We start from the raw sequence: 57259 nt of genomic DNA on the forward strand, positions 1-57259 counted from the left end.
GCTTCAATGAGGCCGGGGCAACGTTGCCCCGGAATCTCGCCTTGACTAGCTCGTTGATGGACGCATACTCTCGCTTCAATGAGGCCGGGGCAACGTTGCCCCGGAATCCCGGGCGCCAACTCACGGAACATCAAACCCCCCCCGAGCTTCAATGAGGCCGGGGCAACGTTGCCCCGGAATCTCCGCCCCGCCCGGTTCAGCAGGGCCGTCATCGTCCGCTTCAATGAGGCCGGGGCAACGTTGCCCCGGAATCGGGCAGCACCACGGACATCGCCGGCGCGCGGGTGGGGCTTCAATGAGGCCGGGGCAACGTTGCCCCGGAATCAACGCTCGCCGCGAGGCGCATGAGGCCGGATATCTCGCTTCAATGAGGCCGGGGCAACGTTGCCCCGGAATCCTCGGGACGCGGCACTGAACATCGTGGACCTGTCCTAGCTTCAATGAGGCCGGGGCAACGTTGCCCCGGAATCGAGGACTTGCCCCGGGGCGTCGTGGGCGGGGCGATTGCTTCAATGAGGCCGGGGCAACGTTGCCCCGGAATCGCCGTGCATCCGGTTCTCCCGCTCGATCCGGTTCCGCTGGCTTCAATGAGGCCGGGGCAACGTTGCCCCGGAATCTGTTGTTGGCTTTGGCGGTCGCCGCCGGGCGAAGTTTCGCTTCAATGAGGCCGGGGCAACGTTGCCCCGGAATCGTTTTCACGTTGTCTGTATGTTGGGTTTTGTGCCCGGCTTCAATGAGGCCGGGGCAACGTTGCCCCGGAATCGCCGCGTACTTCCGTGACCAGGCGCTCGCCGGCATGCTGCTTCAATGAGGCCGGGGCAACGTTGCCCCGGAATCAGTACCAGGGCCCTCAGTCTCAAGCCGGCACGACTGGCTTCAATGAGGCCGGGGCAACGTTGCCCCGGAATCCACATCCGGCACCGAATCCGCCACATTCGCATCCGGATCGCTTCAATGAGGCCGGGGCAACGTTGCCCCGGAATCTGTCCCTTCCCAACTTGACTCGGGATCTCGAAAATTTCGGCCAGATGCGAGCGCTGCTTGGCTCGGGCTCTTGGCGTACCGTATGGGCGGTCCGATATTGCGCACTAGCCTTGATATCTCCTTTCCACACAACAAGAAACCCTGTGCGAGCGCTGACCGGGTTTGGCATCCTTCGTCAGCTCTCGCAATGTCCGCGGCATGTATTCGACCCGCCTCCGTAGATCTACTTACACGATTGTGGCACGCCGATCCGGCGCTTCATAGGTCTTGCCCAGGCTTTCGACGCGCGGGTCTACGGCGTCGGCGGGACCCAGGTCCACGATCAGGATGTGGTCCTCCGAGGGGCGGATCAGGCTCTCCAGGCGCGTCGCCAAGTCGGCGCGCTGCCGGGCCGTGAGCCGACACTGAAACACCGACAACTGGAGCCAATGGCCGTAGCCCTTCATGGTCTTGAAGACTTGTTGCCAGCGCTTCGGGTTGGCGATGTCGTAGGTCACGATGTAGAGACGCTCGTTGGCCATGATGGTTCACCGCGGAAGGTAGTGGGGATACGTGCGGATTTCGCCCTGGAAATGCCGGGCCAGCAGCCGTGCCTGCACATCGATCAACCGTCTCATGGAGACGCGGTAACCGAACACGGGATGGGTGGTTTCCTGCTCCATGCGGCGCTCGAACGCTGCCATGAAAGCCTTGCGGCCTCCCGGCCGGAGGGCGCAACTCGGCCCGTTGAAGACGAAGTCGCCCGGTCTGACTTCGCCGTTGTTGATGACCTGGATCACGCATGAGTCGGCGACGATGGGCCGAAATGGTTCCATGACGTCGAGGGCGAGAGCCGGGCGGCCGTGGCGCGGCCGGTGGTAAAGCCCCATGTAAGGGTCGAGCCCCGTCGCCGAGATCGCGGTGACGAAAGTCCGTGTCAGTAGCGCATAGGCCAGCGACAGCATGGCGTTGACTGGATCTGTAGGCGGACGCCGGTTGCGGGTCGAAAAGGAAAACGCTGCCACGCCTTCGTCCGCATTGGGCGCGAGCATATTCTCGAAATGCGCGAAGTACGTTGCCGCGGCTTCACCCTCCATTCCCAACAACTGTTGAGGGCTTTCCGCAAAGGGCACGCGTTGTATCATCCGTCTCATTCGCTCCAGCGTTTCCGACTTGTCGCCGGCCTCCCGGTCGTCGCGCCAGTTGCGCCGCAACAGGGTCCGCGAGTTGCGCACCTTGGCTACGACCAGATCACGCGAGAAGGCGAGACTGCGGCCTTCATCGAAGGCGAACCGGTATTGGGCCTCGCGCACGGCCACATTGCCGTTGCCGCTTCCCACCGTGTGGCCGAGAAACCACCCTCCGGTGGTGAACCAGGAGACGGAAACCTCTGCGCGCATCAGCGCGTGCAGTGCCGGCGTGGTGACCGAGACGGGACCGAACAGCGCCACCTGGGACACATTGATCATCGGCACTTCCACTTTCTCTTCCTCCACCTCGACGATCAATTGTTCGCCGCTCTTGCGCACCCTCGCCCCCGGCGTCTGCACGTACAGCGGCAGCGCCGGGTTGTCCGAAGGGTTGAGCGGACGCGGAGGATGACCGTTGCGGAAGAGATTGGTCTCGTCCGGCAAGCAGATCCCGGCAAGGGAGCAACGCGGGCACTTGGGGCTGTTCTGCAAGGGAGGGGGCCTGCGTCCAGACGCGGCCGCCGCGCGCAGGCCCGAAATGGCGTCCAGGGTGCGCGCCCGAAGCTCCGGGTCCAGCGTCACCCCGACGCGCTCCCGCGAGCCAGCGTACCACAGTGCCCCCTTCTCCACGCGGTAGCCGTTGTCCTCCAGGATCAGTGCCTGGGCGCATACCTGCACGCGCTCCGGCTCATAGGCCCCCGCGGCCACGTGTGGCCGCTTGCCCTTCTTGAAGTCCACCGGCGTCACCGACTCCTCGTCCGCCTCCACGACATCCATCTTGGCGATGATGCCCAAGCGCTCCGAGGACATGGTGACCGACTTGGCCCGGGCCAGGTCCTCGTCAAGATCTTCCGGCGCGGGCAACTGTCCGCCGCCCTCATCCACCCGCGCGTGCGCGCGCCGTCCCTCGGCCGTATCCACGCTGTCCGCCCATTCGCCCTCGACCCATTCGAGGTAGGCGAGACGCGGGCAATAGACCCACTCATTGATCATCCGGACCGGGACGAGGGGCGCGTCGCCAGTGACGGGAGGGGGCGGAAGGCCGAGGGTGAGTTGTTGTTCGGGGGGCATGGCTGCCACTTCAGTCCATGGCGGTAAAGAGTCCGAGCCCGAAATGGCTGCCGAATCCCAAGGCAAGCGGACCGGAAACCGGTCCAGGGAAGGTGATTCGCAGCAGCGCACCCGCGGCATCGGGCTGTTTCTCGCCACCACGTGAACGGAATCTGTGGAAGTGGTTGGCGCGGCGCTGGCTACCACCAACCGGGATGCTATTGAGTACCTCGATCTCGATTGCCTCGACGTCCCGTCCACGACGCTTGAGCAGTCGTAGCGCTTCGCCTGAATAACCCGTTCGCTTCAGGTGCCCGGCGGCAAGAAACGGCGTCACACTCCGCCACTGCCTTGAGGTGCCGAAGATCCGCGCGCCGTGCGCGAAATCGGTGGGATTTCCGAATCCCTCCAGGGCAAGCCGCCATTCCTTGACCGCGGCTGGTCCGGTCTCGTCGCTGTCCGGGCTTTGCCTCGGCGGCAGCCAGAGGCGCGTGATTTGATCGAGCTTGACGTGAATATCATCGTCGATGCCGCTCGCAATGTATACCGAGATATGGTCGATCCACCCGTCCAGGTCGGCGTCCTCTGGTAACCAGAACGCGTGGGCATGGGACGGTTCCGCAAGAGGTCTCCCATCCGGGTTTCTCCCGGAGATCGGCCATGGTGCGCGGGGAACGGAGCGCCTCGTCGCCTCTTTCCAGTCCCAGCCGAATTGCGCGAGCGCGGCGCGGCGCATCAACTCTCCGATCCGTACAGCGTCTTCCACGCGAGGCAGGGGGCGACCCGCCATGAGAAAGCGCGCGACAGTAGGCAGGTCCTTCCGTGCGGCACGCCGGGGGCGAGTACGGATACTGGGAATCACCCCGGGTGCCGCCTCTGCGGATCGAACATAGATAACCTCACGGGCCGCTGGGGGGCGGCTCCAACGCCGATCCTGGTAGTCCGCGGTGTCAAGTGTCAGAGCGTCCACCAATCGTTGGGGCAGAGTATCCGCGCCGCTCCGCTTGCTGCGAAACGCCGCCTCGGCCGTCCTGCCGCGGGCTCTTGAAGACTGTCTCTGCCCGACCGGTGCGCGGGGCGAGTCGGTGAGAAGTCGCTCTCGTTCTGCGGCATACTCCTGTGGTGAGCACGATGCGAGAACACGAACCGGCATTCCGTCGCCTTCTCTGGAACCGGTGGCTCGACAGTTCGGTTCACCGTCCCATGCGTCCGTAGCCCGGCATTCTGTCCAACTCTCGGCGCGACCGAGATAGGCGAGTGACGCGGCTACGTCGGATGCGAAGCCGAACAGATGAGGAGAAAGCGTCACGTCCGGCCATGCCGCAACGATCTCGGCATCCTTTGGCAGATGAATGAACGCGTCGAATACGAGCGCGGTCTTCTCCTTACCCTTCTCAAGTTTGCCTTGTGGCATGTAGTGGCGCGTATGAGTGTGAATTGTTCCCGGCGGCAGTCGGTATACGGGCAGTGTCTCGGCAAGTGAATCGATCAGGTCAGCAAGATCGGTCTCGGACCAACGCTCAGCGTCTCCCTTCCGCCGCCAACCGGCAATCAGCGCGCGCAGCAGTCGCCAAGGTTCGGGGGGCCAGGCCACGTCCGCCTCGTTGACGTTGCGTCCCCACGGGGTGGCATGATAGCGCCCGGCAGGGAAATTGAATATCAGAGCGAACACGCGGCTACTTCCTGTAAGTGACGGTCAGAACCCGGCTGTCTCCGAAGAGCCCTTGCGCTCCAACCGCTTCGATAAGGCCGGGAAGCTCCGCTTCGAGGTCATCGAGAGTCGGTAGCTCAAAATGATCGGGGCGCGTCACGGTTATCTCGACGACATCCAAATCGCAGGCGGTACGTAGACGCAGGCCCTCGCGGAGCAGTCGCTGGATCTTGAACAGGGCCATCGCCACGAGCATTCGCGCAACCTCATCCCCAAGGCCAAAGGCTCGAATCTGGCGAAGATCCAGGCTGAAGTACGCTGTGATTCGTTCTGCCACCCACTCGTCGCGCGCGAAGGGAACGTTGCCGAAGCCCTTCGCTGTATCGCCGCTCGGATTGACGCTGTCGTTCTTGACCCCCCCACTCGCCGCCACGGCCGCGTTCGTGGCTTCGATGAAGGCCGAGAGCGATCTCGGAAGTCGCAATCGCCCGCCCGCGAGGGTCCCCTTGGCCAGGAAAATCCCGTGAAGGAGGGCGTTGGTGTCGAACTCCAGCAGCACTCTTGCAAGCTCCCGCAGGTCTACACGGCCTACTTCCATTGAGGCGAGGCGCTGCTTCAACAGGTCGAGTACGGATGTGTCCTTACCCTCCAGGATATACGGCGAGTTGAGGCGATGCGCCTCCAGCAGCGAGTTCGTGAGTGGTCTACCCTGCTCGTCCGTTACCTTGACAACAGGAAGTCCCGCAAGCGGCGAAACCCAGTCGTCCACACGCTCATCCCAGCAAACCGCCTCCAGGCGGTTCGCCATCGACTGCGCACTCTCGACGAGCACGATCCGTCCTTGACCATCTGGTGACGCGTACTCGGCGTGACCGAGATTGGGGAACCCGGTCGGCTGAAATCGGCTACCCTGAACGGGCTTCAGCGCCGCCTCGACGAGAAGCCGCGGCGCTCCATCAAGCGGGGTCAGATCAAGCGACATCGTTGGTGTCCTCCATAGGGGTTTCATCGCGTAAGGCCGAGGAATAGGCTCGTGAGAGCAACGCAGACAAGTCTCGATCATCTATTGGGATCAGCAGTGAGGCCGCCAAGCGATCGGCGCGAGTACCGGCGCCGATCGCTGCCCCACGGTGTGCGGTCGCCCGATCGAATGGCGACATAAGGCCCGAACTCCGAGCACGGTTAAGCGCGGTGCGGACCGCTTCGTCGATCATACTCCCATCCATGCTGCGACCGGCGGCACGGAGCCTTGTCAACAGCCCTGGCGGCACCGGCACACGAGCCGCGCCGTCAAGAGCACCGACGCGACGCAACGCAGCATTGGTCGAGAAAATCGGTTTCAGTGCGGCATACGCAAAGGGCGGCAACCGAGGCGGTGCCGTTGCGGATGATGTCCTGCGCGGCAATCTTGCCGGCGCGGCCCAGACCAAGCCACGAAGCAGGGCAGCACAGCGGTCGTCTTCAAAGTCGCCATCAATGAATATTGCTATGTCCTCGGCATGTGCCCAAGCGGCTCCGGCGAATGGCTTGTCTTGGAATCCGCGCATTGTCGCCTCAACCATTCTCCGCTCCATCGCCGCAAGCAGGTTCGATACAAGACCTCCCGCGGTCCAGACGACGGTCGATGGGGCGTCCTCGGCCACCCATGCGCGGCGCCTAGAGAGACGCATGCCCTGGAAGAATCTTGCTTCGTCTACCGGCGCGAAGTGGGCAGCCATCGGCAATTCAATCCCCATGTAATCCGGTGAGTTCGAAGCCGTAGTAGAATCGTCGTATGCGTCCGTTGTTGGAACCAGTGCCGGTGTGTCTGTCGACCCCCCGGCAGGTGCGACCCGCGCGACCGGCATCGGCGCCGGCAGCCCGAGCCCGGCGACTGCGGCCGCGACCCGAAATTCGGGGGTGCCGTCATCAGCCCGCTGTATCCAGTACGACGAAAGCCGGGGCGGTGGCGCGTTGACGCCCTCCCGTCCCCTCGGGCTGATCGCCAGCCATTCGACGCATCTCCCGAGCGCCACGAGAGCCGTCTGCACCCGATCCGGTGAAGGCGCAGGTGTGGTGAGCCCGAACATCGCGTCTTCAAGCTGCTTGATGGCACGTCTGGCGGCGGCCGGCTCTTCCTGTTTGCGTCCGATCCGTCGTACGCGCTCAAGCCATCCGCCTGTGTCCAAATCTGCAATGAGCATGGCGCCTGACGATGACGCGGATGACCGGCGCCCGAGCGGTGTGGCGAGATAGGCCTTGCCGAAACGCTGGAGGAAACCGAAACGTTCGAATTCCGAGAAGCCCCGGCTGACTCCCAAGCTGGCGGCCGCTCTCGCGAAGTCGACGCCGTCACGCGCCGTTCGTCCGTTCAGAACCGCACGTCCCTCCGTGAGTAACCTGTCGATCTCGCAGAAACGCGCGGGCCGGCCCCACAACGGCGCCCAGAACTCTGCGCGCGCATCAGCCTCATCGGCCGCATCGACACCCCCCCAACCCGCTCCGACTGCCCGTACCGTGAATGGAAAGCTTGCGCCCGAAGCCGTGCTGCCTTGGTGACGGCGACTCGCAGCTCCTGCGAACGCACTAGCGCCCTCCAGCATCATGACGAAATCCCAAGGGTTCACCTCGCCGCCGGCCTCGTAGCCTGTGCTCGCATTCGGTCCCCCCGCCGTTCCCGGCGCGAATTGTCCGGGGCTCCCGCCGCTCAGGCCAAACGACGCCGCTGCGAACAGCGCATTCGGGAAGAGCGATCGCGCGGTTTCGGATGGCGAGCCGCTTACGGGATCGAACAGTGCGGCCGAGCCAAGCGCAACGAGCCGACGCATGAAGTTGTTGGTGAAATCAAGCCTCCCATCGTTGCCGCCTGTTCCCAGCAACTGAGGGTATGCAAGACTTCGACCGGACAATGCGAGTGTCGCGTCAAGCCAGTGAAGAGCCCTGTCGGGAAGCTCCGCCCGGAGCACGGCTACGAGAGTCATCTTGGCGTCGCCGGTCGGCTTCTCCTTGAGTCCCTGTTGTTCGATGGTTTTGGCTGCGGACCGAATCGCCTCGGAGATTGCGCTGAACCGCTTCGCTACCGTCTCGCCGATCAGCGGACCGAATCCGTCCCGGTTGTCTTTCGGATAGAAACCGCTTCCGCTATTCCAGGGCGCAATGATCGGGCTCGGTGCATATTCCTCCAAAAAGAATCGTTGCAACGCCTCGCGAGAGAGCACCGTCCGCAGGTGGAAGCACTCGTTCTCCCACCAGCCTCGTGCGTGAGGGTCGGCGGCCCGGTCGGTAACGTTGTTATCCGGCGAGGAAATCAGCCGGAGAATGCCGAGCGCCTTCAGGTACGAGGCGAGCGGGGTCGATGTGCAGCCGTCGAGGCGGTGATCGAACGACTCAGGCCTGTCCATAGCGCCCCTCCCGTTCCTTGGCTGACGCACGCCAGTCAGCGAGTCGGACAACGGTCTCCATCCAGGCAAGACGGAATGGCCCAAAACGGGCCAACAGTTCTCGGGTCCGCTCGATCCAGCTTTCGCCGGTCGTTTCGTCCCAGCCAATCTCCATCACCGAGAGACGCAAGGGTCCGCCGCCCCAACGTTCCCCTGTCCCCAAATCGACCGGCGGTATCTCGTCGCCTTCCCACACGCCGCGAGCGAACCGTATAGTGTCGCGTTCACCTTGGGGAGGCCGCTCGCGCGGCAACGCGCGAAGATTCATGCGGACCTTCCCGTGGTGCGCGGCCACCAAATAGGCGACGAGATCGGCGTCGCGTGACCATTCTTCTTGCTCGAAAAACGCCAGGGCGGACGCAAGTTCGTGGCGGAAGTAGGGCCGCGTGTGGCGCACGTTTCCCTTCACTGTCTTGGCAAGAAGCTGCTCTCGGGGCGCCCCTTGCGGCCCGAGGCCCCGGCGCATGGTGTCCTGAAAGACCGCGTGGGCCTTGCCCAGATCGTGCCAGCGAGCCGCGCGGACAATAGCGTCACGTGTCTGGGGCTCAACAGCGAGGGCGTCGCAGAGCGCCGCGGCCTCTGTCGCGACATGGCCGAGATGATCGGTGAGTGGGACCGCCACCCCGACGGCGCTTCGCGGATCGTCACCGTGACCTTCTTCGTCCTCTGCCGGATCACTTGTCACCCGAGCCGAATCCATCATGACCGAAATGCCTTCGACCCGCGATCCCGGATCACCGGTGAAGCCAACGTCGGCGGAATAACCGCCAGCGCGCAAATCGACCAGAAGGGTCACCCCAGGCCAGGGGTCGTCCCGGAACGGCTGCCAACCGTTCAGATTAGGGCGCCCGGTCGTCGCATCGACATGGCGCGCCTGCGGATCACGAACGTACACCAAAACGCCTTTCGTCTTGTTACTCTTGTCCTTGCGGACCTTCGTCAACCAGTCCTTCGCAAGGCCAATGGGTGCGGTGCACAACTCTTCCGCGCGAGGCGGACGCGGTGGTTCATCAACAGCGTCGGAAAGATCCCGCCAGAAGACCCGCACGTCCGTATCGTCGGCATCGCGCACGTAGGGCGATACATCGACATCAAAGCCGGTCAGATCGGGGTCGGTGTCAAACAGATCGTCAAGGTCCTTTCTCCGGATGACGTGTAGCGGCGGGTCGATCGGATCCGCTGGAGGAAGGTGAACGGGAGCGGCATCCGTCAAGGACACGAGTCGCTCCCGTGCTGCCTGCAATTCCTCAATCCGGTAGGGGAGCGCAAGTTCACGTTTCGTCTTCTCGTCCGTTTCGTTGTTCGAGTCGTCGAGCAGGTCAACCCAGTGAACTTCGGCGCCATCGTCGTATTCTGCGTAACGGTTGGCTCGACCGAACCGTTGAACCATGGATGACCAAGGCGCAAGTTCAGTGAACAGTACAGCCGAAGAGATGTCGATACCGGCCTCCACGGCCTGGGTCGTCACGACGATCATGTCCCGCGTTCGAGGATCGGTGAGCTTGGCCATCTCTCTCGTCCGATCGACCGCGCGAAAGCGTGAGTGGACAAGCGCGAGATCCGCCGGCGCATCCGATTTCTGGAGACAGCGGTATAAATCCTGAGCGCGCTTTACGCGATTGACTATGACCAACGTCTTGTGCCCCGAACGATGCGCCGCACGAACCGCCTTTGCGAGATCCTTGATGTACGATTCGATGTCGCCGGCCTTCGCGGAGCGTGGCGGGGGGACGTCTGAACACCGCACCGCCTTCTTTGCTCGTACAAGACGCCCAAGCCGATCACCGGCGTTCTGGTCCGGTGTCACGCGCATGACCTCAGATTCCGCAGGTTTCGGGTGATCTACGGTTACGAGCCATTCTGGTTCGAGGGTAGCGGAAATCCACAGGCTGTGAACTCGGCGTCCGGGCGTGCGCCAACCCGGCTCGGCACGAGCCTCCTCGCTACAGCGAAATGCTTCGATCTGCGTCGAGGTGGCACGTCCGGCACCCATGAGTTGCACTTCGTCGAAAACCCACTGTGTGTCGTCGTGAAGTATGGCGAACTCCATGGGCCAGTTGGCTCGGGACGAGGCGTACCCGCGCATGAGCGCCCTGCTGAGCAGCATGTCCTGAGTGCCAACGATCACCGCCGGTCGCTCCGGTCGTTCCAGCCATTTACCGCCATCCACACCGCCCATCAGGACATGCACATCGTTCCGTTCCGGCAAGACCCCTTGCGAACGGATTTCACTCGACAGCTTGTCCATCCATTCCCGGACCGAATTTGCTGTCTGCTCGACCAAAGTACGCATGGGTAGACACCAAACCAGCCGTCGTGGCGCCACTGCCGCAGCTTGCAGGCGGCGCGCCGCCCACCCGAGGGTGACCGCCGCGGTCTTGCCCGATCCAGTGGGCGCGATCAGGACACTTGGCCACCGACGCTCCATGAGCGTCCGCTGCCAAGGATCAGGACGCGAACCCAGCGCTATACGGTAGATTTCCTCTCCGTCCACGCCCTTGCTTTCTGAAATCATGAGATGATACCTCTGCGTTCCGCCAGCAGCCACTCTTTGCCTGCAACTTTGTAACCGCGTTCCGCCTCGAACGCGACAATCATCTTGAACATCGTCACCCCATCAGGAAGTCATGGCCCGTCGGCATGGATATAGCGACCACAATAACCAGCAAGCAACGCCCAAGCGGTTCACCGCCAAATATCGTCGGTGCTTCATGGTTCAACCAATGTTTCACCGCAGCAGGATAGCAAACCTGAGTGACATCCGGGGTCACGCCCGCAAAAGACTTGTGGGCGCGTCTCGATTCCTCCGCAGCGCCCGAGGCACAGTGCGCGCGGCGAGGTCACCCTGTTCGAGAATCTTTCGAGCTTCGTCGCGAACCTTGTCGCGGAAGGTGGCGGGGCCGATGACCTGAACTCCCCCGCCGAAGTGAAGCACCCAGCCCACCAGCTCGGGAGTATCGGCGACCCGGAGCGAAAGGGCCAAGCGCCCGTCTCGGGTTTTGTGGACCTGCTGGCTGTGGTGCCAGATACGGCCCTTCACCCATGCGGTCGTGGCCTTGTCGAACAGCAGTTCCAGCTCGATGGGCTTGCCGCGCATCACCACGAGGGAGTCCTTGACGTAGGCGTCGAGGTCGAAACACAGGGGCATCTGGCACGGGCGGTTGGTGAGAGACAGGGAGCGGATGCGATCCACGGCGAAGGTGCGCACGTCCCTTCGGAGGTGGCAGTAGCCGATGAGGAAAAGACCGCCGTCCGCGTACCACAAGCGGTACGGATCGACCTCGCGGCGCCGTGTCTGGTTGCGCGATGCGGTGTAGTAGCGCATCTGCACGGTGCGCGTACGTGAAATGGCGCGTGAGAGATGGTCGATGGTGTGGCGATGCTCGCGGTAGGTCTTGTGCGAGCCGAGCCCCACGGCGAACTGCCCTCGGAGGTTCTCGACATATGTCGCGCCTTCGGCGGGCAATGCCGCAGCGGCCTTGGTCAGTGCCGAATCGAGGGACGCCTTCATCTCCGTCCCGTCCAGCGGCTTCAGGAGATCGCGGCTGAACACCAGCGCCATGAGCTCCGTGGGCGACAGCGCCAGCGGCAGGGTCTGGCGGTAACCGTCCATCAGGCGCCACACGGTCTGGCCGTTCCGGCGTTCGATGATGAGGGGAATGTGGGCGGCTTCCAGGGCCTCCAGGTCGCGGCGAATGGTGCGAGGATGACGCGAATAGTCCTCAGGCAGAGACTCCGCCAACTCCGACAGAGTCGCGCCCCGGACGTCCTCCAGCCTTTTCAACAACAGCCACTGGCGCGTGACCTGGTCATTGCGCGGCATGCCTGTATCCGGGGATCGAGACCGGCTGCGCCGGCATCGCGGTGTGCGAACCGGCGCGCCGGCGCGTTCAGCTTCCGTTCAGAACGGCCAACCCGGCCAGCGCCTTCTTGTGGTAGAGGCGGTCGACCGCGTTCCTCGGGGGATCCTGGACGGCATGCTTGAGTTGGTGGATCGCCTCCGCATGGTGGCGCTGCTTGTCCATCGTCAAGAGTGCGAACGCATATTCGACGCGCGCCACTTTGTCGTGAGGCACGAGTTCGATGCTGCGCCGGTAGTGCTTGCGCGCCTTCTTTGCGGTGGCGCCGTAGAGCAGCCCGGCCATGGGTCCGGCGCCCTTGACGAGCTCCGAGTGCCATGTGGCCATGCTCAGATGCGCCCCCGCCTTGTCGGGGTCCAGCCGGAGCGCCTTGTCGATGGCTTTCCGCACCTTCCGGGCGTATCCGCCCGCCACGGCCTTGACGAATCCGATGGCGCGCGCGTACCGGCCCATGGCATGGGCCAGTTGGATGTGCGCTTCCGGATTGCGCGGGTTGAGCCGGATGGCCCGCTTGGCCAACCGGATCGCGCGCTTGTAGAGCGGCTCCTTCACGCGCGTGTCGGGGGAGAGATGACCGTGCATCACCACGGCCAGCGCGGCCAATGCGTAACCCTCGGAAGTTTGAAGCTTTTCAGCGAGTTCGGCGGCGGCCGCAAAGCGGCCCTCGGCATAGGCCGCGTCCGCCTGTTCCATCGATTGCGCGGAGGCCGCGCACGCCAGCAGGAGCGCCCAAGCGAGACTCAGGAAAACCGGCAAGACGGTCTTGATCACCGAGTGGATCTGGGAACCCGGTCGGAGACTGTGGGGCTCAATTCTCATGCTTTGCTTCAATGATGAGAAGACAACCAACTAAATTATAGGGCAAATGAAAGAAGAGTGCAACAAGGAATTTTCATCGTTGCGCTCGCGTTTGGGGAGAAGGAACGGTCGGCCTGAACGGCTAGACCATGATGCGCCTCAAGAAGAGAGGCCGCGGAAAGGACGCATGTTGGCGAGGAGCGGTCTTGAGAGCGGGGTCGAGACTGCCGGCTTCCACCACGGTCGCCGACAGTCTCGATCCCCATCCCGTGTGCTCCTTGGAACCTACTGGAGGGTCTTTGTGCCCGGACTCGTGATGCGCGGGTGGCGGGTCCGGGTTTTCTTGAGCTCGAACATCAGGACGCGCTTCTGAAGCGGATCGAATCGGATTCGCAGCGTGCGGCCGCCGACGTCCACGTCCGCTACGCCCTCCTCGCCGTCGTCGAGCTTGTGCAGGGCCGAGAGCACCGACAGGCCCACCAGCGAGGCGTCCACCTCGACCCACTTTTTCGGAACTTCGCGGCCTCCGTCCACCGGTCTCAGATGTCGTCTTGTCTCACGTGGCATTGCTTCCCTTTCTTGATCCTGGAAGTCGCGTCATGACTGCGCTTGACGGGAAGTTATCAATTGACTACTATGATGTCAAGCTTTTTTTCAACTGAGAACTATATACACCATGCCGAGGAAAAAGACAAGACTTCCCAAGACCGCCCTCGCCCGCCGCCTGACGCTCGCCATGTCGGAACGCGACCCCATGGACATAGCGCGGCGCGCGGGCATCTCCAAGACCGCCGTCTACAACTACATGGCCGGCGACCGGGCGCCGCAGTCCGCCATCCTGCACCGGTTGGCTTCGGTGTGCGGGGTGTCGCTGGAATGGCTGCTGGCCACCAACGACCAGGTCCGCGACGTGTCCGGGCACGTGCCCGACGACCTTCCCGTCGTGGGGCGGGCCGGCGCGGGCCGGGGCGAGTTCTCCGAGGACGGCTTCCCCGTGGGCGAGGGATGGCGGCGGGTGTCGCGCCCCTACGACCTCAAGGACGCCAACGCCTTCGGAGTCGAGGTGCGCGGCCACTCCATGAGCCCGCGCTATGAAGACCGGGAAATCGTGGTATGCTCGCCCGACAAGGAGTGGCACTCCGGCGACTACTGCGTTGTCAAGACCGTGGGCGGCGAGTACCTGATCAAGCGGATCAAGCGGGAGAACGGCAACCTGGTCCTCATCAGCATCGCCCACGGCTACGATCCCATCATCATGCCGCTGTCCGAGATCGCTGGCATCTACCGCATCGTCTGGAAGAAGGAAAGATAGGTAGGAAAGAGGGAGACCCCATGGGAGACTACACCGAGATCCTTTACGAGAAACGCGGCGCCGCGGGGTTGATCACGCTCAACCGGCCGCAGGTGATGAACGCCATCAGCCCGACGGTGCAGGACGAGATGTCGGCGGCCCTGGACGACGCCGTGGATGACCCCGAGGTGCGCGCCATCATCATTACCGGCGCCGGCCGCGCCTTCTCCGCGGGCATGGACCAGGGTCCCAAGCCCGGCCGCCGGCGCGACCTGCAGTGGCCCTACGGCGTCCCCACGGGCCAGTCCGCCTCCGACTGGATCGACTCCTGGCGCGGTCGCGAGGGCAACCACTTCCTGCGCCTGTGGGAGCTGGACAAGCCGGTCATCGGCGCCATCAACGGCTGGGCCATGGGCGCGGGCTCGTGGCTGGCGCTGTGCACGCACATCACCATCGCCTCCGAACAGGCCGTCTTCGCCCAGCCCGAGGTACGCCACGGCTCCAACACGAGCTTCCTCTGGACCATGCTCGCCGGCGTCAAGAACTCGCTGCGCTACGGCCTGGTGGGCGACCACATCGACGCCCAGGAGGCCCTGCGCATCGGCCTCGTCATCAAGGTGGTGCCGCACGAACGGCTGCTGGACGAATGCTTGGAGCTGGCGGAGCGCATCGCCCTGGTGCCGCCCGAGACGGTCAAGATCAACCTCGCCATCGCCACCCTGGGCATGGAGATGATGGGGCTGCGCGACGCCCTCATGCTCGATTCGCAGCTCTCGGCCCCGGCCCACGTGATGCTGCGCGAGGAACACCGGCGCCCGCTGAACGAGGCGCGCGAGAAGAACATCCGCGAGTACCTGCAACTGCGCGACGGCCCGTTCCAGCCAGAGCCCTTCGGCCCGCGGTCGAAGCCCAGGGATTAGTGCAAGGAGACACCCCATGTCCGCGTACCAGAACCTTCTCTACGAGAAACAGCGCAACGGCGCGCTCATCACCCTCAACCGCCCGGACCGGCGCAACGCCCTGAGCGAGGCGCTGCTGGCGGAGCTCGACACGGCCCTGGCCGAGGCCAAGGACGACCCCGAGGTGCGGGGCGTGATCCTCACCGGCGCGGGCGACTGCTTCTCCAGCGGCGAGGACATGTCCGGGGACGGCGTCCTGGATACCGTATGGCCCCAGGCCCTGCCCGAGGGCGTGCCGCTCTACAAGGAGTTCGACGAGGTCCGCGACAAGGACCGCGAGGAGATCCTGCGCCGGCGCCTGTACCGCTGGGAGTACCCCAAGCCCATCATCGGCGCGGTCAACGGCTGGTGCCTGGGCACCGCCTCGTGGCTCGCCCTCACCTGCCACCTGACCGTGGCCGCGGACGACGCGGTCTTCGGCCAGCCCCAGGTGCGCCATGCCTCCGGCACCGACTTCATCTGGGTGCTGCTGGCCGGTCCCAAGAACGCCCTGCGCTACGCCCTCACCGGCGACCACGTCGACGCCGCCGAGGCCCTGCGCATCGGCCTGGTGAACAAGGTCGTGCCACGGGACGACCTGCTTGAGGAATGCTTCCGCATGGTCGAGCGCGTGGCCCTGGTGCCGCCCGAGACCGTCAAGATCAACCTCGCCATCGCCACCCAGGGGCTGGAGATGATGGGCCTCCACAAGGCCTGGCTCCTCAACTCCGAACTGAGCGCCATGGCCCGCCTCTCCAAGCGCGAGGAGTTCAACAAGCGCCTGGAAGACGCCCGCAAGCAAGGCGGCCTGCGCGCCTTCTTCGAAGCCCGCGACAAGCCGTTCCGCCCGGAGCCCTTCGGGCCGTTTTCAAAAGGGGATTAACGGGCGACCCGTTGACTCACGTTTACAATAGGCGATACTCAGAGGGAGCGGGAGAAACGTCATATTGGCCTTGGCAAGGAAACATAAGGACCCACTGCGTGCGGGGTTTTACACCGTAAGGGAAGCAGCGCGGCTCCTCAGGATTGACAATCAGCACCGGATTTACAGGTGGGTGCGCCAAGCCGACGGTCATTTGCCCTCGGTAATCGAGCGCGATCATCAACCGCTGGCGAAGTTTCAGGAACTGAGCTTTTGGGATCTCATTGAGGTTCGGTTCGTTGAGCATTTTCGACGCCAAAAGATCAGCCTCCAGTATCTCCGGAAGGTGGCGGAAAAGGCCCGCCTCGAGCTTCGGACGCAGCATCCCTTTGCACTCTCGAACGCAGAGTTTCTCACGGACCGCAAGAGAATTTTTGAAAAGGTCGCAGAGGAGGATGGGGATGCGCGGATTTGGGAACTTCTGACCGGCCAGTACGAGATGTACGCAACCATCGAGAATGTGCTGGCCAAGGGGATCACCTTTAGTCCACAGACGTATTTGGCCGAAGAATGGCGTCCCCTGGAGACGTGTCCCCATGTAGTGGTGAACCCGCAGTACGACTACGGACGCCCCGTCATTGGAGATACGCACGTACCGACCGCCGCTGTATTCCGTCAGTGGAAAGCCGAGAATGGAGATCTGGCGCGCGTAGCGAATTGGTGGGGCATCAACGAAGATGAGGTTCGTGAAGCCGTAGAATTTGAAGTTGGGATGGCGGCTTGAGGATAAGGGCTGACGAACATATCTCAGTGAAAATCGTACGCAGCATCAAGGACATCTGTGGCCAAGGGCAATTTGGCGATATTGAACTGTCAAGCGTCTACGACGAACACCATCAAGGATCCTCGGACGAATACTGGATCACAGAATTCGCCAATAAGGACGGTAACGCCATTCTAACAGCGGATACCGACTTCTTCCGGAAACCGAATCAGATCGTCGCCATCCACCAGACCCGCTTGACCGTATTTCACCTGCCGCCTCGGTGGGCAAATGCGCAAGCCCATCTTCAAGCAGCCCATCTCCTGATATGGTGGCCGAGAATCGTGGCTACGCTACGTGAAGACAAGCGGGGTGAGGTGTGGACGGTTCCCTGGAACATAAAGGACAGCGGGGAACTCAAGCAAAGGAAGATCGACTACCAAGAAGCCTATAAGAAATTGGGGCGATCAAGACGCCGCTAGCTGGACCAACCATCTGTCGTTTCTCTCATCTGTATTTACTTAATCGCCTCCATCTCCTCCAGCGCAGCGATTTGCTCTTCGCTCAAGCCCAGCACCTCGCCCAGGACGTAGGCGTTGTGGGCGCCGATCCAGGGGGCGGGGAGGGCGGCGCTGGCCTTGGAGCGGGAGGGGATGCCGGGGAGGCCGTGGTGGGCGACGCGGCCCCAGGGGGGTTCGTCGATGTCGACGATGTGGCCGCGCTCGCGCAGGTGGAGGTCGTAGTAGAGGTCCTCGCCGGACATGGGGATGCCGGCGGCGACGCCGGCTTCCTGGAGGCGGCGGAAGGCTTGGCGGGCGGTCTGGGTGCGGGTCCAGCCGGTCAGCTTCTCGTCAAGTTCGTCGCGGTGCCGGCGGCGCCCTTCCCTGGCCGCGAAGCGCGCGTCTTCGGCCCATGAGCCGGCGCCGATGACCTCGACCATGGCCCGCCACTCGTCGTCGGTCTCGCACGCGATGATGATCCAGTCGTCGTTGCCGGCGCAGGGGTAGCAGCCGTAGGGGGCGTAGGGGTCGCCCAGGATTTCCCGGTAGCCCAGGGTGTCCCACTCGTTGCCGTTGACCGTGTAGTCGAGGATGGCGGGGCCCAGCATGGCGCCCTGGGCTTCGAGCATCGAGGCCTCGATGAACTGCCCTTCCCCGGTGCGCTCCTGGTGCTCCACCGCCGCTATCACGCCCAGGGTCATGGTGATGGCGCCGACGCGGTCTGGCCAGGCGATCTTGCAGCGCGCGCGCATGGGCGACTCGGGGTAGCCCCACAGGCGCATGAGGCCGGTGTAGGCCAGGAGTTGCCAGCCCCAGGCCACCCAGGAGCGCAGCGGCCCTTCCCTGCCCCAGCCGGGCATGGACACCTGGATGATGCCGGGGTTCACCTTGCGCAAGGACTCGTAGTCGAAGCCGAGCCGCTCCATGACCCCTACGCTGAAGTTCTCCACCACCAACTGGGACCGCTCCACAAGACGCCGGAACAGCTCCTTGCCCTGGTCATGACGCAGGTTCAGGGTGACGCCCAGCTTGGCCCGGTTCATGTCGGCGTGGATGGCGGCGCGCCGGCCCCGGGCGGCCACGGTGTTGGACTCGATCTTGAGGACCTCCACGCCGTAGTAGCCGAGGATTTCGGTGCCGAGGGGTCCGGCGAACTGCTGCGTCAGGTCGGCCATGCGGAGCCCCGACATCATGCCGTCGCCCGGGTCCGCTTCCGGTTGCGACGGTACCGTGCACGGTTCTCTGCCCTGCTCCAGCTCGGCCAGCACCTCGTCGCGGTGCTGGTCCAGCAGCGGCGCCGGCCGGCGCACCCGCATGGGCGTCCCGGAGAGTCGCATGGGGAAGCCCGGCGCCCGGTAGCGGCCGATGACGGGGTGCTCCATCTCCTGCATCCAGCCGCGGGCGGCCAACTGTTCCCCGTCCACGAACTGCCCCACGGTGTTGAGCGGGGCGGCGGAAAGATGCCGCCGCTGCGCTTCGGCCACGAACTCGTCGGCGGTGAAGCCGCTGATGAACTCCGCCGCCACGGCGGAGGCTTCGTCGCTCCGGGAGTCGCGGTAGTTCATGTCCTCCCATTGCGGCTCGGACAGAATCGTCCCCGTCATCCAGTTCTGGGTGAACTCGCGCCACATGTGGGGCAAGTTGGCGGTGAAATGAACGTAGCGGCCGTCCTTGCAGCGGTAGATGTTGGTCACCGAGCCGCCGTAGGTCTTCGCCCCGGGCCGGCGCCCCATGCGGTTCTCCAGGGTGTAGCGCGCGATGGAGCTGCTGTTGGTGAAGGTCAACGCCTCCTGCAGCGACACGTCCAGACGCTGGCCTGCGCCGCTGCGCCGCCGGTGCCGCACCCCGGCCACCGCCAGCGTCGCGGCCACGCAGCCGGCCACCTGGTAGGCCGAGTGGGAGGGCGCCGTGCACGGCCCGCGCTGGTCATCCCCCTGGCCGTAGAGAAAGCCGCCGGCGCCGTTGGTGATGGCGTCGCTGGTCTTGTAGTGCCGGTACGGACCGGTGCGGCCGAAGGGCGTCATGGACACCGTCACGAGCGCGGAGCAGTTCTCCTCCAGCCACGCGTCGGTGTATCCCCAGGACTCCAGCCGGCCCAGCGGAGTGGCCTCGACGAAAACGTCCGAGGACAGCAGCAGCCTGGTGAACGTGTCGCGGTCGCCTTCGGCGGAGAGGTCCAGCACCAGGCTGCGCTTGTTGGTGTTGGCGTGGATGGAGGTCAGGCTGCGCTCGGCGTCCTCGATGCCTCCGGCAAAGGGCGGGAGCCTCCGTTCGGGCGCGCCGCCCGGCGGCTCCACCTTGATGACGTCCGCGCCGAGATCTGCCAGCAGCCGGCCCGCGTAGGCCGCGGGCACGTCTCCCAGCTCCACCACGCGCAGGTGCGCGAGCGCGGCGGGCGCCTCCGGGGCGTTGTCTCGATCCGCCATGACGGTGCGGCGAACCCTCGGCTACACCCGCGGCTCAAGTATCTCGAACCCGTCGAGTCGGTCGATCAAGTACAGGAGCCCGTCGTCGTCCTGGAAGACGTCGTTGCTCTGGACGGCGTTCTGCCCCTTGCCGGGCTCGGGCACGTAGTAGCCCACCTCCTTGGGTTGGTAGGGATTGGACACGTCCACCGCGCGCAGGCCGCCGCTGAACCAAGTGACGTAGAGCACGTTGCCGTGGACCTGCTCGTTGGGCTGGTGCGCGCCGTAGCGGTCGGCGGGCTCCTCGTCGAGATCCGGCATGAACGTGGAGATGGGCACGGGGTGTTTCTCGTCGGAGATGTCCACCACCCACATGAAGGCGTAGGGCAGCGGCGCCGCCTTCTGGGCTTCCTCGTCCACCACCACCAGGATCTCCCGGCCCATGAGCTTCTCCGGCATGGGCAGGGTGGTGTGCGTGGGCGACGGGTAGGGAGGGCTCGTGTCGAGATGGCTCACCAGCGTGGGCTTGCTCATGTCGGAGATGTCGAGGATCACGAAGCCGCCGTGCCAGTAGCTCACGTAGAGGCGGTCGCCCCGGCGGATGGGGTGATGGCAGCGGTGCATGGTACCCGGCCAGGTGGGTTCCTCGCCGCCTGCGACCCACTGGCCCGGCATCCACCAGCGGCCTACCTCTTGCGGGTTGGCCGGGTCCGCCAAATCCAGGATCATGCAGATGTTGCCCACGTATCCCTCCGGAACGGGCGAGAAGTAGGCGTAGCGCCCGTCGAAGGTGAAGCGGTGCACGCCCTTGGCCGACGCCTTGAAGAACGACACCTCGCGGGGTTTGGCCGGATCCGACACGTCGAAGACCTTGAGGCCTCCCTGGGCGTCCTGGTTGTTCTCGTAGCGCTCGTAGTTGACGATCATCACACCGTCGCTCACCGCGGCCTTGTGCGAATGGATCCCCGGAGGCACCTCGAGCTGGGCGACGAGCCTGGGATTCTTGGGGTCGCGCACGTCGATGACGGACGTGCCGTAGGGCGGGTCCATGTGGCCCACGTAGGCGAAACCCTTGTCCACCTCGACCTTGCCGCCCCCGGGAAGGTCCAAGCGCCCCACCAGCTTGATCCCGCTGGCCGTTCCGAATCCGTTGCCTGTCGCCATGGCGTCTTCTCCTTTCGCGCTCGCGCCCGCGTGTGCCGGGTCATGGCCTACATGCACTATTCGCGGTGCAATGGCAATGGCGCCTGAATGGAGGGCGGGGTGGGTCGAAATGAAACGAGCCGCGAGGCGCTCAGGCCCCGCGGCTCGCGGGTTTGGCATGGGGCGACCGAACGTGCGCCCCTTGTGAGTATGTCGTGTCGAACCGGCAGTGCGGCGGTCCACCTAGCGGCGGCCGAAGTCGCGGCGCTGGGGCCGGGCCTCGTTCACCGTGATGGTGCGTCCGCCGAGGTCGGTCTCGTTGAGAGCGTTGACCGCGGCCTCCGCCTCGTCCGGCGTCCCCATCTCCACAAAACCGAAGCCGCGCGAACGGCCCGTGAACTTGTCGATGATCACCTGCGCGGATTCAACCGAGCCGTGTGCCGAGAAAATCTCCTCGAGCTGCATGTCCGTCGTCGAGTACGGCAACCCGCCGACGTAGAGTCTCCTGCCTTCCATATGTTCTCCTCCTGGTCAATTTGGCCATACACCCTGGGCTCTGACCTCGAAGGAGTCGAACAGGCAAGATTTTGTTCTGAACCACGATCTCGGTCGGTTCGCAAGGTGAGACTTACGACGGTCGTCCCCCATGGGACGCTTTCATCGTAGCCCTTCCATCCGGGGCCGTCAAGCGCGTCAGATCTTGTAGAACTTGCGCGCGTTGTCGCCGAGAATCGCTTCCTTCTGCGCGTCGGTCAGCTCGTCCCGCTCGAGGATCTCGTCGATCTCCTCCATGCAGTTGTCCATGGTGATCTCGTGCGGGAAGTCGGAGCAGAACATGAAGATCTCGTGTCCCACCCGGTTCACACAGTAGGACAGCACGTCCTCGTTGCCCTCGCAGCCGACGAAGACCCGACCGCCACGGAAGTAGTCGATGGGGTCCCGCTTGAGCTGCAGCCCACCGTACTCCGCCTCGCGGTTCAGCCGGTCCAGCACCAGCGGGATCCACGCGGTGCCTCCCTCGAGAAAGCCCACGCGCAATTCCGGGAAGCGGTCGAAGATGCCTTCCGACATCATCCCGGTCATGTGGATGGCGAGCGGGAAGGGCATGCCCAGCGCGCGCGTGGCCGGGAACACCTTGAACGAGTTGAAGCCGAGATCGCCGTAGCAGCCGCCGTGGACCGCGAGCGCGCAGTCGAGCTTCTCCGCCTCCTCGTAGAGCGGCCAGAACTGGTCCGAGCCGTAGTGCCGGTCGAGGCCGTTGGACGGGAGCATGGCGCACACCATGCCCAGGTCCTTGACCGCCCGGCGCAGCTCTTCCACCGCCGCCGGCACGTCCTGCACCGGGATGAGCGCCACCCCTTTGAAGCGGTCGCTGACCTTCAGGTACTTCTCCGACAGCCAGTCGTTGTAGGCGCGTGCATACGCCGCCGCCCACTCGGGAAAGTGCACCTGGCCGTAGGATAGACCCGCCGTGGGATAGAGCACCGAGGCCTCGATCCCGGTCTTCTTCAGGAACTCGAGCCAGCGCTCGGGTCCCACGGAAGCGTCGAAGATCCCCTCCGGCTCGATATGCCGGCTCCGCGGCGTGTGGAACTTGTCGAGGCTCGGCAGCATCTGGCGGAAGCTCAGGCTGCCCCGGCCCAGGTACTCGTTGTTGATGTACTCGTTGATCTCGTTCTCGCGCTCCATGATATGCCCGTCGGCATCGATGTATGCACCCATTGGCTGTCCCCCTTTCAGACTACCGGAATGACTTGATCGTGACGCACCGCACCAGATTATTCTTTCGCCGTTTCTCCTGTCAATCGGTATCGAAGCCCGTGGCCGGCCGGCCAACCGCGTTGACGCCCCCAGCCGGGACACGTAGACTGCCGGCTTCATGTTCGGGTTCGGGTCGCTGCTCGGGTTGTCGCTCCTCGGCGGGGCGCTCATCGCCGCTCCCTTCCTCTGGCCGGTCCTCTTTCCACTGACCTGGTTGGCCCCTGTCCCATTGCTGGCGGCGATCGAAGGCGCCCGCGACTGGCGGCAAGCCCTGTGGGCCGGAGCGCTCGCGGGCGCGGCCACCATCGCCTTGGGCTTCCACTGGCTCGTCTACACCGTGCACGTGTTCGGCGGGGTGAACTACGCCGTGGCCACGGCGGCGTTCGCTCTCTTCGTGGCCTACGGGGCCGTTCCGTTCGTCGCGTTCGCGGCCCTGGTGCGCGCGTGCGGGCTGGGGCCGCTGGCGCTCTTCCCGGCGGCGTTCTGGGTCGCGGTCGAGTTCTGGTACCCCAACCTCTTCCCCTGGTACCTCGCCACGAGCCAGAACCCGTTCACGCTCCTGATCCAATCGGCGGACCTGACCGGACACTACGGCGTCACCTTCCTGTTGCTGTGGTGCGGCACCGCGCTCTACCAGTGGCTGCGCGCCCGCCGCGGCGCCGGGAGCCCGCGGCGGGCGGCGTGGTCCGCGGCCGCCGCGGCTGCCGTGCTGGCCGCGACGCTGACCTACGGACAGGTGCGGCTGGCCCAGGTCGACGCTGCGTCGAAGGCAGCCGCAGCCCTCGACGTCGCGGTCGTGCAAGGCAACATCTCCATCGAGCGGAAGGGCAAGAACGCCTTCCTCAAGGCCAACCAGGATACCTACAAGGCCCTGTCCCTGAAGAACGCGGACGCCGACGTGGTCATCTGGCCCGAGTCCGCCATGGAAACGTGGCTGCGCGAGAACGGCCGGCGCATCCCCCGCGCGCTCCTGCCCGCGCGCCATCCGCACATGATCGTCGGCGCCATCAGCTACCGGCGCCGGCCGGACAACCGTTTCAGCCGCTACAACAGCGCGGTGGCGGTGGACCCCGCCGGCACTGTGTCGGGCCGCTATCACAAGCAGGTGCTGCTCGCCTTCGGCGAGTACGTTCCGCTGGCGTGGCTCATCGGCTGGGTCCCGGGAGTACAGGCCATCGGCGACGGCTTCACCGCGGGCGAGATCGCGACCGCGCTCACCCTGCCCAAGGGCGCCCGGGCGGCGCCCCTCATCTGTTACGAGGACCTGATGCCCGCGCTCTCCCGCCGCTTCGTGAGGAACCAGCGTGCCAACCTGCTGGTCAACCTGACCAACGACGCTTGGTACGGGGACACCGTCGCGCCGTGGCAGCACGCCTGGCTGGCGCAATGGCGCTCCATCGAGACGCGCCGGGCCATGGTGCGGGCCACCAACACCGGCCTCACCGCGGTCATCGATCCGGCCGGGCGCATGTCCGAGCCGCTGCCGGTGTTCACCGAAGGGGTGCTGCGCGCCACCGTGCCTTTGCTGGAGATGGAGACCTTCTACGTGCGCTACGGCGACTGGTTCCCGTGGCTGATGACGGTGGTGACCGCGGGCGCGGCGTTGGCCGCGGGGATCGCCCGCGGGCCGGCCCGTCGCCGGGAAACGCGAGCACAGCGGCGGCGGAGAGCGTAGTGCGGTGTCCGGCTAATGCGAATCAACCGGAAACCGCACCGGCTCACGACAGACGGAATTCGCCGAGCGCCCGCACCATGCCCTCCACGGTGTCGGCGACGAGCAGCTTGTCCCGATGCTTTTTCTTGAGGAATCCCTGGTCCACCGCGTGGTCGAGAAAGCCGATGAGGTGGGAGTAATATCCCCGCACGTCGAGCAGGCCGCAGGGCTTGGTGTGGAACCCGAGCTGCAGCCAGGTGATCATTTCGGCGATCTCCTCGAGCGTTCCGTAGCCGCCCGGCAGCGCGATGAACCCATCCGAAAGACTCTCCATCAAGGCCTTGCGCTCGTGCATGGAGTCCACCACCCGGAGGTCGGTGAGGTTCGAGTGCACCACCTCCTTGATCATCAGCGCCTCGGGAATGATGCCGATGACCTCGCCGCCCTCCTCCAGGGCGGCGTCGGCCACGCATCCCATGAGCCCGATGGAGGCGCCGCCGTAGACTACGCCGATGCCGCGGCGCGCCAGCTCGCGGCCCAGCGACGCGGCCGTGTGCGCGTACTCCTCCAGCACGCCGGTGCCGGAACCCGAGAAGACACAGATTCGATTCATTCAAGCCCCCGGATCATGCCGCCCTGCCCGCCCGCGGCGCGTTGTCCGTCGCGCCAAGTGTTTCCGAGACCAGCCGCAGCCCGACGATACCGGCGATGATCAGCGCGATGCACGCGAGCCGCAGGACGTCCCTCGATTCCCCGAAAAGGACCATTCCCAGGATCACCGTGCCCACGGCGCCGATGCCGGTCCACACCGCGTAGGCCGTTCCCACGGGCAAGGTCTTCACCGCCTGCGACAGGAAATAGATGCTCACCCCCATGACCACGAGCGTCACCACGCTCGGCCACAGGCGGGTGAACCCCGCCGTGTACTTGAGCCCGACGACCCAGAACACTTCGAACACGCCGGCGATGCAAAGGTAGGTCCAACCCATCATGCTACTCCAACGGATTGCCTCCGTTCAGGCAAATGCCAATAATACCGCCGTCATGCTCAACCCCGCTGCTCATTCCGAGCACTGCCGCGCGTGCAAGACCCGGCTGCGCGAGCTGCTCACCGTGCTTTACCCGGACGCGTGCCACCGGGACCGATCGTTCCCCTGGCCCAGCAGGCCCGAGGCGTACCGCGGCACGCCGATCGGCGCGGTGTTGCAGCGGATCTTCGAGGCGCTGCGCGACCACCGGGGCTACGGGGATTTCATACGGACGCCGTGGATGCCGCCGTGCGACTACCATCTGGACAATATAGCAAGCCCCGGATTCATTCTGGAGTTCGACGAGCGCCAGCACTTCACCCGGCCCCGCGCCATCGCCCTGGGCCTCTATCCGGAGGACCTGCGCATGGGCTTCCCCGTCGGCGAATGGCTTCGGCTGTGCGCGGCGCTGGACGCGCGCGACCCGGAGCCGCCGGACCGGGACGAACGCCGGGCGTGGTACGATACGCTGAGGGACCTGCTCCCTACCGTCCACGGACTCCGTCCCACCGTGCGCCTCTACGAGGGGGCGCTGCGCTGGTGCGAGCTGCGCCCGGACGCCCCCGCCGACGTCGCCCGATTCAAGTCTTTTCTCGAAGGAGGCGCCATAGTATAGAGGGCGAAGGGTCGTCCCGTGCGACGGACGGGACGACGCCCGGCAACAACGGAAGGAGCAACAGCGTGGCGGGAGACAACGACGCCGACAGGCTCAAGGCGCGGGACCTCATCCGCGAGATCAAACGGGCCGGCATCCGCTTCATCGTGGCCCTGCCCGACCGTACCACCAGCGAGCACCTGCTCAAGACCATGATCAAGGACCCGGACTTCCAGGTGGTGCAGGTGTGCAAGGAAGACGAGGGCGTGTCCATCTGCAGCGGCCTCTACGCCGCCGGGCACCGGTCGCTGCTGCTGATGCAGTACACGGGTCTGCTGGACTCCATCAACGCGGTGCGCGGCGTCGCCGTGCAGGGGAAGAACCCGGTGTGCATGATGGTGGGGATGCTCCAGAAGGAGCCCGGCGTCCCCCCCAGGCAGTCCAAGCGCTACGGCCTGCGCATCGTCGAGCCGATCCTGGAGGCGATGGAGGTCGAGTACCACAACATCGAAGCCCCGGGCGAGGCCGACAAGGTCGTGCCCGCGGTGGAGGCGGCCTACGCGGAGTCGAGGCCGGTGGCCATGCTGATCGGACGGGAGCCCATCTGACCATGATGAAACGCGACGAAATGCTCAAGGTTCTGGCGCGCCACCGCACCGACGAGATCGTGGTGGCGGTCTACAAGGCGGCGCAGGACTGGATCCACATCGCGCCGTCCGACCTCAACTACACCTTCACCGGCGCCATGGGACAGGGCTCGTCCCACGCGTTGGGCCTGGCCCTCGGCCGGCCGGACAAACGCGTGGTGCTGCTGGACGGCGACGGCAGCCTGCTCATGAACCTGGGCACCCTCGTCACCATCGCCAACGCCGCGCCGAAGAACCTCGTGCACTGCGTATGCGAGAACGGCACCTACGAGACCAACGGCGGTGTCCCCATCCCGCGCCACGAGAGCTTCACTTTCACCGGCGTCGCCCGCGAGGCCGGCTACGTGAACACCTACACCATCGACGACCTGGAGGACTGGGACCGGAACCTCGACGCCATCCTCAAGGAAGACGGCCCCATCATGGTGGACCTCAAGGTGGAGCCGGGCGAAGACTACCCCGAGAACTTCCCCCGCCTCTACAACACCGAGTACCGCGACCGCTTCGCCAAGGCGCTGGCGGAGTCGTAAAGAGGTGGCGGGGTCCTACGCCTCCGGATTGATCACATTGACCGGCGCGCCTTCGGTGAACGCGACCACGTTGGCGAACGCGGCCTGGTAACGCTGGTACAAAATCCGGTCCACCGCGTAGCCGCGGTGCGACGCCAGGATGACGTTGTCGAAGCGCCGCAAGGGGTGGTCCGGAGGCAGCGGCTCCTCATCGTAGACGTCCAGACCCACCCCGCCGGGGCGCCCGCGCCCCAGTGACTCGACCAGCGCTTCCTCCGAGATGATCGGCCCGCGCGCGGTGTTGATGAGCAGCGCGCCCGGCTTCATGCGCTCCAGCGCGCGCTGGCCGATGAGCCCGCGGGTCTCGGCGTTCAGGCGGCAGTTCACCGACACGACGTCCGACTCTTCGAGCAGCGCGTCCAGTGACACCCTCCGCGCCCCCGCCTCCACGGCGCGCTCGTCGGTCAGGGTCTTGCCCGTGGCCAGCACCTTCATGCTGAAGGCGCCCGCGATGCGCGCCACCTTGCCGCCGATGCGGCCCAACCCGATGACGCCCATGGTCCGTCCCTCCAGCAACAGCCCCACCGACGGCGGCCACCCGCCTTCGCGCATGCCCTGGCTCACCGAGGGAATCTGCCGCGCCAGCGCCAGCAGCAGCGCGAAGGTCAGCTCCACCGTGGACGCGCCCGAGTCGTTGGGAGTGCACGACACCGGGATGCCCCGGCGCGTGGCCTCGGCCACGTCCAGGTGCGGGATGCCGCGGCCGATCTGCGAAATGAAGCGCAGCGACGGCGCCAGCGCGAACTCGCGCTCCCGGAACGGCGAGCGCTCGCGCATGAGCACCACCGCGTGGGCGTCGCCCACCGCAGCCGCCCACTCCTCGTCCGTGGTGAGCTTGCGCTCCACCACCCGGACGTCGGCCACGGCCGAAGCCTCCTGGTAGGCCGGAACCGTCGTCGAGAACTTTTCGTAGTCGTCCAGCACCACCACGCGGAAACGATCGTCTTGCATGAAACCTCCCGTCGCGAACTCGTTGCCCTTCTCGTATCAATCGGCAACACTCTTGGCTAGCGAGATGGGAAACGGAGGAAATTCCATGAGCCAATTGACCGAAGAGAAGTGCGTTGCGTGTCGGGCGGATGCGCCGGTGGTGACGTCGCAGGAAATCCAGGAACTCAAGCCGCACATGCCCGACTGGGCCATGATCGAAGAGGACGGCATTCCCAAGCTCGACCGGCTGTTCAAGTTCAGGAACTTCGCCCAGGCGCTCGCGTTCACGGCCGCGGTGGGCGACATCGCCGAGGAGGAAGGGCACCACCCGAGGATCGTCACCGAATGGGGCCGCGTGCGCGTTACCTGGTGGACCCACAAGATCCGCAACCTGCACCGAAACGACTTCATCATGGCGGCCAAGACCGACGGTGTCTACGACGAAGCCGGGTGATCGACTACACCGGTCTCCGCGCCGTCCGGCGGTCGGGACTCGCTCACCCCGCGCGCTCTTCCCCCGATTGACACGCGGCAACGTCTTGCCGTATTGACTGGGCTACCAACGCCCGTTCGTGGAGGTAACGCACATGGCAGACTATCCCATCCTGGATGCCGACTCGCACATCCGCGAGACCATCGACGACTACCGCTCGCGTGTACCCGAGGTGTACCAACGCATCCGCCAGGGGTTCTTCCCCAGCGATACCTGGGACCGCTTTCTCGGCCGCATGGGCAAGCAGACCATCGGTACGAACGGATACGTAGCGGACATGGACGTGGAGGGCATCAACCTCAGCGTCACCTACCCGACCATGGGGCTGAGCCTGAGCCTCGTGCCCCAGAGCGATCTCCAGAAGGCGCTGGCGCGCGCATGGAACGACTACATCGGCGAGGTCCAGCAGCAGAACCCGCGCATGAAGGGCATCGCCACGGTGTCCCTGAAGGACGTGCCCGCCGCGGTCGAAGAGCTGAACCGCGCCGTGAACAAGTGGCACCACCCGGGCGTGATGCTCCACACCCATGGCCACAAGAAGAACCTCGGCGCCGAGGAGTTCTGGCCCATCTACGCCGAGGCCGAGCGCCTGGGCGTCCCGGTGTGCTTCCACGGCAACTCCTGGGGCGCCGAGGGACAGGAGCGCTGGGAGTGCTTCCTCCAGGCCCACACCGTCAGCTTCTCCTTCGAGATCATGCAGGCCTTCCTGGGCATCACCACCTGCGGGGTGCTGGAGCGCTATCCCAAGCTCAAGGTAGGTTTCTTCGAGGCGGGATGCGGCTGGCTACCCTACTGGCTCGACCGCATCGACGAGCACTACGAGCGCCGCAGCGAGGAAGCGCCGCTGCTCAAGGGCAAGCCCAGCGACTACGTGAAGAGCGGCCGGGTGTACGTGAGCTTCGACCCCGACGACGCCATGCTGCCCTACTGCATGGACCGCTACGGCGACGACATGTGGCTGTTCGCCGCCGACTACCCGCACTGGGACACCATCTGGCCCAACGCCACCAAGGAGGTGCGCGAGCGCACCGACATCTCCGAGGACCAGAAGCGGAAGGTCTTCTTCGACAACTGCAACCGGTTCTACAGTCTCGGACTGGAAGCGTAGCGGAGGCGCCGGGTCTACAACCCCAGCTCCTCCGCCACGGCCTCTCCCACCGCCGTGCCCTTGAAGAAGTCGGGGTTGTTGCGCGTGTGCAGGCGCGCGGCGTTGGTGAAGGTGAACTCGCGGAAGTCCTGCTCGGTCACGTGGCCCTTCTCCACCATCTCGTGGGCCTCGGGAATGACTTCCTTGAAGTCGGGCACGTCGAAGTGCGTGAAGTCCGAGCTGAAGACCGGCTGGAGGCGCACGCCCATGCGCGGGTCGAACGCCCACATGGTGGCGCGGTCGTCGGCCTCGCAGCCGAAGAAGAAGTTCGTGGCGAACACCGCTTCGACGTCCTCCTCGGACTGGATCCCCGCGGCCTCGAAATCGTCCACTACGTGCTCGGGCCTGGATAGCTCTTCGACGCTGCAGTTGGGCCGGAAGGCGTCGAGGTTGTTCATGAGGGCGTCGGCGTTGGCTTTGAGCCGCTCGTCACCATAGCGCTCGATGAACCCCTTCAACTCCTCGACGTCGGTGTCGGCGGGGTACTGCAACCCGGCGCGGCGGCGCTTCTCCCAGTGCTCGATGAGATCGAAGCACATCTGGCAGGCCCAGCTTATGCCGCCTTCCATGAACCCGAAATTGAGGCTCGGGTAGCGGTTCACCAAGCCGCCGAGGAAGACGCCGCGGGCGAAGGCGTGGTTCGACTCGGCGAAGTGGCCCACGTGGTTGAAGGTGAAGTTGCTGATGGAGGCGCGGTCGTGCCAGCGGCCGCTGCCCGAGTGCTGGGTCACGGCCACGCCCAGCTCGACACAGCGGCGCCACACGGGCTCGTAGTCGTAGGGGCTGTCCAGGGCGATGTTGTCGCAGTACCAGGCGGCCTTGCGCGGATCGATGCCCTCGGCAGCCCCCGGGATCTTCCGCTCCTGGTTGCCTCGCATCATGATGGCCCGGTAGCCGCGCTGCACCACCGCGTACTCCAGCTCTTCCAGGGCTTCGTCCGGGTTGTGCGCCGGGATGATGGCCACCGGACAGAAGCGCTCGGGGTACGGCCCGAACATGTCGGCCGTCATCATGTTGTAGGCGCGCACCCCGGCCCGGTGCAGGTCGTCGTCCTGAATGCCGTTCACGCTCAGTCCGAAGCTCGGATAGATCATCGCGAAGTCGATGCCGAGTTCGGGAAGCCGCTCGTTCAGCAGACCCGGCAGGAGGCCCGTGGCCTTGTCGAGGGTATCCGCGGTGACGCCCCACCAGATGGTGCGGCGCATGCGGTGGTGCTGGCGCTCCTGCGGAGTCGCCCGGTACCAGGACTGGTTCCGGCGCCAGAGGTCCTTGATCTGGTCGACGGCTCCGGGGCCGCCGGCTTCGCTCAGGTATTCCAGGAAGACCGGGATCGGCTCGATCCAATGTCCGTCGCCGTCGATCACCGGGTGCTTCAGGCCGTCGTGAATCCTTTGCGCTTCGCTTGCCATGGTCGGGCTCCTGTCGTTGTGGAAGGTCGAACGATCACGCGACAACCTACCACACTACCCGGCCGCGTGCACCGTTTCAGCGCCTGGACCTTCTCCGGGACTTGGTCGCGGCCTTCCGTTGAGAGGCGTGCAGCTCTTCGTTCACGGCTCCCTGGACCAGCTCGGCCTGCCAACGCAACAGGCCCGAACACGCCATGGTTTCGTCCTCGGACCGCGGGCGGGTTCGGGCGATGTTTTCGAGGGCGGCCTTGGGCGCCAAGGTCCATGGAGCGATCCCCAACCCGGTGGCGATCCGGGCGCACTCGGTGCGCAACGCGTCGAACTCCCTGTCGTTGAAATTCGGAACGTCGGGGCGCGCGGCGCGCCGGGGCTCCGGCCACTCGCTCTCCGCCATGGTCGCGGCCCGATGGAGCGCATGCCCGAGCGCCCTCCGGCGCGAGCCGACGATGTCGCGCGGCAATTTCGGACCTTGGTCCAGCGCCACGCCCGGATGCGCGTCGGCCCATTCCACCAGCTCCAGTATCCGCTGATTCTGGAGCACCTTGAAGGACGGCCGGTTGACGCGCCGGGCCAACGTGTCGCGCCAATGCCAGATCTCCCGCAGATAGGCCAGTTGGCGACGCGACAGGCGCCCCGCGCCCTTGATGCGCCAGATGTCCTCCGGATCGCGGGCACGGTCCTGTCCTGCGGCCTCCACCATCGCGCGGCAGCTCTCCCGATGCCATGCCACCCGCTCCCAGTGGAGCAGCTCCCCGTGCAGGCGCTCGGCAAGGGCTTCCAGATAGCGCGTGTCGTTGACCGCGTAGCGCAACTGCGTTTCGCTGAGGGGCCGGCGAGACCAGTCCGATTTCTGCGAATCCTTGACGAGCGCGATGTCCAGGAGTTGCTCGACAAGGGAGGCCAGCCCGATCTGTTCGATACCGAGCAGTTGCGCCGCGATCATCGTGTCGAAGACCTCCCCGCGGGGCCTGAAGCCCTTCCAGGCGCGCAGAAGCCGCAGGTCGTAGTCGGCGCCGTGCAGGATCAGCCGCTTGTCCGACAGGACCTCGACGAAACCGGCCAGGTCCAAATCCGACAAGGGATCGACGACGAAGTGCGCGTCCCCGACGGTTAGCTGAATCAGGCAGACCTTTTCCGCGTAGTTGTGCAGGCTGTCCGCCTCGGTATCCAGCGCCACCGACCGCGTCGCGCGGAGGCGCTGCATCAACTGCTCCAACGCTCCGGGCTCACGGACGTAGACGTAGTCCGCGGACTCTCCCTTGCGCGCACCTCTTGCTTCGGCAACATCGATTTTGTCATCAAACTTCTCAGGCACGGGTCTGTTCTTCCCCCTCCGCTCCACTCAACTTTATCATTAATTCAACAATTGAGCATCGCAATTTATGAAATTTTGTGCAGTGTCGGTTCAGTTTTTGTTCACTATGGTTTCACGGTCCGTCGAACGGACGAACGAGCACCGCGGCGGGGTTCGCCCGAGCGAGACCGACATTGCGCGCGGACGGCTGTACAGATACGCTGATGCCATTGAACGGCTTGGTTCCCGACCCGTGAAGTCCCTGTCCGCACACACCGACGCCGACCTGCTGGACCGCGCCCGCGCCATCCATGCGCGTATCCTGACCTTGGACACGCACGTCGACATTCCGCCCGATTTCGGCACCGAGACCTATGACCCCAGGGAGGCGAAGAGAGGACGGGGGCAGATCGACCTGGTGGGGATGGAGCAAGGCGGGTTGGACGCGGTGTTCTTCATCGTCTACGTGGGGCAAGGGGAACGCAACGCGGCGGACTATGCCAGGGCCATGGCGGACGCCTTCGCCAAGTTCGCGGCCATCCGCCGGATGACCGACGTGCAGTATCCCGAGGCCATCGCCCTGGCGCGCTCGGCTGCGGACGTGCGCCGCATTCACGGCCAAGGGAGGCTTGCGGCGCTCATCGGCATCGAGAACGGCCATGCCCTCGGGCGCGACCTGCGCCTCCTCGACACCTACCACGGCTTCGGCGCGCGCTACCTGGGCCTGCTGCACAACGGCCACAACGACCTCGGCGACTCGGCCGTGCCCTACCCGCGTTTCAAGGACGCACCCGCCGAGCACGGCGGCCTGACGGACTTCGGCCGCGCCTCGGTCGCGCGCGCCAACGACCTGGGCATCATGGTGGATGTCTCCCACGCGGCCATGACCACGGCGCTGGACGCCATCCGCGCCTCCCGCGCGCCCGTGATCGCGTCCCACTCCAGTGTCAAGGGCGTCTACGACCATCCGCGGAACCTGTCCGACGAGGCGCTGGCGGCCATCCGCGACAACGGCGGCGTCGCCCAGATGGTGGCCTTCGATGCGTATCTGCGGCCCGTGTCCGGCGAGCGGCAGTCGGCGCTCCGTGGCCTCAGGACCGCGATGGGCATCAAGGGCTTCGCCGACTTCCAACGGTTGAGCGACGAGAAGCGCGACGAATGGCACACCCGCCGGCAGGAGATCGACCTCAAGTGGCCCAAGGCGTCCGTTAGAGATTTCGCCGACCACATCGACTACGCGGTCAACCTGGCGGGCATCGACCACGTCGGCATCGCGTCGGACTTCAACGGCGGCGGCGGCATCGCCGGCTGGGACAACGCACGCGACACCCTCAACGTCACCGTCGAACTGGTGCGCCGGGGTTACGGCGAGGATCAAATCGCCCTGCTGTGGGGCGGCAACCTGTTGCGGGTGATGGAGGCGGTGGAGGCGTTTTCAATACGTTGAGGGCCACCGCGCTGCCGCATCATCCGAATCACGCTTTGGCCACACGGCTCAGGGCTTCACGGGCAGTCACGACAGGAATACCTTCCACCACTCCAAGCGCGAGCAAGTGTTTCTTGTCGCCAGTGACGAGCAGGTCGGCCTTTCCGTCGATTGCGGTAGCCAGAATAGGGTTGTCGTCGGGATCGGCGGACAAGTCCACTACAGGAAGTTCGCGCTGGACAACGGCCCTTGCGCCGATGTTCTCGACGATCGCGGCAGCTTCGTCGGCGTCGACGAACCGACGAAGACGAGGCCGGGCAAGAACTTGGGCCATCTCGCTCAATTGCGCAAGCGAGGTGACGAGTTCGATCTCGCCACGCAGCCACGCCTGGTACAGCAAATCGGGCGGAGTGCCCTTGGTGATGAGGGCGCTGATGAGGATGTTGGTGTCAAGAACGATCCGCACGTCTAGCCGCCACCTCGTCATCAATCAGGTTAAGAATCGCTCGCTGGTCACACGCAGCATTGCGGTCCTTGACCTGATCGACGGTAAGGTCCAGAACGCGACGGCGCACAGCTTCGTCGACGAACCGGGACAGATCGCCCTTCTTGCCGCCGTTGCGCGCGAGAAAGGTGCGGACCACCCTGTCCGTCTCTTCAGGAATGGAGAGGTTCCAACGAGTCATACTTCAATTCCCCAGTTAGACATATAAACATCTACGCGTTTATACGTCCACCGTATCCCGAGTCAGCCCGTCCGGTCAACGTCACCTCAGGGAGGCCATTCCCGAAGTCTTGACTTATATGTTTCTACATGTATTTTGATTGAAACAATAAAGTCAAAGACGTGACGGCTATAAGCCGATCCAGACACCGAATGGAGTCCCGCATGGACCAGGTACAAGTGAAGGCGGTCAAACCAGTGGTGCAGTTCATCGAACGGCTGCAACAGACCGGTGGGTTGAAGGGAACCGACATCGCGAATTTCACCGGCGTTTCCAAAGCGACCGTGTCCCGCTGGACGACCGGTCGGAAGTCGCCGCATCCGAACACACAACTCATCATCTCCGATTTGTCCTATGTGGTGCTGCGGCTCAGCGAGTACTACAGCCGGGAAGAGGTACGTGTCTGGCTCTACGCGCGCCATCCGCAGTTGGACGGGGAGCGGGCCATCGACCTTGTACGTGGCGAGCGGACCGAGGAAGTGATCGCGATCCTCGATCGCCTCGACGCGGATGCGTACATCTAAGCGCGGTGCAAGGGAACATCTCTCAAACCCGTCGTCGCATACGCGATCAGCAGTTGCTCGATACGCTGGAATCCGTCGAGCTGGCTCCCTATTCGGAAACGGTGTGGCGGTCGGTCCGAGAGGGCCACGATCCGCTTGCCTGCTGGCGGTCCGGCGGCCGCTGGGACGACGGGACGCTCGACGTGCTTTATACCTCGGAAACGCGCGAGGCCGCCGTCGCCGAGCGACGGTTTCATCTCTATCAGGGCCAACCCATTCCGCCTTCCAGGGTCCGATATGAACTATACGAACTCACCGTATCTCTTGAAGCGGTCATGCGCTTCCCCGATCTTGAAGCACTGTCTTCCATCGGGTTCGATACGGCGCGCTACGGCCAATTGAGCTATCTTGAGCGGGAAAAGGAGTATCCCCGTTCTCAGGAGGTGGCCGAGACTTGTGCGTTCCTGGGCGCTGACGGACTGTTGGTCCCGAGCGCTCGCGTCCCGGCGTCGAGCAATTTGATCGTCTTCTGCGAACAGGAGACGCAGATCGTGAAGGAAATCGTCCGGAACCACGGGGTGGTCGATTTCAGTTGAACTGTGGTCGCCCCCCGATCGGCGGGCGTTCATAGAAGGGGAGCCGCTGGCAGACCAGCGGGACAAGGCCGTCTATCCGTCCGAACCGCGCCTGCGCAACTCGAACGGCGGCTCTTCCCCCGCCAGCAGCCGCCGGATGTTCTCCCGGTGGCGCACCACCACCAGGAATCCGATGACGAGGCTCATCCAGAACGTTTCCACCGGATAGGACAGCGCCCAGGCAGCGACCGGACCTGCCGCGGCCGCGGCCATGGAAGCCGGGGAGACCCGCCGGCTGGCCAGGACCGCCAGGGCGAACGCCCCAAGCAGGGCCAGGAGGCCCAGGGGCATGACTCCCAGGTAGACGCCGGCGGCGGTGGCCACGCCCTTGCCTCCCTTGAATCCCAGGAACACCGGGTAGAGATGGCCCGCGAACGCGGCCAGACCGGCGGATGCGGCCGCGGCCGGGCCGAGGTCCAGCAGGTGTGCCGCCAGCACGGGGAGGAAACCCTTGGCGACATCGGCCAGCAGCGTGACGAGGCCCTTCTTCCAACCCAGGGTCCGGGCCACGTTGGTGGCGCCGATGTTGCCGCTCCCGGCGCTGCGCACGTCCACGCCCGAGGAGGATCCCACCAGAAAGCCCGCGGGGATCGATCCCAGGAGATAGGACAGTATTGTCAGGATGATCGCAGCCGCCATGGCATCGGATCGGGTCGGACAAAAAAAGGGAGGAAGCCCCAAGGCCTCCTCCCTCCGTCAAAAGGCCTCTATCCTACGCGGCGGGCTTGACGTAGACGTTGGGATCCATGCGCGACTCGGCTCCCAGCCTGGTCATGTCCGACTCGAACATCTCGCGGATGTACGCCGGCTGGTCGTAGTACTCGATCTGGTTGCCGCCGGACTTCACGTCCTTGTCGACCTTGGAGATGTCTCCGTAGCCCTCGCCCATGCTGTGCTTGATGCCGCCGAAACGCAAGGGCAGATAGCGCGCGCCGGTGGGGCCGAGGTTGAAGTGCTGGTGGAACATCATCTCCGGCGGCACGAACACGCTGCCGTCCTGCCAGTCGTAGCGCTTGGGCTCCTCGCCTTCCCACCAGAACAACGAGAAACCCTGCCCCTTGATGATGATGACGTTGAAGCCCGGCCCGTGGCGGTGGGCCTTCTTGTAGGTCCCCACGGGGAACTCGGAGATGTGCGCCGCCATGGTGCCGTCGCACATTTCGAGAAAGACGTTCTTGCCGCCCGCGCCCCGCTCCTTCCACTCCTGGAGGTTGAAAGTGCGGGTGTCGGCGATGAAGTTGGTCTCCCAGATCCGGCCGGGATGCTGCGTGCCCTGGCTGGAGAAAAAGTCCGGCCGCCCGTCGAAGCGGTCCCGGAAGTCGTAGGGCGTGTTGAAGATAAAGTCGTCGTTGTGGAACAGGCTGAAGACGATGGGCATGTTGTTGACCGAGAACAGCCGCGCCGGCTTGTCGCCCTGGCCGTTGAAGTGCTGGTGATGCACGTTCAACGGGACCGAAATGAGGCTCCCTTCCTGCCACTCGAAGGTCTGCTTGGCGCCGTTGTCGTTCCAGATGGTGGTGGCGCCGCGGCCCTGCACCACCAGGATCAGCTCCTCGTAGAGGTGGCGCATGGGGTTCAGGCTCTTGCCCGGCGCGATCTCGACGATGTAGGCGCCGGTGGCGTCGCCCGCTCCCTCCATGTTGAAGAGCGTCCCGTCACCGCCCATGCGGTCCCACCACTTGAGCGGCACCTCCTTCAGGTCCTTGATGAAGAACGTGTCGACAACGTCCACTCCCTCGCCCTTCTGCCACTTGTAGAAGAAGGGGATGTTGTCCATCGTGGTTTCGATCTCTTCAGCGGGCTTGGCCATGGGCTCCTCCGAATCTCAAGAAAATTCAAGGGGTAACTCTTACATGAGGTGTGTCGAAAAAACAACAACCGTCACGCCGCCAACCCGCTACGGGCCGCGGATCCTCTTGACATGCAACAAATACTAATTCATTTATGAATTAGTATTTGCTTGAAATCAGACGATGAAAATTCCACAAACCCCGCCGAGCCTCGCGGAGATACTGAAGGAACCCGACCAGATAATGCGGATCGTCACGCACGAAGGGATCGGTCCGTCGCAGGGGAAGCAGTATCGGCACTGGGAAAACCTCAGGCGCATCCAGCCTCCGACCGGACTGTCTTCCGAAGAATGGTGGGCGGCGGTGAAATTGGCCCGTAGCCAGACACGCAGGACCATTCCTCTGAAGGACACGAACGGGAACGCCTTTGGCTACTGCCTCGCGGATCCCGTGCTCGAATCCCTGTATGAAATCGACCGGAACGTAAGCGGGAGAATCACGACAACCGACCAGCTCCTGAATCCACAAACAAGGGACCGCTACGTCGTGAGTTCCCTGATCGAAGAGGCCATCACCTCAAGCCAGCTTGAAGGGGCGTCCACAACGCGCGACGCTGCGAAGCAAATGATTCGCTCCGGCCGAAATCCGATGAATCGAAGCGAGATGATGATCCTCAACAACTACCGGGCGATCCAGCAGGTCAAGGAACTCACCGCCCAGCCGCTCACCCCTGAGATCGTGTTCACGATCCACGGGACACTGGTCGAAGGGACCCTTGAGGAAGGCCAGACCGGCCACCACCTGCGGAAACCTGGGGACGGTGTCGCCGTCTACCACGACGGGGACGGAACCCTGCTCCATACTCCACCGCCCGCGCGGGAAATCGCCCGTCGAATGGCCGCCATGTGTAGTTTCGCGAACAAGACCCCGACCGACACCTTTCTGCATCCCATCCTCAAGGCGATCATCCTGCATTTCTGGCTTGCCTACGACCATCCGTTCGTCGACGGCAACGGCCGGACCGCCAGGGCCTTGTTCTACTGGTCGGTACTCTCACAGGATTTCTGGATGTTCGAGTTTCTTTCAATTTCGGCCGTCATTCGGAGATCGCCCACCAGGTATGCCAAGTCGTTCCTCTACACCGAGACCGACGAGAACGATCTGACCTACTTTCTCCTGGCCCAGCTTCAAGTCATCCGGCAGGCGATCAAGGCCTTGTACGCGTACCTCGACAAGAAAGCCCTGGAAATTCAAAGCATCGAGAAGATTCTTCAAGCCCACGTCTCGATCAACCACCGGCAACTGGCGCTGCTCGGGCATGCCCTCCGGCACCCAGGGGCACGCTATACGATAGACACACACAAGAAGACTCACCGAGTCACCTATCAGACGGCACGGACCGACCTTCTCGATCTTGCCTCACGGAACCTGCTCGTCAGGACGAAGACCGGGCAGTATTTCACCTTCACCGCGCCCGCGGACTTGGCGAAGCGGCTGAAGGTCCTGTGATCAATTACTAATTTGCAGATGAATTAGTAGCAATTAGTATCTGGAAGGGCACGCGGTCTTCCATACCCTTGTTTGACACCCCGGATTCGGCTTCCCTATAGTCAGTGTCTTCACGACATCGTAATTCTTGCCCCCAGGGAGCTCACCAATGTGGATCAACGAACCGCGGGCCAAGCGGGTGCTGGCCGCTCATGACCTCGACGGCCTGCTGGCCGCCAGCAACATTCCCAACGTCTTCTACCTGAGCGGCGTATGGCGGAGGCAGGACATCGCCGCCATCGTCACCCGGGACGCGGTGACCGCGCCCTGGATCGTGATTCCCCGGGGCGAGGTGGACTACATGGTGGACACGGTGCCGCCGGCCGGCGTGGTCACCTACGGCACCTTCTTCCGCGTGATGGAGGACAACGGGCCGTTGACCCCTCGCGAGCAACGCATCCGCGAGCTGGGCATCGACCCGGAGCCGGTGGCCAACTTCTTCGAGGGCCTCGTGCGCACGCTGGAGAACGCGGGCCTTGACCGGAGCCGGCTCGGCTACGACGAACGAGGCCTGGACCCGGCGCTGGCGGAACGCCTTCGGGAACGGTTCCCGCACCTGGAGCTGGTGCCGGCCATGGCCGTGTTCCGCGAGATCCGCATGGTCAAGAGCGCGGCCGAGATCGAGCGCATGACCGAGGCGGTGCGCATCACCGAGCAGTCCATCTACGAGGCCGCCCACGAGGCGCGCGAGGGCATGACCGAAGCGGAGATGTGCCTGGCCTTCGACCTGGGACAGGTGCGGCGCGGCGCCGAGCCCAACATGAACCACGTGGGCTTCGGCCGGAGCGCGGCCCTGGGCATGACCAACGTTCCCGAAGACACCCTCAAGGTCGGCGACATGATCCGCTTCGACGTGGGATGCCTCTACAAGGGCTACCTCACCGACATGTCGCGTACCTTTTCGTTCGGTCCGCCGGACGAGAAATTCTCGTTATATTACAACGCGATACTCAAAGGCCAAGATCTGGCCCTCAGCCTCGTCAAGCCGGGCAAGGTCGCCTCGGAGATCTTCAACGAGACGGTCGCCGAAGTTCGCGAAACCGGCATCCCGCACTACGGCCGCCAGCACGTGGGACACGGCATCGGCCTGGGCCTCGGCGGCTACGACCGGCCCACCATCGCGCCCAGCGACGACACCCCGCTGGAGGCGGACATGGTGCTGTGCATCGAGACCCCCTACTACGAGATGGGCTGGGGCAGCGTGCAGGTGGAGGACATGATCGTGGTCACCGAGGACGGCTACCGCCGCCTCACTTCGGTGCCCCGGCACCTCCAGGTGCTGGAGCCGCGTTCGTGACCGTGTGCCCCGCCCCAGCGTAGTCCCGCATGAGCCACCTCACCGGCCTCACGTGCATCCGTTGCGGCGCGTCCTTTGGCATCGAGCCCCGTTTCGACGGGTGTCCTGAATGCCGGGCGCAGGCGCCTGCCAACCTGACGCCCCGCTACGACCTCGACGCCGCCGCCCGGACCCTCTCCGTCGAGTCGCTCGGGGACCGGCCTTCGGACATGCGGCGCTACCGCGAGCTGCTCCCTCCAGATGTCCAGGACGCCGCCACTCTGCGCGAGGGCGGGACGCCGCTGCTGTACTGCGAGCGCTATGGCCGGCGGCTCGGACTCGAACGGCTCTTCGTCAAGGACGAGTCCCGGAACCCCTCGGGCTCCTTCAAGGACCGGCTGGCGTTCACCGCCTTGGCCATGGCCGGGCGTTTCGGCGCCCGGGCGGTGGGGGTCAGCTCCACCGGCAACGCCGGCGCCGCGGCCGCGTCCTATGCCGCCCGCGCCGGGCTCCCCTGCATCGTGCTCACCGTCCAGGGCGCGGCCTCCGCCATCGTCACCCAGATGCAGGCCTACGGCGCCATGGTGGTGGCCACCCGCACCAAGGCCGCCCGCTGGAAGCTCCTGCAAACCGGGGTGTCGGAGTGGGGCTGGTATCCGACCTCGCCCTACTTCGGCCCGCCGGTGGGCAGCAACCCCTACGGCGTGGACGGCTACAAGACCATCGCCTACGAGGTGTGCGAGCAACTGGACTGGGAGCCGCCCGACTGGTGCGTGCTGCCGGTGGCCTACGGCGACGCGCTGTTCGGCATGTGGAAGGGCTTCGAGGAGCTTGCCGCCTTGGGCTTCATCCGCAAGACCCCGCGCATGGTGGCCGGCGAGATGGCCGGCTGTCTGTTGGCGGCGCTGACCTCCGGCGACGACGCCATCCCCGAAATCGCGGCGCCGTCCCCCTACGTGGCCGGCTCCATAAGCGTGAACCAGAGCACGTACCAAGCACTGTACGCCTTGCGCGCATCCGGCGGCACCGCACGTGTAGCGCGGAATGACGAACTGCTGAGACTGCAACGGGATGTCGCGGCCGACGAAGGCATCTACGCCGAGCCCTCATCCCTGGCCGCCCTTGCCGCGTTGCACCGGCTGTGCGAAGAAGGCCGCATCGCCCGGAACGACACGGTGATGGTGCTGAATACCGCCAGCGGCCTCAAGGACACCGCCGCCACCGCCGCGGCCGCACCCGAGATCCCCACCGTGGACGGCGACACAGCGCAATTCCTGGAGACATTGAATGATGCCTACGGCTATCGCGCGGAGGACTAAGGCAACTTCATATGAAATTCAGCATCCAACTCCCTACCTGCACCGAGGGCCTCGTCAACCCGGTGCCTTTCGTGGAACCCGCAGAGTTCGTGCACATGGCCCAGGAAGCCGAGCGGCTGGGGTACGACGCGGTCTGGGGCAACGATCACATCACCCCCGCGGCCTACGCGCGGCAGAAGTGGTCGGAGCCGCCGAACTTCTACGAGGTGCTGGTGACTCTGGCCGCGGTGGGCGCCCGCACCACGCGCATCCGGCTAGGCACCGCCGTGCTGGTGCTGCCGCTGCGCGACCCGGTGCTGCTGGCCAAGCAGGTGAGCACGCTGGACCGGTTCACGGGCGGCCGGGTGATCCTGGGCACCGGCATCGGCGCCTACCGCGAGGAGTTCGACGCCCAGTGGCCGAAGCGCAAGGCGGAGCGGCGCGGCGACCTGCTGGACGAGAGCCTGGAGGCGCTGCGGTGCCTGTTCCGGGACACGGACGCCACTTTCGAGGGCCGGCACATCGCCTTCCGTAACATCGCCATGCGCCCCAAGCCGGTGCAGGACCCTCTGCCCATCTTCGTGGGTGGTCACAACGAGGCCATGATCCGGCGCGCGGCCCAAGTCGGACAGGGATGGCTGCCCGGCTGGCGCCCCTTCGATCAGATCGTGGAGCGCGTGGCGCTGCTGCGCCGGCTCACCGAGGAGGCGGGACGGGAAACCGGGGCGGTGGAGGCCTGTTCCCAGTTCACCCTATGCATCGGCAAGACCGTGGAAGAGGCGCGCGCCCGCTACCGCAAGACGGGCATGGTGCAGCACCGCGTGTCTCTGGCGCACACCGGCCGCGACCCGGCCCTGGCCGAGACCCACAACCTCATCGGCAGCCCCGCCAGCATCCTGGAGCAGGTGGCGTTCCTGGAAAAGGCCGGCATCGACCACGTATGCGCATTGCAGTTCCCATCGGACACCGGCGCCGAGATGCTGGAGCAGATCCAGTGGCTGGCCGAAGAGGTAATGAAGCCGTTCAACAGCGGGTAACTAACTGATATACCTCCATTTCCTTACATCATTCCCGCGCAAGCGGGAATCCAGGAGCAGGGAGAGGAGACAGCTTCATGACCCAGACAAGAACCGCGGTAGGGTACCTGCTGCCCACGCGCGAAATCGTGATGGCGCAGGCGACCCCCGACTGCAACCGCATCATGGAATTGGCGGCGAGCGCCGAGACCCTGGGCTTCGACTCCATCTGGGTCGGGGACAGCATCCTGGCGCGGCCGCGGCTGGAGCCGTTGACCACCCTGGCCGCGGCCGCATCCCGCACCAACCGCGTGAAGCTCGGCACCGCCGTGCTGCTCCCGGCCCTGCGCCACCCCGTGGTGCTCGCCAACGAGGTCGCCAGCCTCGACCTCCTGTGCGGCGGCCGGCTCATCCTCGGCCTCGGCATCGCCGGCAACAACCGGCTCATCGAGCGCGAGTTCGCCGGCTGCGGCGTGGATTTCCGCCGCCGCATCGGCATCTTCGAGGAGGGCGTCACGCTCATGCGCCGCCTGTGGACCGAGGATGAGGTCACCTTCCACGGACGCCACTTCCAACTCGACGAGGTGCGCCTCGGGCTCCACCCGGCGCAGCCCTCCGGCATCCCGCTGTGGCTCGCCGGCAGCGTGGACAACGCGCTCCGCCGGGTGCTGCGGTTGGGCGACGGCTGGTTCCCGCTGCCCAATTCCCCGGAAAGCTTCGCCCGCAACTGGCATCGGATCGAATCCCTGGCGCAAGAAATGGAGCAGGACGCGTCCCGGCTCGCCCGCGCCGTCTACGTCACCGTCAACCTGAACGACGACACCGCCCAGGCCGAGCGCGAGATGCGCGCGTTCATGGAGGGTTATTACAAGGTGTCCTACGAGACCATGGTGGCCGTGCAACCCCCGTGCAACGGCCCGGCCGCCCGATGCATCGAATGGCTCCAGGCCTTCGTCGAGCGGGGCGCCGAAACCATCGTCGTGCGCTTCGGCAGCCCCGACCAGACCGCGCAGCAGGAACGCTTCGCCGCCGAGGTGCTGCCCGCGCTCCGCGCGGGGTGACGGGGAATTCTCCGCCAACGGCCCGTGCGGCATCCGCGGACCCCGCCTGCCGGGCCGGCCAAGCAAGATCCGAACGGCGGGGTTTCGGCCCGTAACAACGCCATCGGAAGGAACGCATGCCCGACATCCAGTTCGACCTCGGTTTCAGCTCGCGCACCGTCGCCGCCTACCCTCTCGCCCGGCGCATCGCCATCATCAAGAGCGCGGAGGCCCTGGGCTTCGACCGCCTTTGGCACTCCAACGAGAAGTTCGGCCGCGACATGGTGGCCAACATGACCCTGAGCGCCGCTCACACCGAGCGCATCGGCATTGGCGCCGCGGTGACCGACCCCTACAGCGTCCACCCCGCCCTCACCGCCGCCGCCATGGCCACGGTGGACGACATCTCCTCGGGCCGCGTCATCGTCGGCATCGGCGCCGGCGGTTCCGGCTTTCCCGCCATGGGCATCCAGCGGGAGCATCCGGTGGCCGCAACGGCCGACGCCATCGCCATCATGCGCGGCATGTGGGCCAACGAGCCCGCGACCGTGGACGGCAAGGTCGTGAGCGTGCGGAGCGGCGTCCTCGGGTTCAAGGCCCGCGCCGACATCCGCATCGTGATTGCCACCCGCGGCCCGGCGATGTTCCGCCTGGCCGGCCGGATCGCCGACGGCGCCATGATCGCCACCATGGCCACGCCCGAAGGCGTCGGCATCGCCCGGGACTTCGTGCGGCAAGGCGCGCAACAGGCCGGCCGCGACCCGGACGAGATCGAGATCATCTCGCGCGTCGATACCTGCGTCGACCGGGACCGCGACAAGGCCCGCGCCGGGGTCAAGCAGATGATCGCCTTCCTGTTGTGGAGCAGCTACCCCAACCGCGACTTCGTCGCCCAGTTGGGCATGGAGGTCCCCGCCGACCTCGAGGCTATGATCGCCAAGCGCGACTACGAGCTCATGTTCGAGGCCGGCCCCCTGGTCCCCGAGGAGTTCGTCGACGCCTTCGCCTGGGCCGGTACCCCCGAGGAAGTCGCCGCCAAGATCACGCGCATCGTCGAGATGGGCATCCGCCGCTTCGGCACCTGGGTGCTTGCCCCGCCGGGAGGCGGGATCGAGTCTGCGATTCGGCTCATCGCGGAGGAAGTGATGCCGCGGGCGCGGGCGGCCTTCTCATAGCCCCCGCAACGCCGCAAGGACCATCTCGACCAGAATCCGCGGCGGGCGGGTCAGGGGGTCGGTGGCCGGGATGCCGAGCTCGTCCTGGTACCGCGCAATGGCGGCGCTGACATCGGCGTCGGTCATGTTCTCGTGGTTGATGGTGAGGCCGATGACCTTTGTGTCGGAGAAGGTCTGGATGAGGTGGATCTCGTCGGCCGGTTCCGGCATCGGCATGTGTTCGAAGTCGGCACGATGGGGTCGCGCGGGCGCGTGCTGCAGCACGACGCCGTCGGGGCAGCAGCCGCGGAGGATCAAGGCCGAGGTCGGGTAGGCGGGGTGACTGAGCGCGCCTTGTCCTTCGACGATGATCACGTCGGGTTTCTCGGCTTCGAACGCTTCGATGATCGCCGCTTCCAGCTCGCCGGCGCAGAACTGGGAAGGAACGGCGTCGAGGGCGACCCCGTAGCGGGCGCCCTGGATCAGGCCGGTCTGGCCGGTGCCGATCATGACCGCCTTGATGCCACGGTCATTGAGTGCCCGGGTCAGGACGGTTGCGGTGGTGCGCTTGCCGACGGAGCAATCGGTGCCGAGAACGGCGATGCGCAAACAGGCGACCTCCGCGATACGGCCGCTGAAGGTTCGCAGGCTCTCCTTGGCGGGGGGCTTTCGGACATCGAGAATCCTTACGTTCCGTACGGCGCTTGCCGCCACGAACTCCGGGTCGTCGCTCAGGAACTCGTGAAGCCCGCTTACGATGTTCATTCCCAGGTCGATGGCCTCCAGCAGTATCCTCCGATCGCGGGACGACAACATGCCGCTCGCGGGCGCCATCCCGAAGATAAAGTAGTCGGGCGTGGCGCCGGCGCGCGCCAGTGCATCGGCCAGGTCACGGCAGACGGGAATTCCTTTCGGCAGCTCACCGAGCACGACGCCGGCATCGAGACCGGCCTTCTCGCTGTCGATGACCGAGAGGATTTCGTACAACTCGGAGTGACGGACGAGGCCGTTTGCGGTCTTTCCGTCGATGGCGCCGAAGTTCGCTTCGCAGTACACGATTGCCGTCGCGACTTCGGCCGGCGATTTTACGGTCCTATGAACGGCCAATGCGATATGTTCCCTTTCCCGCAAGGTTGAAATGAAAGCCGAGCGCTTCTCCGAGAGACCGGCCCCTGTAAACGCCGTAAAATCTAGGTCCAGGATAGGGGGGCGACCGTCCGGTCACAGTTTCTGCGGCGCAAGTTCTTAGGCCGCAGCCGCCATCCGCCCCCGCGCCCGTAACCACTCCCACCCGGTCAGGGCCACGCCCACCACCAGGCCGACGAGGTTCCACTCGAGCCATGGGGTAACCATGCCCAGGCTGGCGGCGAGGAAGAGAAGGCGGGTGATGGAATCGAGGTTCCTGAAGCAGTAGCCCTGCACGGCCATGCCCATGGCGATCATGCTCAGCACCGCGAAGACGATGGTCACGGTAACCTCCACGGCGCCTCCGATGGTGATGAGCGCGGAGTTGGCCACGAACGCGTAGGGGAGCACGAAGGCGGGCAGGGCCAGCTTCACGGCTTCGATGGACGTGGGCACCACCGGCGACTGGGCGATGGCCGCGGCGGCGTAGCTCGTGGGCGCGGTGGGCGGGGTGATGGCCGAGATGGCGCAGAAGAAGATCACGAACAGGTGCGCCTGGGGCACGATGGCGTCGGCGTCGAGACCCATGTTCCTGAGCATGACGACCAGTGCCGGGATGGCGATGCCCACCTGCACGATGTAGGCCGACGACAGCGGCAGGCCCATTCCGAGGATGATGGCGGTGATCATGACGAAGACCAGGGCCAGCAGGAGGTGCCCCCCCGCCAAATCCACGATGACCCCGGAGAACTTGATGGCGACGCCGGTGAGGTCGAAGATGCCCACCATGATGCCGGACGTGATAATGGCCACGGCCACCACGGTGGACTGGATGCCGCCCTGCACCAGAGCGTCCCAGATGTCCTTGAGGCCCATGCGCGTGGCCTTGCGGAACCAGCTCACGATCACGATGCCGACGATGCAGCGCACCACCGCGTAGCCGGGGCTGAACCCGGCCACCAGGAGATAGATCAGGATAATGAGCGGCAGCGCCAAGTGGCCCCGTTGTATGATGGCATTCTTGAGGCTCGGCAGCTCCTCCCGCGGCACCGTGGGGATATTCTCCTTGACCGCGTAGATGTGCACCATGATGCCCACGGCGAGGAAGTACAGCACCGCGGGGACCAGGATGTACTGCATCACGTTGACGTAGGGAATGCCGGTGTACTCCGACATGAGGAAGCCGGCGGACGCCATCACCGGGGGCATGATGAGGCCGCCGGTGGAAGCCGACGCTTCCACCGCGCCGGCCATGTAGTCCCTGAAGCCGATTTTCTTCATCATCGGGATGCTGAAGGAGCCGGTGATGACGGCGTTGGCCGTGCTGCTGCCCGAGATGGAGCCCATGAGGCCGCTGGACACCACCGCGATCTTGGCCGGCCCGCCCCGGAACCGCCCCGCCAGCGCGGTGGCGAACTCAATGGTGAACTGGCCGAAGCCCGACTTCTCGAGGAAGGCGCCGAAGACGATGAACAGGAAGATGAAGTTGGCCGAGATGTGGGTAGGCAGGCCGAACAGCCCGTCGGTGAGGAAGTACTGGTTGTCCGCCACCTCCGACGCCGAGTAACCCAGGTGGTTGAGAAAACCGGGCAGGTAAGGCCCCAGGAACGCGAACAGGAAAATGATCAAGGCCAACGCCGCCAGCGGCCAGCCGACGGCCCGGCGGCACGCCTCCAGCGTCAGCCCCACTGCACCGAACGCCAGCACGAACTGGAAGAAGGCGAAGTCCTCGGTGTAGCCGATGTGCTGGATGATCCACTCGTACTCGTAGAAGAGATAGCCCATGGAAACGAGCCACAGGCCGATGATGACGACGTCGTACCAGGGAAGCTTGCCGTCATCCGGCCGGCGGAACGCCGGGAAGCTCAGGAAGGTAATCACGACCATCAGCGTGACGTGGAGCACGCGATGCAGGTACGCTTCCGGTTGCCCGAAGAAGCCGGTGTAGATGTGGTAGGCCGAGGTCGCGAAAGCCACCAGGGTCAGGATGATCCCGGCGGGGCCTGTCAGTTTGCGCTCCATAGGACCGTTCTCTGCCGCGTGTCCGATGCGGCGCGGACACTCGGGCGTGCGCTCACGTCAGGTTTGGTTGGAGGTTGTGGAGGCGGAAAGGAGGGCCGGCGTCCGGGCCGGCCCTCCTTCGTGGGGGTCCGTCTAGTTGACGCCCTTCTCCTTCAGGTACTTGTCCAGGCCGGCGTGCCGCGGCGCGCCCACGTTGAGCGTGGCGTTGGACAGCTTGACCCGCTCGAAGGCCTTCACGGCTCCGGCGAAGTCGCCCAGGTTGTCGTAGACGTTCTTCACGAGCTTGTAGACGCGCTCCTCCGGAACGTCCTCGTTCGTGATGATGAGCAGGAAGGTCTGAACCGTGTTCACGTCGTTCTTCTGATCGTAGTTCTTCTTGTCCAGCGTGAACGGGACGACACCGGCATTGGCCGCGTTCATCTTCGCCACGTCCTCCTTGGAGAACGAGAGAATTCGGATCGGCGCGTGCGCCGCCAACTGGACGATGGGCGCGTAGTTCTCCTCGCCGGGTCCGAGGTAGGCGTCGATGTGGTTGTCCTTCATCTGGGCCACGGCGTCGTTGAAGCCGAGGTAGTTGACCTTGGAGAAGTCATCGTAGGTTATGCCGAGGGCGCCGAGCATCTGCTGGTTCAACGCCTGAAACGAGAACCGCTTGGGCATGACGTTGACTCTCTTGCCCTTCAGCTGCTGGTACGACGTCACGTCGGACTTGGCCCACACCAGCCAGAACAGGTAGTTGGGGTAAAGCACCGCGGCCACGCGCACCTTCTTCGCCTGCGCCTCCTTCCCCTTGAACATCTTCGCCCCCTTGAGGGCTTCCTGGATGCTCGTTGCGCTGGAGAGGCCGAAGCTCATCTTGCCGGCCATGACGTTCAGCAGGTTGGACGTACCGCCGCCGATCTCGACGGTCACCTTGTCGCCATCGTTCTTTTCGGCCAACCGCTGCACCACGGTCCCGATGGGATACCAGGAGCCGCCCGGCTTCGAGGCGCCGAACTTGTAGCTCTCCGCCAGCGCCGCCGGCGCGAGCGTCGCGACAAAAACAGCGACCAACGAAACTGCCAGAAACCTTTGAACTCGACTCATCGTGATCTCCTTTCGCTGCTCTTCCGGCACGCCGTGCGGGCGCGGGTGCCCGGACAATGGAAGTAGCGAAGCTACTTGCGTTGCCCCCAAATGTCAAGAACGATGGCACCGGGCGGAAGCGGAGGATTTTGAGCCCGGGAGGTGGACGGATATACACTGGTGGGGACAACCCGATCCCCAGAGGACGAGGCAACGAACATGACCATGACCCGACGGAATTTCATCCAGTCCCTGGGCGCCGTTGCCGGGGTCGAAGCGGTTTACCGGACCATGCAGGCCCTGGGCCTGTCGGGGGCCGGCGAGGCCCACGCGGCCATTCTCGACCTGCCTCCCGGCTCCGGCCGGGGGAAGAGCGTCGTCATTCTCGGAGCCGGCATCTCCGGCATGACTGCGGCCTACGAGCTGTCGAAGGCCGGTTACGACTGCACCATCCTGGAGGCCACCGGCCGCGCCGGCGGGCGCAACCTCACGGTGCGCGGCGGCGACGTGATCGAGGAGACCGGCGGCCGCCAACGCGTGGACTTCGACCGCGGCGACCACCTGTACGCGAACCTCGGCCCGGCGCGCATCCCCTATCACCATCGAGCGCTCCTCGGTTACTGCAAGGAGTTCGGCGTCGAGCTGGAAGTCTTCACCAACGACAACCGCGCGGCCCTCTTCCACAACCGGGAGCGCTTCGGCGGCAAGCCCCTGACGGCCCGCCAAGTCACGACCGACACCCGCGGCTACATCGCCGAACTCCTCGCCAAGGCGTTGGACCGAAACGCCCTGGACGGCCACCTGACGGGCGAGGACAAGGAGCGCATCCTGCAAATGCTGGTCTCGTACGGCGGCCTGGATGCGGACCGGCTCTACAAGGGCTCCAACCGTGCCGGCTACCGCGGCGCACAACTCCACGCGGGCCTCAAGGCCGGAGACCCGGAGTCCCCGCTGGACCTGAGCGAACTCCTCAAGGCGGACTTCTGGCAGTACAAGCTCCACTTCAGCCAGTTCCTCAATCAGAACCCGACGCTGTTCCAGCCCGCCGGCGGCATGGACGCCATCGCCAGGGCCTTCGAGCAACGCGTCCGTCCGCTCATTCGGTACAACAGCCCGGTCAAGGAGATCCGCAAGACCTCCGCGGGGGTTCGCGTGGTGACCGGACGGGAAGCCGTCGACGCCGACTTCGCCGTCTGCACGGTGCCCGCGCCCGTGCTGAAGGACATCCCCAACGATTTCTCGCCGGAGACCCGGGCGGTGATCGAATCGATCAAGTTCGTGTCCGCGGTGAAGGTGGCCTTCCAGAGCCGCCGCTTCTGGGAGGAGGACCACGCCATCTACGGCGGGATCTCGTGGACCGACCAGGACATCACCCAGATCTGGTATCCGCCCTACGGCTATCATCGGGACAAGGGGATCCTCGTCGGCGCCTACATCTGGGACGAAGAGCCCGGATTGCGCTTCAGCGCCATGACTCCGGCGGAGCGTCTGCGCGCCGCCGCCGCCGAGGGCGAAGGCATCCACCCCGGGTATACCGCCGAGATGGAGACCGGGGTCAGCCTGGCCTGGCTCAACGCGCCGTTCCAGAAGGGCGGCTGGCCGGGAGACCGCCACGCGTCGCCCGAGGCCCTTCAGAAACCCGACGGGGCCATCCACTTCGCCGGCGACCAGGTCACCGGCCTGCCTGGATGGCAGGAAGGCGCCGTGCTCGCGGCGCACCTGGCGGTGAATGCGATCCACGAGCGGGTTACGGCGGGGTGAGACGGGCGGGTGCATTCTTGACAACCCTGGGGTAATCGTCTAGGCAGCCCGAAGAAAGTCGTCCGCATCCAGAAAGTACCATCCACACGTATGAAACCCGCACCCTTCGAATATTTTTCCCCGGAAACCCTGGACGAGGCGGCCGGCCTGCTGGACGAGCACGGCGACGACGGCAAGGTCCTGGCGGGCGGCCAGAGCCTCATGCCGCTCATGAGCCTGCGGCTGGCGCGCCCTTCGGTGATCGTGGACCTCAACCGGGTATCCGGCCTCGACGGCGTCGGCGCCAACGGCGACGGCGGCCTTCACATCGGCGCGCTCACGCGCCAGCGGGCGCTGGAACGGGACGCCGACCTCCCCGCGCGGAACCCGCTGCTGGCTGCCGCGGTGCCGCTGATCGGCCATTTCCAGATCCGCAACCGCGGCACGGTGGGCGGCAGCCTGGTGCATGCCGATCCGGCGGCGGAACTGCCGGCGGTGACCGTGGCCCTGGGCGCCGAGTTCGTCCTCGCCAGCGCCGGCGGCGAACGGGTGGTGAGCGCGGACGACTTCTACCTGGGCTACATGGCCACGGCCATCGAAGCCAACGAGGTGCTCACCGGGATCCGCGTGCCGGCCTGGAAAGCAGGGCGCCTGTGGGCCATCGACGAGGTGTCCCGGCGCAAGGGCGACTTCGCCATGGTGGGCGTGGCCCTGTGGGCGGACATGGACGGCTCCACCTGCACGGACTCCCGCATCACCCTGTTCGGCGTCGGCGGCCGGCCCGTCCGGGTGGAGAAGGCCGAGCAGCGGCTCCAGGGCGCGGCCCTGGACGACGCCACCCTCAAGGAAGTCGAGCGCATCGTCTTCGAGGAACTGGAACCCGACTCCGACATCCACGCATCGGCGCTCTACCGCAAGGAGGTGGGCGGCGTGCTCACCCGGCGCGCGCTGCGCGCGGCCGCGGAACGAGCCACGGAGGGCGCATGAGCACCAAGAGCATCCTCAACCTGACGGTGAACGGCAAGGCGTACGAGAAGCTCGTGGAAGTGCGCATGACGCTGGCGGACTTCCTGCGCAACGAGCTGGACCTCACCGGCACCCACCTGGGCTGCGAGCACGGTGTGTGCGGCGCCTGCACGGTGATCATGAACGGCGAGGCGGTGCGCTCCTGCCTGTTGCTGGCGGTGCAGGCGGAAGGGGCGACCCTGGAGACCGTCGAGGGACTGGCGGACGGCGACCGGCTGCACCCCTTGCAGGCGGCGTTCCAGGACCGCCACGCGCTCCAGTGCGGCTTCTGCACTCCGGGTTTCCTCATGACCGCGTCGGCGTTCCTGAAGGAAAACTCCGACCCGACGGATGCCGAGATCCGCGAAGCCATCTCCGGCAACATCTGCCGCTGCACCGGCTACCAGCCCATCATCGAAGCCATCGCCCAGGCGGCCCCGGAGGTGGGCGGCAAGTCCGACACGGACTGACGCCCCCCACGACGTCCCGGAGCGAACGAGAGGCTCTCTGACATGGCGGAAACATACATCGGCGCTCCCATCAAGCGGCGCGAGGACGTGCGGTTCATCACCGGCACGGGCACCTACGTGGACGACATCAAGCTGCCCCACATGGTCCACGCCGCCATCCTCCGCAGCCCCCACGCCCACGCGCGCATCCGCGACATCGACACGAGCCGGGCCGAGGCCATGCCCGGAGTCGTTTCGGTCTTCACCCTGAAGGACATCGGCGAACTGGACGCCACGGTTCCCATCCGCATGTACAAGATCCCGGGGCTGGACAAGTACCTGCAGCCGTCGCTGGCGCGGGACGTGGTGCGTTACGTGGGCGAACCCGTGGCGGTGGCGGTGGCCGAGAGCCGCTACCTAGCCGAGGACGCGCTGGACGCCATCGACGTCGACTACGAGGTGCTCCAGGAAGTGATGGACGTACGCGAAGCCATGGAGGACAAAGTGCTGGTGCACGAAGACAACGGCACCAACCTGGCCGGCGTGCACCACGTCTCCATCGGCGACGCCGAAAAGGCGTTCGAGGAGGCCGACTACACCCGCCGGGAGGAGTTCCGGGTGCACCGCTTCACCGGCAACCCCATGGAGACCCGCGGCATCGTCGCCCACTTCGACCGCGGCAAGGGCGAGCTGCGAGTCTACGGCGCCACCAAGCTGCCGCACCTGAACCGCCAAACCATCGCCGCCTTCCTGCAACTGCCCGAGCACAAGTGCCACTTCGAGGAGAACGACGTCGGCGGCGGTTTCGGCATCCGCGGCGAGCTCTATCCCGAGGACTTCCTGATCCCGTTCGCCTCCGTGCGCCTCGGGGTGCCGGTCAAGTGGATCGAGGACAGGCGCGAGCACCTGCTGGCGGCCAACCACTCGCGCCAGGTGACCTGCGAACTGGAGATCGCCGCGCGCAAGGACGGCACCCTGCTGGCCGTGCGGGCGCAGATCTACGGCGACATGGGCGCCTACGTACGCACCCACGGCGGGCTGGTGCCCTGCTCCACGGCGGCGCTGCTGACCGGACCCTACCGGATCCCCAACTACGAGGCCAAGATCCACTGCATCATGACCAACAAGACCGGCCTGGGCACGCTGCGGGCGCCCGGCCGGGTGGAGTCGTGCTTCTACCGCGAGCGCATGCTGGACATGATGGCACGGGACCTGGACCTGGACCCGGTGGAGCTGCGGCGGAAAAACCTGGTCAAGCCGGAGGAGATCCCCTACGAGATCGGCTTCACCCGGCCCAGCAAGCACCCCACCATCCTCGACAGCGGCGACTACCCGAGCGCCCTCAGGCAGGCCCTGGAACGGTTCCGGTACGACGAGATGCTGGAGCACCAGGGGCTCCGGGAGGACGGCCGCTACTACGGCGTCGGCCTGTCGTACTTCGTCAAGAACACCGGCGGGCTGGAGCCTTACGAAGGCGCCCGCATGGTGGTGGGCGAGGGCGGCGGGGTCACCGTGTTCCTTAGCATCGCGCAGCTCGGCCAGGGCCACGAGACCGCCATGGCGCAGATCTGCGCGGACGCCCTGGGCGTTCCCATGGACGCCATCTCCGTGTTCCACGGCAACACCGACCTCTCGCCCTTCGGCTGGGGCACCTTCGCCAGCCGCGGCACGGTCATGGCCGGCAACGCCGTGCACATCACCGCGCTGCAGTTGAAGGACAAGATCCTTGCGGCGGCCGCCCGCCATCTCGACGCGGACGCGGCGAGCCTGTCGCTGGAGGACGGCAACATCATCCAGCCGGGCACCGAGGCGCCGGCGTTGCCGCTGGGCGAGCTGGTGGCCCACATGCGGGAGTCCATCACTCCCGAGCAGGGCGTCCCCGAGCTGGAGGCCACCGCCTACTACAACTCCGACAACATCACCCACACCTACGGCGTGCACCTGGCCCAGGTGGCCGTGGACCCCGAGACCGGCATGCTGGAAGTGCTCAAGTACCTGGTGGTGGAGGACGTGGGCCGGATGGTCAACCCGCTGATGGTGCACGGCCAGACCGTGGGCGCCGCGGTGCAGGGCATCGGCGGCGTGGTGTTGGAAGAGCTCGTGTACGGCGAGGGCGGCCAGCTCCTCACCACCACGTTCCTGGACTACCTGCTGCCCACCAGCACCGACGTCCCCCCCATCGACGACCTCGTGCTGGAAGAGGCGCCTTCGCCCTACAACCCCTTGGGCGTCAAGGGCGCCGGGGAAGGCGGCATCGTCGGCACCGCCGGCGCCCTCGGCAACGCCGTCAGCAACGCCCTCGGCATCGAAGTCAAGGACCTCCCCCTCAGCCCCGACCGCATCCGCGCCTGGATCCGGGCGCGCGCGGACGGCTAGTCAGCGCACATCAATACGCCGCGAAAGGACGAACAGGCATGGACGAGTTCTTGCGGGGATGGACCGTAGCCAGGGAAATCCCCCCTGATGTGATCGATGGTATCAACCGGGGTATCTATGAGGTAGGCGGCGGTGTGATCCGCATGGCGCCGGGCACGGACGGAGCCGGCCAAATCATCCGACACCTCATACCCGCCGGACAAGACCCGAACGTACCGCTTGGAGGGACCCTGAACCTGCCGCTCGCCAGCACGGAACACCTGCTACAAAATGGCGACGGGCGCCATGTTCCTGTCGGGTCTCAACCTGGCGGTCAGCGCCGCCGGATTCGCGGTCCTCTACAAGAAACTGACTGACCTCGAAAAGAGGCTGATAGAGATCAAAGACGCGGTGGACGGAATCGCACAACTGCTGGAGCTGAAGGAGAGATCCAAACTCGCGTCGGCTCTGGACTTCCTTTCCACGGTCATGCAGGGGGGCGGCACAAAGGCACACGACTTGCTCAACTCGGCCTTGACCGTCTTGAATCCGGCCAAAATGAAGTACCGACTTTTACTGCCTGACGCGCAGGCAGAGACGGCCATGGCGTGCCAGAGGTACTTCGCCTTGACGTCACTGGCGGTCGCAGCGTGCTTCGCGGAACGAGGGATGGTGCTTGAGGCAAAGCATCAACTGGATAAAGATTTCGCCTTCTGGGCACAGCAGGCTCGACAAATCGCCAGCGATCTCCTGGGCGAGCACCCTGAACGGTTTGTCGCGGGTGAGTTCGTGTCCGAGGTGTCGCTGCGCGAGGTGGCCACGTGGCTCAACTTTGCCGCCGGCGAGGACAGGAGCGAAGCGGAGCGTATTGACGAGTTGCGGAGCCGCATCCACTTGTCCACCAATAAGGACGGAAACTTGTTCAGAATCCCCTTGCCCGTCAAAGATGACAAGCCAGCGGTCGCCCAGGCTATCGAGGCCGACAAAAAAGAGACGATTCCCGCTCTCCGGGAACTCGTGGCCCGGCACGGCGTGCTTCGGGGATATGCGGATCAATACGCGCTGCTCGACGAGAACGGAATGACGCCATCGGAGTTCCAACGGCGGGTGGACGGACTCGATCAGGACATGTTGGTCGACGGTTACGTGATTCTTGAACCCGCACAAGCGGACCTCGCAACTCGTCCAACCGGTTAAACCGTCCGGGCCGTCGGATCGCGGATGGGGGCGCCTCGCCTCGCTGTCAGCGGATACAGGCCGCTCCCAGGAGCGGCAAGCCTCTTCACCCCATTTCCATCAAGCGATTTCTTGACGCCGCTCCACGATAGCTGCATAATGGACAGGAATCGGAGGAAACATGCCCGTACCTCGAGAAAAATTCTCCAGTCAGGCCTCACCGGAACTGCTGGCAGCCGTGCGCGAGATCGCACGCCAGGATGGCCGTCATTTCCAGGCGGTTCTGGAGGATGCCCTGCGAACGTACGTCGAGAACCGAGCCCTGGACAAGCCCCGCGCTGCGGTCATGGCCCATTTCCAGGCCAGCATGGAAAGAAACCGTCGCTTGGGCGAGTTGCTGGCCAAATGAATCATGACTTCCCAACCATCCAGGAAGTCATCGCCATGCACGACGCCCTGATCGGCGAATTCGGCGGGACCATGGGCATCCGTGACGAAGGTGCCTTGGCCGCCGCGCTCATGCGACCCCAACTTGGGTACTACGACACACTCATCCAGGAAGCGGCGGCGCTCATGGAGAGTCTGGCCAACAATCACGCCTTCGTGGACGGCAACAAACGGATCGCCTTCTTTGTCACCGACACCTTTCTGCGCATGAACGGCCGGTTCATCGACTGCGAAAACGAGGAAGCACACGCTTTCTTCATGCACCTCTTCGAGACCGGCTCGTTCCGGTTCACTGAATTGCACTCCTGGCTCGAGGAGAAGGTCCGCCCCCTCACCCCTCCTCCCTAAGCGCCCGCCACACCCGTTCCGGCGTCAGCGGAAGGTCGCGGATGCGCACGCCGGTGGCGCGGGCCAGGGCGCTCACCACGGACGGGGCCACGGAGAAGATGCCGCCTTCGCCCATGCCGCGGCTGCCGTAGGGGCCGATGCCGTCGCGGTTCTCCACCAGGAGGGTGTGGAACTCGGCGGGCAGGTCCTCGAACTTGGGGACGCGGTAGTCGACCAGGTTCGGGTTCAGCAACTGGTGGTCGTCGTGGACCATCTGCTCCATGAAGGTGTGGCCGATGCCCATCATCGCCGCCCCCTCCTCCTGCCCGATGCAGTGCTGCGGGTGGATGGCCTTGCCCACGTCGGCCACGGAGACGTAGCTCACCAGGTTCAGCGCGCCGGTGTCGCGGTCGATGTCCAGCTCGGCGACGCCCATGCCCACTTCCCAGAGCACCGGTGTCTGCCACCGGACCATGTTGGGGTCCATGGTGCCGCGCCCTACGATCTCGCCGGCGACGGCGCCAAAACGGCGCTCCAGGGCATCGGTGAAGGACATGGCCTGCTCGCCCGCCACGAGCTGCCCTTGCGACAAGCTCACCTTGCCGGTGGTGACGCCGAACGCCTTGGCGGCGATGGCGCGCAACTGCCGCTTGAGGTCCCGAGCCGCGGCCTGGACCGCGCGGCCCATGACCGTGGTGGAACGGCTGGCGCCGGTGGAGTGGTCGTAGGGGGTGACCGTCGTGTCCACGGAAACCGCCCGCACCCGGTCGAGCGGCA

General features: G+C 65.2%; 53 protein-coding genes and 1 CRISPR repeat array (1 of these 54 cut by a window edge). Of the genes, 27 read left to right on the forward strand and 26 right to left on the reverse strand.

What is annotated here, in order from left to right; all coding sequences use genetic code 11:
* Positions 1–984: direct repeats of the CRISPR family, unit length 36 nt; unit sequence GCTTCAATGAGGCCGGGGCAACGTTGCCCCGGAATC.
* Between the two features lie 227 nt (positions 985–1211).
* From cas2 to OXU42_07320, 9 genes are all read right to left on the reverse strand, one after another.
* A complete protein-coding gene (cas2, locus tag OXU42_07280) occupies positions 1212–1505 on the reverse strand; it encodes a CRISPR-associated endonuclease Cas2 (protein MDE0029184.1) in 294 nt (97 codons plus the stop codon).
* A gap of 6 nt (positions 1506–1511) precedes the next feature.
* Entirely contained in the window at positions 1512–3224 is a 1713-nt protein-coding gene (gene cas1 / locus OXU42_07285) for a CRISPR-associated endonuclease Cas1 (protein MDE0029185.1), read from the reverse strand.
* 10 nt (positions 3225–3234) lie between these two features.
* Positions 3235–4875 carry a type I-U CRISPR-associated protein Csb2 gene (gene csb2 / locus OXU42_07290; protein MDE0029186.1) on the reverse strand — a complete coding sequence of 547 codons (1641 nt, stop codon included), beginning with the start codon at positions 4873–4875 and terminating at the stop codon, positions 3235–3237.
* Positions 4876–4879: 4 nt separating this feature from the next.
* Positions 4880–5836 (reverse strand): type I-U CRISPR-associated RAMP protein Csb1/Cas7u, encoded by a 957-nt coding sequence (gene cas7u, locus OXU42_07295; GenBank protein ID MDE0029187.1) that lies wholly within the window; start codon positions 5834–5836, stop codon positions 4880–4882.
* Positions 5826–8234, reverse strand: a complete 2409-nt coding sequence (gene csx17, locus OXU42_07300; GenBank protein MDE0029188.1) for a type I-U CRISPR-associated protein Csx17 — start codon at positions 8232–8234, stop codon at positions 5826–5828. The genes cas7u and csx17 overlap by 11 nt, the downstream gene beginning before the upstream one ends.
* Positions 8221–10788 (reverse strand): CRISPR-associated endonuclease Cas3'', encoded by a 2568-nt coding sequence (locus OXU42_07305; protein MDE0029189.1) that lies wholly within the window; start codon positions 10786–10788, stop codon positions 8221–8223. The genes csx17 and OXU42_07305 overlap by 14 nt, the downstream gene beginning before the upstream one ends.
* A 252-nt stretch (positions 10789–11040) precedes the next feature.
* Positions 11041–12096 (reverse strand): WYL domain-containing transcriptional regulator, encoded by a 1056-nt coding sequence (locus OXU42_07310; protein MDE0029190.1) that lies wholly within the window; start codon positions 12094–12096, stop codon positions 11041–11043.
* A gap of 67 nt (positions 12097–12163) precedes the next feature.
* Positions 12164–12952, reverse strand: a complete 789-nt coding sequence (locus OXU42_07315) for a hypothetical protein (GenBank protein MDE0029191.1) — start codon at positions 12950–12952, stop codon at positions 12164–12166.
* A 264-nt stretch (positions 12953–13216) separates the two neighbouring features.
* On the reverse strand, positions 13217–13498 hold the full coding sequence (locus OXU42_07320; GenBank protein MDE0029192.1) for a hypothetical protein: 282 nt from the start codon (positions 13496–13498) through the stop codon (positions 13217–13219).
* A gap of 109 nt (positions 13499–13607) precedes the next feature.
* Between OXU42_07320 and OXU42_07325 the strand changes: the two genes are divergently transcribed.
* The 5 genes from OXU42_07325 (at position 13608) to OXU42_07345 (ending at position 17267) form a co-directional block, all read left to right on the forward strand.
* Positions 13608–14243: a helix-turn-helix domain-containing protein gene (locus OXU42_07325; protein MDE0029193.1), complete on the forward strand. Its 636-nt coding sequence runs from the start codon at positions 13608–13610 to the stop codon at positions 14241–14243.
* Between the two features lie 20 nt (positions 14244–14263).
* Positions 14264–15142 carry an enoyl-CoA hydratase/isomerase family protein gene (locus OXU42_07330; protein ID MDE0029194.1) on the forward strand — a complete coding sequence of 293 codons (879 nt, stop codon included), beginning with the start codon at positions 14264–14266 and terminating at the stop codon, positions 15140–15142.
* Positions 15143–15158: 16 nt separating this feature from the next.
* On the forward strand, positions 15159–16043 hold the full coding sequence (locus tag OXU42_07335) for an enoyl-CoA hydratase/isomerase family protein (GenBank protein ID MDE0029195.1): 885 nt from the start codon (positions 15159–15161) through the stop codon (positions 16041–16043).
* Between the two features lie 172 nt (positions 16044–16215).
* Positions 16216–16806: a hypothetical protein gene (locus tag OXU42_07340; GenBank protein ID MDE0029196.1), complete on the forward strand. Its 591-nt coding sequence runs from the start codon at positions 16216–16218 to the stop codon at positions 16804–16806.
* Positions 16803–17267, forward strand: coding sequence for a hypothetical protein (locus tag OXU42_07345; GenBank protein ID MDE0029197.1), 465 nt, complete (start codon positions 16803–16805; stop codon positions 17265–17267). Before OXU42_07340 ends, OXU42_07345 begins: the two co-directional genes overlap by 4 nt.
* A gap of 35 nt (positions 17268–17302) precedes the next feature.
* Here the strand turns inward: OXU42_07345 and OXU42_07350 are convergent, their stop codons facing one another.
* The 4 genes from OXU42_07350 to OXU42_07365 all read right to left on the reverse strand — a co-directional run bounded on the left by OXU42_07350 (position 17303) and on the right by OXU42_07365 (position 22555).
* Entirely contained in the window at positions 17303–19711 is a 2409-nt protein-coding gene (locus OXU42_07350) for a CoA transferase (protein MDE0029198.1), read from the reverse strand.
* 21 nt (positions 19712–19732) lie between these two features.
* A complete protein-coding gene (locus OXU42_07355; protein ID MDE0029199.1) occupies positions 19733–20854 on the reverse strand; it encodes a hypothetical protein in 1122 nt (373 codons plus the stop codon).
* 222 nt (positions 20855–21076) lie between these two features.
* Positions 21077–21349, reverse strand: coding sequence for an RNA-binding protein (locus OXU42_07360; protein ID MDE0029200.1), 273 nt, complete (start codon positions 21347–21349; stop codon positions 21077–21079).
* A gap of 177 nt (positions 21350–21526) precedes the next feature.
* Positions 21527–22555: an amidohydrolase family protein gene (locus tag OXU42_07365; GenBank protein MDE0029201.1), complete on the reverse strand. Its 1029-nt coding sequence runs from the start codon at positions 22553–22555 to the stop codon at positions 21527–21529.
* Between the two features lie 157 nt (positions 22556–22712).
* Between OXU42_07365 and lnt the strand changes: the two genes are divergently transcribed.
* Entirely contained in the window at positions 22713–24269 is a 1557-nt protein-coding gene (lnt, locus tag OXU42_07370) for an apolipoprotein N-acyltransferase (GenBank protein MDE0029202.1), read from the forward strand.
* A gap of 43 nt (positions 24270–24312) precedes the next feature.
* Here the strand turns inward: lnt and OXU42_07375 are convergent, their stop codons facing one another.
* Positions 24313–24861, reverse strand: a complete 549-nt coding sequence (locus OXU42_07375; GenBank protein MDE0029203.1) for a TIGR00730 family Rossman fold protein — start codon at positions 24859–24861, stop codon at positions 24313–24315.
* Positions 24862–24874: 13 nt separating this feature from the next.
* On the reverse strand, positions 24875–25237 hold the full coding sequence (gene sugE, locus OXU42_07380) for a quaternary ammonium compound efflux SMR transporter SugE (GenBank protein ID MDE0029204.1): 363 nt from the start codon (positions 25235–25237) through the stop codon (positions 24875–24877).
* 55 nt (positions 25238–25292) lie between these two features.
* On the opposite strand from sugE, the gene OXU42_07385 reads away from it, so the two are divergent.
* The 3 genes from OXU42_07385 (at position 25293) to OXU42_07395 (ending at position 27048) form a co-directional block, all read left to right on the forward strand.
* Positions 25293–25892, forward strand: a complete 600-nt coding sequence (locus OXU42_07385; protein ID MDE0029205.1) for a hypothetical protein — start codon at positions 25293–25295, stop codon at positions 25890–25892.
* 65 nt (positions 25893–25957) lie between these two features.
* Positions 25958–26479 carry a decarboxylase gene (locus OXU42_07390; GenBank protein ID MDE0029206.1) on the forward strand — a complete coding sequence of 174 codons (522 nt, stop codon included), beginning with the start codon at positions 25958–25960 and terminating at the stop codon, positions 26477–26479.
* Positions 26480–26481: 2 nt separating this feature from the next.
* On the forward strand, positions 26482–27048 hold the full coding sequence (locus OXU42_07395; protein ID MDE0029207.1) for a thiamine pyrophosphate-dependent enzyme: 567 nt from the start codon (positions 26482–26484) through the stop codon (positions 27046–27048).
* Between the two features lie 15 nt (positions 27049–27063).
* On the opposite strand, the gene OXU42_07400 is transcribed toward OXU42_07395, so the two are convergent.
* Complete coding sequence (locus OXU42_07400; GenBank protein MDE0029208.1) at positions 27064–28038, reverse strand: D-2-hydroxyacid dehydrogenase family protein; 975 nt, start codon at positions 28036–28038, stop codon at positions 27064–27066.
* An 85-nt stretch (positions 28039–28123) separates the two neighbouring features.
* Between OXU42_07400 and OXU42_07405 the strand changes: the two genes are divergently transcribed.
* Positions 28124–28471, forward strand: a complete 348-nt coding sequence (locus OXU42_07405; GenBank protein ID MDE0029209.1) for a 4a-hydroxytetrahydrobiopterin dehydratase — start codon at positions 28124–28126, stop codon at positions 28469–28471.
* A gap of 133 nt (positions 28472–28604) precedes the next feature.
* Positions 28605–29618, forward strand: a complete 1014-nt coding sequence (locus OXU42_07410) for an amidohydrolase family protein (GenBank protein ID MDE0029210.1) — start codon at positions 28605–28607, stop codon at positions 29616–29618.
* Positions 29619–29632: 14 nt separating this feature from the next.
* Here the strand turns inward: OXU42_07410 and OXU42_07415 are convergent, their stop codons facing one another.
* Complete coding sequence (locus OXU42_07415; GenBank protein MDE0029211.1) at positions 29633–31066, reverse strand: amidohydrolase family protein; 1434 nt, start codon at positions 31064–31066, stop codon at positions 29633–29635.
* Between the two features lie 76 nt (positions 31067–31142).
* Complete coding sequence (locus OXU42_07420) at positions 31143–32381, reverse strand: hypothetical protein (protein ID MDE0029212.1); 1239 nt, start codon at positions 32379–32381, stop codon at positions 31143–31145.
* Between the two features lie 232 nt (positions 32382–32613).
* Between OXU42_07420 and OXU42_07425 the strand changes: the two genes are divergently transcribed.
* On the forward strand, positions 32614–33807 hold the full coding sequence (locus OXU42_07425; protein ID MDE0029213.1) for a dipeptidase: 1194 nt from the start codon (positions 32614–32616) through the stop codon (positions 33805–33807).
* Between the two features lie 28 nt (positions 33808–33835).
* Here the strand turns inward: OXU42_07425 and OXU42_07430 are convergent, their stop codons facing one another.
* Together OXU42_07430 and OXU42_07435 are read right to left on the reverse strand one after the other, a co-directional pair.
* Complete coding sequence (locus tag OXU42_07430) at positions 33836–34252, reverse strand: putative toxin-antitoxin system toxin component, PIN family (GenBank protein MDE0029214.1); 417 nt, start codon at positions 34250–34252, stop codon at positions 33836–33838.
* Positions 34236–34472, reverse strand: a complete 237-nt coding sequence (locus OXU42_07435; protein MDE0029215.1) for a hypothetical protein — start codon at positions 34470–34472, stop codon at positions 34236–34238. Before OXU42_07435 ends, OXU42_07430 begins: the two co-directional genes overlap by 17 nt.
* A 203-nt stretch (positions 34473–34675) precedes the next feature.
* Between OXU42_07435 and OXU42_07440 the strand changes: the two genes are divergently transcribed.
* Together OXU42_07440 and OXU42_07445 are read left to right on the forward strand one after the other, a co-directional pair.
* A complete protein-coding gene (locus OXU42_07440) occupies positions 34676–35035 on the forward strand; it encodes a DUF2384 domain-containing protein (protein ID MDE0029216.1) in 360 nt (119 codons plus the stop codon).
* 53 nt (positions 35036–35088) lie between these two features.
* Positions 35089–35610 carry an RES family NAD+ phosphorylase gene (locus OXU42_07445; protein ID MDE0029217.1) on the forward strand — a complete coding sequence of 174 codons (522 nt, stop codon included), beginning with the start codon at positions 35089–35091 and terminating at the stop codon, positions 35608–35610.
* Positions 35611–35682: 72 nt separating this feature from the next.
* Here OXU42_07445 and plsY read toward each other — a convergent pair whose 3' ends face one another.
* Together plsY and OXU42_07455 are read right to left on the reverse strand one after the other, a co-directional pair.
* A complete protein-coding gene (plsY, locus tag OXU42_07450; protein ID MDE0029218.1) occupies positions 35683–36288 on the reverse strand; it encodes a glycerol-3-phosphate 1-O-acyltransferase PlsY in 606 nt (201 codons plus the stop codon).
* Between the two features lie 73 nt (positions 36289–36361).
* Positions 36362–37459 carry a cupin domain-containing protein gene (locus OXU42_07455; protein MDE0029219.1) on the reverse strand — a complete coding sequence of 366 codons (1098 nt, stop codon included), beginning with the start codon at positions 37457–37459 and terminating at the stop codon, positions 36362–36364.
* A gap of 163 nt (positions 37460–37622) precedes the next feature.
* Here OXU42_07455 and OXU42_07460 point away from each other — a divergent pair, with 163 nt between their 5' ends.
* The 6 genes from OXU42_07460 to OXU42_07485 all read left to right on the forward strand — a co-directional run bounded on the left by OXU42_07460 (position 37623) and on the right by OXU42_07485 (position 44792).
* Positions 37623–38948, forward strand: coding sequence for a Fic family protein (locus tag OXU42_07460; protein MDE0029220.1), 1326 nt, complete (start codon positions 37623–37625; stop codon positions 38946–38948).
* Between the two features lie 148 nt (positions 38949–39096).
* Positions 39097–40284 (forward strand): Xaa-Pro peptidase family protein, encoded by a 1188-nt coding sequence (locus OXU42_07465; GenBank protein MDE0029221.1) that lies wholly within the window; start codon positions 39097–39099, stop codon positions 40282–40284.
* Between the two features lie 29 nt (positions 40285–40313).
* Positions 40314–41582: a pyridoxal-phosphate dependent enzyme gene (locus tag OXU42_07470; protein ID MDE0029222.1), complete on the forward strand. Its 1269-nt coding sequence runs from the start codon at positions 40314–40316 to the stop codon at positions 41580–41582.
* Between the two features lie 11 nt (positions 41583–41593).
* Entirely contained in the window at positions 41594–42598 is a 1005-nt protein-coding gene (locus OXU42_07475) for an LLM class F420-dependent oxidoreductase (GenBank protein MDE0029223.1), read from the forward strand.
* 77 nt (positions 42599–42675) lie between these two features.
* Positions 42676–43638: an LLM class flavin-dependent oxidoreductase gene (locus OXU42_07480; GenBank protein MDE0029224.1), complete on the forward strand. Its 963-nt coding sequence runs from the start codon at positions 42676–42678 to the stop codon at positions 43636–43638.
* A 116-nt stretch (positions 43639–43754) separates the two neighbouring features.
* A complete protein-coding gene (locus OXU42_07485) occupies positions 43755–44792 on the forward strand; it encodes an LLM class flavin-dependent oxidoreductase (GenBank protein MDE0029225.1) in 1038 nt (345 codons plus the stop codon).
* Here the strand turns inward: OXU42_07485 and OXU42_07490 are convergent.
* The 3 genes from OXU42_07490 to OXU42_07500 form a co-directional block, all read right to left on the reverse strand.
* A complete protein-coding gene (locus OXU42_07490; protein ID MDE0029226.1) occupies positions 44787–45884 on the reverse strand; it encodes a DUF1611 domain-containing protein in 1098 nt (365 codons plus the stop codon). The two genes, OXU42_07485 and OXU42_07490, sit on opposite strands and share 6 nt — an antisense overlap.
* Before the next feature lie 132 nt (positions 45885–46016).
* Positions 46017–47918: a TRAP transporter fused permease subunit gene (locus OXU42_07495; GenBank protein MDE0029227.1), complete on the reverse strand. Its 1902-nt coding sequence runs from the start codon at positions 47916–47918 to the stop codon at positions 46017–46019.
* A gap of 132 nt (positions 47919–48050) precedes the next feature.
* Complete coding sequence (locus OXU42_07500; GenBank protein MDE0029228.1) at positions 48051–49004, reverse strand: TAXI family TRAP transporter solute-binding subunit; 954 nt, start codon at positions 49002–49004, stop codon at positions 48051–48053.
* A gap of 198 nt (positions 49005–49202) precedes the next feature.
* On the opposite strand from OXU42_07500, the gene OXU42_07505 reads away from it, so the two are divergent.
* The 7 genes from OXU42_07505 (at position 49203) to OXU42_07535 (ending at position 56503) form a co-directional block, all read left to right on the forward strand.
* Positions 49203–50744 carry an FAD-dependent oxidoreductase gene (locus tag OXU42_07505; GenBank protein MDE0029229.1) on the forward strand — a complete coding sequence of 514 codons (1542 nt, stop codon included), beginning with the start codon at positions 49203–49205 and terminating at the stop codon, positions 50742–50744.
* 90 nt (positions 50745–50834) lie between these two features.
* Positions 50835–51710, forward strand: coding sequence for a xanthine dehydrogenase family protein subunit M (locus OXU42_07510; protein MDE0029230.1), 876 nt, complete (start codon positions 50835–50837; stop codon positions 51708–51710).
* Entirely contained in the window at positions 51707–52198 is a 492-nt protein-coding gene (locus OXU42_07515) for a (2Fe-2S)-binding protein (GenBank protein MDE0029231.1), read from the forward strand. Before OXU42_07510 ends, OXU42_07515 begins: the two co-directional genes overlap by 4 nt.
* Before the next feature lie 42 nt (positions 52199–52240).
* Positions 52241–54553 carry a xanthine dehydrogenase family protein molybdopterin-binding subunit gene (locus tag OXU42_07520; protein ID MDE0029232.1) on the forward strand — a complete coding sequence of 771 codons (2313 nt, stop codon included), beginning with the start codon at positions 52241–52243 and terminating at the stop codon, positions 54551–54553.
* A 270-nt stretch (positions 54554–54823) separates the two neighbouring features.
* The gene (locus OXU42_07525; GenBank protein MDE0029233.1) at positions 54824–55729 is read left to right on the forward strand and encodes a hypothetical protein; all 906 of its coding nucleotides are present in this window, start codon (positions 54824–54826) and stop codon (positions 55727–55729) included.
* Between the two features lie 160 nt (positions 55730–55889).
* Positions 55890–56117 carry a hypothetical protein gene (locus OXU42_07530; GenBank protein MDE0029234.1) on the forward strand — a complete coding sequence of 76 codons (228 nt, stop codon included), beginning with the start codon at positions 55890–55892 and terminating at the stop codon, positions 56115–56117.
* Positions 56114–56503, forward strand: a complete 390-nt coding sequence (locus OXU42_07535; protein ID MDE0029235.1) for a type II toxin-antitoxin system death-on-curing family toxin — start codon at positions 56114–56116, stop codon at positions 56501–56503. The genes OXU42_07530 and OXU42_07535 overlap by 4 nt, the downstream gene beginning before the upstream one ends.
* Here the strand turns inward: OXU42_07535 and OXU42_07540 are convergent.
* On the reverse strand, positions 56487–57259 hold the 3' portion of the coding sequence (locus OXU42_07540; protein MDE0029236.1) for a xanthine dehydrogenase family protein molybdopterin-binding subunit. Its footprint extends 1513 nt past the window's final position; only the last 773 of its 2286 coding nucleotides appear in the window; the start codon falls outside the window, past its right edge; its stop codon occupies positions 56487–56489. The two genes, OXU42_07535 and OXU42_07540, sit on opposite strands and share 17 nt — an antisense overlap.

Source organism: Deltaproteobacteria bacterium (assembly GCA_028818775.1).
Taxonomy (GTDB): domain Bacteria; phylum Desulfobacterota; class Binatia; order UBA9968; family JAJDTQ01; genus JAJDTQ01.

Bases quoted from the DNA above. Each gene is read 5' to 3' on its own strand.
- OXU42_07510 (MDE0029230.1), top strand. From the start codon at position 50,835: ATGAAACCCGCACCCTTCGAATATTTTTCCCCGGAAACCCTGGACGAG.
- OXU42_07410 (MDE0029210.1), top strand. From the start codon at position 28,605: ATGGCAGACTATCCCATCCTGGATGCCGACTCGCACATCCGCGAGACC.
- lnt (MDE0029202.1), top strand. From the start codon at position 22,713: ATGTTCGGGTTCGGGTCGCTGCTCGGGTTGTCGCTCCTCGGCGGGGCG.
- OXU42_07505 (MDE0029229.1), top strand. From the start codon at position 49,203: ATGACCATGACCCGACGGAATTTCATCCAGTCCCTGGGCGCCGTTGCC.
- OXU42_07515 (MDE0029231.1), top strand. From the start codon at position 51,707: ATGAGCACCAAGAGCATCCTCAACCTGACGGTGAACGGCAAGGCGTAC.
- sugE (MDE0029204.1), bottom strand. From the start codon at position 25,237: ATGGGTTGGACCTACCTTTGCATCGCCGGCGTGTTCGAAGTGTTCTGG.
- OXU42_07310 (MDE0029190.1), bottom strand. From the start codon at position 12,096: ATGCCGCGCAATGACCAGGTCACGCGCCAGTGGCTGTTGTTGAAAAGG.
- OXU42_07395 (MDE0029207.1), top strand. From the start codon at position 26,482: ATGATGAAACGCGACGAAATGCTCAAGGTTCTGGCGCGCCACCGCACC.
- OXU42_07525 (MDE0029233.1), top strand. From the start codon at position 54,824: ATGGCGACGGGCGCCATGTTCCTGTCGGGTCTCAACCTGGCGGTCAGC.
- OXU42_07335 (MDE0029195.1), top strand. From the start codon at position 15,159: ATGTCCGCGTACCAGAACCTTCTCTACGAGAAACAGCGCAACGGCGCG.
- OXU42_07535 (MDE0029235.1), top strand. From the start codon at position 56,114: ATGAATCATGACTTCCCAACCATCCAGGAAGTCATCGCCATGCACGAC.
- OXU42_07350 (MDE0029198.1), bottom strand. From the start codon at position 19,711: ATGGCGGATCGAGACAACGCCCCGGAGGCGCCCGCCGCGCTCGCGCAC.
- OXU42_07465 (MDE0029221.1), top strand. From the start codon at position 39,097: ATGTGGATCAACGAACCGCGGGCCAAGCGGGTGCTGGCCGCTCATGAC.
- OXU42_07500 (MDE0029228.1), bottom strand. From the start codon at position 49,004: ATGAGTCGAGTTCAAAGGTTTCTGGCAGTTTCGTTGGTCGCTGTTTTT.
- OXU42_07320 (MDE0029192.1), bottom strand. From the start codon at position 13,498: ATGCCACGTGAGACAAGACGACATCTGAGACCGGTGGACGGAGGCCGC.
- OXU42_07530 (MDE0029234.1), top strand. From the start codon at position 55,890: ATGCCCGTACCTCGAGAAAAATTCTCCAGTCAGGCCTCACCGGAACTG.
- OXU42_07400 (MDE0029208.1), bottom strand. From the start codon at position 28,038: ATGCAAGACGATCGTTTCCGCGTGGTGGTGCTGGACGACTACGAAAAG.
- OXU42_07455 (MDE0029219.1), bottom strand. From the start codon at position 37,459: ATGGCCAAGCCCGCTGAAGAGATCGAAACCACGATGGACAACATCCCC.
- OXU42_07330 (MDE0029194.1), top strand. From the start codon at position 14,264: ATGGGAGACTACACCGAGATCCTTTACGAGAAACGCGGCGCCGCGGGG.
- OXU42_07375 (MDE0029203.1), bottom strand. From the start codon at position 24,861: ATGAATCGAATCTGTGTCTTCTCGGGTTCCGGCACCGGCGTGCTGGAG.
- csx17 (MDE0029188.1), bottom strand. From the start codon at position 8,234: ATGGACAGGCCTGAGTCGTTCGATCACCGCCTCGACGGCTGCACATCG.
- cas2 (MDE0029184.1), bottom strand. From the start codon at position 1,505: ATGGCCAACGAGCGTCTCTACATCGTGACCTACGACATCGCCAACCCG.
- OXU42_07520 (MDE0029232.1), top strand. From the start codon at position 52,241: ATGGCGGAAACATACATCGGCGCTCCCATCAAGCGGCGCGAGGACGTG.
- OXU42_07470 (MDE0029222.1), top strand. From the start codon at position 40,314: ATGAGCCACCTCACCGGCCTCACGTGCATCCGTTGCGGCGCGTCCTTT.
- OXU42_07365 (MDE0029201.1), bottom strand. From the start codon at position 22,555: ATGGGTGCATACATCGATGCCGACGGGCATATCATGGAGCGCGAGAAC.
- OXU42_07325 (MDE0029193.1), top strand. From the start codon at position 13,608: ATGCCGAGGAAAAAGACAAGACTTCCCAAGACCGCCCTCGCCCGCCGC.
- OXU42_07415 (MDE0029211.1), bottom strand. From the start codon at position 31,066: ATGGCAAGCGAAGCGCAAAGGATTCACGACGGCCTGAAGCACCCGGTG.
- OXU42_07355 (MDE0029199.1), bottom strand. From the start codon at position 20,854: ATGGCGACAGGCAACGGATTCGGAACGGCCAGCGGGATCAAGCTGGTG.
- OXU42_07495 (MDE0029227.1), bottom strand. From the start codon at position 47,918: ATGGAGCGCAAACTGACAGGCCCCGCCGGGATCATCCTGACCCTGGTG.
- OXU42_07460 (MDE0029220.1), top strand. From the start codon at position 37,623: ATGAAAATTCCACAAACCCCGCCGAGCCTCGCGGAGATACTGAAGGAA.
- OXU42_07360 (MDE0029200.1), bottom strand. From the start codon at position 21,349: ATGGAAGGCAGGAGACTCTACGTCGGCGGGTTGCCGTACTCGACGACG.
- OXU42_07475 (MDE0029223.1), top strand. From the start codon at position 41,594: ATGAAATTCAGCATCCAACTCCCTACCTGCACCGAGGGCCTCGTCAAC.
- OXU42_07405 (MDE0029209.1), top strand. From the start codon at position 28,124: ATGAGCCAATTGACCGAAGAGAAGTGCGTTGCGTGTCGGGCGGATGCG.
- plsY (MDE0029218.1), bottom strand. From the start codon at position 36,288: ATGGCGGCTGCGATCATCCTGACAATACTGTCCTATCTCCTGGGATCG.
- OXU42_07435 (MDE0029215.1), bottom strand. From the start codon at position 34,472: ATGACTCGTTGGAACCTCTCCATTCCTGAAGAGACGGACAGGGTGGTC.
- OXU42_07480 (MDE0029224.1), top strand. From the start codon at position 42,676: ATGACCCAGACAAGAACCGCGGTAGGGTACCTGCTGCCCACGCGCGAA.
- cas7u (MDE0029187.1), bottom strand. From the start codon at position 5,836: ATGTCGCTTGATCTGACCCCGCTTGATGGAGCGCCGCGGCTTCTCGTC.
- cas1 (MDE0029185.1), bottom strand. From the start codon at position 3,224: ATGCCCCCCGAACAACAACTCACCCTCGGCCTTCCGCCCCCTCCCGTC.
- OXU42_07305 (MDE0029189.1), bottom strand. From the start codon at position 10,788: ATGATTTCAGAAAGCAAGGGCGTGGACGGAGAGGAAATCTACCGTATA.
- OXU42_07385 (MDE0029205.1), top strand. From the start codon at position 25,293: ATGCTCAACCCCGCTGCTCATTCCGAGCACTGCCGCGCGTGCAAGACC.
- OXU42_07440 (MDE0029216.1), top strand. From the start codon at position 34,676: ATGGACCAGGTACAAGTGAAGGCGGTCAAACCAGTGGTGCAGTTCATC.
- OXU42_07315 (MDE0029191.1), bottom strand. From the start codon at position 12,952: ATGAGAATTGAGCCCCACAGTCTCCGACCGGGTTCCCAGATCCACTCG.
- OXU42_07485 (MDE0029225.1), top strand. From the start codon at position 43,755: ATGCCCGACATCCAGTTCGACCTCGGTTTCAGCTCGCGCACCGTCGCC.